The organism is Acinetobacter sp. YH12097 (assembly GCF_013419225.1).
Classification (GTDB): domain Bacteria; phylum Pseudomonadota; class Gammaproteobacteria; order Pseudomonadales; family Moraxellaceae; genus Acinetobacter; species Acinetobacter amyesii.
Window position 1 is genome coordinate 54817 of record NZ_VPAN01000007.1, and the last position, 57671, is coordinate 112487.

The following is a 57671-nucleotide window of genomic DNA, read 5'->3' on the forward strand; positions in this document are numbered from 1 at the left end:
TTTAGTCTTACCTTTAGTGATCGTTGTGTTAACTTTAACAACTTGAACACCAAATAGTTGCTCAACAGCTTTTTTGATTTCAAGTTTGTTTGCATCTAGTGCAACTTTGAACACTTGAACACCAGCAGTTTCGCCTAAAACTTGTGCTTTTTCTGAGAATACAGGTCCTTGTAGGACTTGATAGATACGTTCGTTGTTCATCCGAGTTCTACCTCAATTTTCTTAGCAGCAGCAACAGACATAACAACTTTATCGAACGCGATCAAGCTAACTGGATCGATTGCAGCAGCATCAACCACATCAACGTGTGGAATGTTGCGAGCAGCAAGATACAAGTTCTCATCAACAGCATCTGTAACGATTAATGCACGAGGTGCATTCAAGTCGTTAAGTTTTGCAAGCAATTCTTTAGTTTTTGGAGCTGCAACAGCAATCTCTTCAACTAAAACAAGGCGATCTTGACGAACAAGCTCAGCCAGGATGCATTGCATAGCACCGCGATACATTTTACGGTTTACTTTTTGAGACCAGTCTTGTGGACGAGCAGCAAAAGTTTTACCACCGCCAACCCAGATTGGGCTACGAATAGAACCAGCACGAGCGCGGCCAGTACCTTTTTGACGGAAAGGTTTTTTACCACCGCCAGAAACGTCAGCACGTGATTTTTGCGCTTTAGAACCTTGACGACCACCAGCTAAGTAAGCTGTAACAACTTGGTGTACAAGAGCTTCGTTAAAATCACGACCAAACGCAACTTCAGATAACTCAACAGCAGAGCCGGAAACAGTATTTAAATTCACGTTATTTCCCCTCAGGCCTTGATAGTAGGACGAACAGTAACGTCGCCACCAGTAGCACCAGGAACCGCGCCTTTAACAACTAGAACTGAACGTTCTGCGTCGATAGCAACGATTTCAAGACCCTGTGTAGTTACACGTTCAGCACCTAAATGACCAGGCATTTTTTTGCCTTTGAACACGCGACCAGGAGTCTGGTTTTGACCTGTAGAACCGATAACACGGTGAGATACAGAGTTACCATGTGTAGCGTCTTGAGTACGGAAGTTCCAACGCTTAACACCACCCTGGAAACCTTTACCTTTAGATGTACCAGTAACGTCAACAATTTGACCCACTGTGAACACATCCACACCGATAGTTCCGCCAACTTCACGACCTTCAAGATCAGCTTCTGTAGCGCGGAATTCTTGAACTAGACGGCCAGCAGCAACACCAGCTTTCGCAAAGTGACCTTTCTGAGCGTTAGTTACGCGAGATTCGCGACGTTCACCAGTAGTGATTTGAATCGCTTGATAACCATCAGTTTCAAGCGTTTTGATTTGTGTGATGCGGTTAGGATCAACCTCAATCACTGTTACAGGTACAGAAACACCAGCATCTGTAAAGATACGTGTCATACCGCACTTGCGACCGACTAAACCAATAGCCATGTGCATAAACCTCTAAAAAAGCGGCCTAATTAACTTAGAGCGTTAATTAACCGAAAGCCTTAACCCAAAGCGATCTGAACATCAACACCAGCTGCAAGATCTAATTTCATCAATGCATCAACAGTTTTATCTGTAGGTTGAACGATATCGATCAAACGTTTGTAAGTGCGGATCTCGTATTGGTCACGCGCATCTTTGTTAACGTGTGGTGATGTTAAAACGTTAAAACGTTCGATACGTGTAGGCATCGGGATTGGACCACAAACTTGTGCGCCAGTACGTTTTGCTGTTTCTACGATTTCTTGAGCTGATTGATCAATTAGACGGTGATCAAAAGACTTAAGACGGATACGAATTCTCTGGTTAGACATACCAGTTAACTCCAAGCCAAATATATAAAGAATCACCCTTGACGCATCTCACCCCACTTTAAAAGAGGCAAGTGTCAAGAGCAGTGAAATATCACTAAGGTCACGATCGATGCCGCGACTGTCACGATGTTAACTACTTTATTCGTAGCTAACCCCCTTCATCAAAGGGTCGCCCATTATAGCTATTGTTTAATGCATAAGCAAATCTCTTTTGCTGTTTTTCTTATATTTTTCATTTTTTATGCAAGATCAATTGCTTAACTTTTAATCAATAGGCATTTTTTCTTAATACATACTCTATTGCTTGGTTTAGTATTTGATTTCCCTCAATAAATTTGTTCTTTGCGCTTTTCCGTAGATCATGTACTGGCTGTACATGTGTTCCTGAAAAAAATGCCACTTCTTCATCATTTTCCAAAAATAAATCGAGTACTTCTGGGGTAATTTCAGGATGAAATTGGAAGCCCAAAACATTTTGCCCGATTTGATACATTTGATTACGACATGCATCATTTTCCGCCAGCAATACCGCTCCTTTCGGAATTTCAAATGTTTCACTGTGCCACTGCATGACTTTAAACTCTTCCGGTAGTTTGAAACAGTCATGCGGTACGTTAGCGACCTTACGGATGGTCGTCCAACCCAATTCTTGTTGTGCATTTCGGCTCACCGCCCCACCCAAAGCATTAGCAATCAATTGCCCGCCTAAACAAAGCCCGATTGCGGGTTTGCCGAGTGCTAAATAGCGTCGCAGCCATCGTTTTTCTATTTTTAACCATGGGAAATTTGCCTCATCATTTACGCTCATGGTCCCACCCATGATGATAAGTAAATCGACATCTTCAACATGCGGCAAAGCCTCGAGATCCAAGGCTTGATCGACAGGTAATGCAAAGAATTCTGTGGCCGTAATTTTGGCCTGATGCTGTTTTAAAAAATCATAACAACTGCCGAACCCTTCGCCAGCAATATGCTGAAAATAATGTACTTTTAAATGCGACTTCATGCGCTAAACCTATTGTTGTTGCTCTGATATCGGTTTTGCAAGAATGAAGCCAACTTTGCTTTTCACTTAATTTTCTATACAAAAGCATCGTAAATCCATGCGTTTTAGTCGTATTCTTTTGAACATTCATTATTATTTTGATCATTTCAGAGCGCCACGTGAAAAAGAATCCTCAAACTGAACTCATTCATGCACCAAGAAAGGCACCGCAATACATCAATAGTGTTCAACCTCCCCTGTTTCGTGCATCCACTATAATTTTCGAAAATACACATGCGCTATTTAATCGCCATTGGACTGATGATTATGACTATAGCTATGGCACACATGGTACGCCCACTACATTTACCCTAGGGGATCAGATTGCTCAGATTGAAGGTGGCTTGTATCACTTACTCGCACCAAGCGGTTTATCTGCAATTAATTTGGTCAATTCATGTTTTTTAAGTCAAGGGGATGAGGTTTGGGTCGCAGATAATATCTATGGCCCAAATATGGAACATCTGCGTAACCTAGAAACCCGCTACGGCATCATGGTCAAGGTTTATAACCCGATTGATGTCGATTCATTTAACCCTTCAGCGCAAGCCAAGCTTATCTGGTTAGAAGCGGCGGGTTCTGTCACCTTAGAGTTTCCTGATTTAGTCGGCTTGGTCAAAAAAGCCCAAGCCCATAACATTCTCACTGCACTGGACAATACGTGGGGTGCTGGTATCGCCTTTAATGCTTTTGATTTTGGCAATGAACACCTAAGCGTGGATATCAGTGTGCATGCCTTGACCAAATACCCAAGTGGTGGTGGCGATATTTTAATGGGCTCGGTAATTACACGAGATAAAAAACTTCATCACAAACTGTTTCGTGCCCACGCCATTCAAGGCATTAGTATCTCTGGTGATGACGCCGCGCAAGTACAACGCAGCCTGGCTTCTATGCGCTTGCGCTATGAACACCAGTCACAAAGTGCTTTAACTGTATTGAATTGGCTAAAACAACAGCCAGCCTTTGTACAGGTTTTACACCCAGCCGATGAAGCTTCCGCAGGACATCAGTATTGGAAAGAAATTTGTACAGAACAACACAGTGCAGGCTTGGTCAGCGTGGTATTTAATAAAAAATATAGCCTGCTAGATGTACGCTGCTTTTGCGATGCGCTGAAACTATTTAAGCTTGGTTTTAGCTGGGGTGGCCCAGTCAGTTTAGTCATGCTATATAACTTAAAAGATATGCGTGTACTCGAACATTCACACATTCAAGCCGGCTTACTGGTTCGCTTTTGCATAGGACTAGAACATCCTGCAGATTTAATACAAGATATAGAAAATGCACTACAACATTTAAATAAACAGCAACTCGAATAAATACAGGAACATCTATGGGTACACCAATTATTATTGGCAAAAAAACACAAGACACTACACAAGATGTGGTGCTTCATTCACAATTTGCAAACCGCCATGGTTTGATTGCTGGGGCCACAGGTACTGGTAAGACGGTGACGTTGAAGGTGTTGGCAGAAAGTTTTTCTCGGCTGGGTGTACCTGTATTTTTAGCCGATGCCAAAGGGGATGTTTCTAGCCTTGCCAAAGCAGGTGAAAGCAATCCTAAGTTTGACGAACGAATTAAAAGTTTAAATATCGAGAGCATTCCTTTTGCTGCCTCCCCTGTGGTGTTTTGGGATTTGTTTGGTGAACAAGGTCATCCCATTCGCACTACCATTTCTGAAATTGGCCCACTGCTCCTTGCCCGAATCCTCAACTTAAATGACACGCAAGAAGGTGTGTTATCTGCGGTCTTTCGTATTGCCGATGATCAGGGCTTATTGCTCATCGACTTTAAAGACTTAAAAGCCATGATCAGCTACGTCAGTGAACATGCAGCTGAATTTAAAAATGAATATGGCAATTTATCACCTGCAAGCTTAGGTGCAATTCAACGTAATTTGCTCGCATTGGCCGATCAAGGTGGTGACAAGTTTTTTGGTGAGCCTGCGCTCAATATCATGGATTTCATTCAAACGGATGCACAAGGTCGTGGCAACATCAATCTGCTCGCCGCCGACAAGTTAATGAATACCCCTAAGCTCTATGCGACTTTCTTACTTTGGATGCTGTCAGAACTGTTTGAACAATTGCCCGAAGTTGGAGATATGGATAAACCCAAACTGGTGTTCTTCTTTGATGAAGCACATTTATTGTTTGATAACGCCAGCCCTGCTTTACAAGAAAAGATTGAACAAGTGGTTCGTCTGATTCGCTCTAAAGGGGTCGGCATTTACTTTGTAACGCAAAACCCACTTGACCTACCTGAGAGTGTTTTAGGACAACTGGGTAACCGCGTTCAGCATGCGCTACGTGCATTTACCCCGAAAGATCAGAAAGCTGTTAAGACGGCAGCAGATACTTTTCGAGCCAATCCTGCGTTTAAAGTCGATCAAGTAATTACGGAACTGGCTGTAGGTGAAGCATTAATTAGCTGTTTAGACGAACAAGGCACACCACAAATCGTTGAACGTACTTGGGTGATGCCACCCTACTCTTCATTTAGCCCAATTGCTGTAGAAGAACGCAAAGCACTCATGGCAAATAGCGTTGTTGCAGGTGTGTATGACACCGAAGCAGACCGTGAAAGTGCCTATGAACTTTTGCAAAATAAAGTGGCAGAGCGCCAACAACAAGCTGTCCAAGCGGAACAAGATAAAATAGAAGCCAAAGAACAAGAAGCGTTAGCCAAACAACAAGCCAAAGAAGCAGATGCACTCGCTAAACAGCAAGCGCGTGAACAAGAACGCCTTGCGCGCGAACAACAAAAAGAAGCAGAGCGTTCAGCCAAACAACGTGAAAAACTGATTCAAGACACGGTAGGAACTTTTGCAAAAAGTGCTGCACGCAGCTTGGGCGGGTCGACAGGTCAGAAAATTATCCGTGGCCTCTTAGGTTCTATCTTCGGCAAGAAATAATCTAAAAGCCCAATTAAAAAGTACAAATTTATGGAATCTTTTTATATTCCATAATTTTTTTATGGTTTTTACTAAAACATGTATTGCGCGGATGTATTTAAAAATGTATTTTAAATACATCTTATAAATAACAGCCATGAGAGATCAGCTATGACTCCGCAGCAAATTGACCTAGTAAAAGCTACTGTTCCTGTTCTACGTGAAAATGGTGTCGCGCTGACTGGTTACTTCTATAATCGTATGTTGGGCAATAACCCTGACCTCAAAGAAACCTTTAACATGGGACATCAGCGCAGCGGTGCTCAGGCACAAGCCTTGGCGGGTGCTGTATTGGCTTATGCTGAAAATATTGAGGACCCATCTGTACTTTTACCAGTTATAGAATTAATTGCGCATAAACATGTGAGTCTTAACATTCAAGCGCCAGACTATAATATTGTCGGCGAAAATTTGCTGCACTCGATCAGTGAAGTATTAAGCATTTCAATGGAAGATCCACTGATTGCAGCTTGGGCAGCAGCATATGGACAATTGGCAGACTTGTTTATCAGCACTGAAAAAGCGATTTATGAGCAACATCAGCAAACTAAAGGCAGTTGGTTAGGTTGGCGTAATTTCAAAATCGCGAAAAAAGTGGCTGAAAGTAATGAAATCACCTCATTCTACCTTGAGCCTTCTGATGGTGGTGATTTACCAAAATATGAAGCAGGTCAGTACATCTCTGTACGTGTATTGGTCGATGAGCTGGGTCTAAAACAACCACGTCAATATACACTGTCGACCAACCCACAAGACAACTACTTACGTATCTCTGTAAAACGTGAAGATCAGAAAGGTGACTTGGTTCCAGGTTGGGTATCAAATACACTGCATGGCTTGGAGATCGGTTCAGAAATCGAAGTGTCTGCACCAACAGGTAATTTCTTCCTGATTGATTCACAAAAACGCAATGTCTTTATCAGTGGTGGTGTAGGTCTAACACCAATGATTGCGATGCTAAATCAGTTGGTGACTTTAGACATGCCACAACCTGTAACATTTATCCATGCCTGCCGTAGCAAACAAGTGCATGCAATGCATAAGCACATTCAGGATTTGGAAGCAAAATACCCACGTCTTAGCACCTTTACAGCGTATGAGTTCCCTCATGCTAATGATAAATTAGGTGAAGATTATGATGCTGCTGGTCGTCTAGACTTAGGCAGCATGGATACTGCACTGTTACCGATCAATGCGGATTATTACCTTTGCGGTCCAATGCCATTTATGGCTGAACAACAGAAAGCTTTAATTGCTCGTGGTATTCCTGCTAGCAATATTCACAGCGAAGCTTTCGGCACTGGTGGTGTAAAACACTAACTAAGCTATTCACCTGAAATACAAAGGGTTAGTTTAGTTATGCTAGACTAGCCCTTATTTATTTCTCTCAGACTCACAGTATTATCATGCAACTCAATAAATTCACCGATTATGCATTACGCATTTTGCTCTATATCGCACGTCCTCGTGATGTGCCTTATAACATTGCTGAAATTGCAGAAGACCTGCACGTTTCGCGTAATCACTTGGTGAAAATTGTGCATTTTATGGCAAAGCAAAACTGGTTAATCACCAGCCGCGGCAAAGGTGGCGGCATCCGCCTTAACCCTGAAGCACTTGAGGCTCAGCTCGGTCAAATCGTACGGATTTTGCAAGGTAATCACCAGATTGTTGAATGCAATGACCCACCCTGCGTACTGCGCAGTCAGTGTGGTTTAAAAAGCATTTTAGACCAAGCTTTAGAACAGTTTTATCAAAGTCTCGATCAGTACAAACTTGCCGATGTCTTGCAACCAAGCAGCGCATCTAAATTTACAACACAATCTCCAATTCGAATGATCAATCTCTAATTTCACTTTGCCTGCGACAAAATTCGCTTGCCTGCCCGACTTCCTTTATAATGCGTGTTGTTAAATCAGTTATTGAAGTTGGGTTATGCATCAGCACAGAGGAAAATCACGAAACAGTAAAGCGGCCAATGCGCCGAAGCAAAAGATTACTTATGAGAAAAAAGTAGACTCTGCGATTACTGAATATGCTGTGCGCTCGCTCAACTGGCTACGCAAAGCTGAGTTCTTAATGAGTGCGCCTAAACTCAACCTCTGCGTTGAAGATACCGGCTATGAAATTGCCTTTGCTGGCCGCTCAAATGCAGGGAAGTCGAGTGCCATTAATGCGCTCACCAACCAAAAGCAATTGGCTCGTGCGTCGAAAAAACCGGGTCGTACCCAAATGATCAACTTTTTCAGTTTAGGAAATCCTGATCAGCGTTTGGTCGACTTACCGGGTTATGGCTATGCCGCTGTACCTGAAGCGATGAAAATCGTGTGGCAAAAAGAGTTAGAAAACTATCTGATACACCGTGAAAGTTTACAAGGTCTTGTGCTGTTGATGGATATCCGTCATCCACTACAACACTTTGACGTCATGATGTTGGAATGGGCACATTCACGTAAATTGTTCGTGCATGTACTGCTCACCAAATCAGATAAACTAAACCGTGGCCCGGCTTCTAAAGCACTACAAGAAGTGAAAGCAGCATTGAAAAAAATGAAGCTGAACTTCTCTATCCAATTGTTCTCATCATTGAATAAACAAGGTTTAGAAGAGTTAGCGAGTGTCATGGCGGGTCGTCTTAACTTCACTTTAGAACAATCAACAGAGTTTGATCTTGATAGCATCCCTGAAGCATCGGATGATGATATTGAAATCGATGCAGATGCGGAAGCATTCGATGGCGTCGATACAACATCTGAAGATTTACCCCAAGCTGAAGGCAAAAATTCAGACCACTAATCCAGTAATTTTAAAGTCAGCGCAAGGATGATTGTCTGACAAAAAGTATCATCTGAAGATAATGAAATGTCCTGTATTGCTAATCACGATGCAGGATTTTTTTTGGATACTGAATACATCAGATGTGTACTCGATCACATAAAAACAAGGATAGGTCATGAAATTACTCTCCCGCTTGAGAAACACAAAACTTGGATCATCAATCGAATATAAAATTAAGCCACGTAAAGTGAAATTTGAGTGGCAAGATACTCAAGTTGACTGGGTACCCAACCAAGCTTTTGTCAGCTATTTTATTAATGAAATTAATATGATCTTACCGGCAGGTGAGTTTTGGTTTTGCCGTCTGTATAACAAAGTATTACCGCAAATTAGAGATGAAAAATTAGCAGAGGACGTTAAAACATTTATCCGCCAAGAAGCCATGCATGCTCAGGCGCATAACTCTGCCAATAAAGAATATCTATCTCAGCGCAATATCAGTATTCAACGCAACCTTGAAATCATGGACTTTCTCTTTGGCAAACTGCTTGCGGACCAACCTTTAGGGCTCAACGTACCTAAAGCTTTGGATCATCAGTGGGATCTCTTTCGTTTAGGGGTAATTGCAACAGTTGAGCACATGACCTGTGTACTAGGCAAATATGCTTTATACAACAAAGAGTGGGAACGCCTCGGTGCCGATCCGAATATGCTCGATCTAGTAAAATGGCATGGCGCAGAAGAAATAGAACATCGTACCGTGGCTTTTGATTTGTATCGTCATCTCGGTGGGGGCTATATTTCTCGCTATTATCAAAGTGTGATCGTGATTGCTGCCGTACTTGGTCTATGGGTCGATGGTGCAGCACATATCATGCAGCAAGACTCGCGCTATGCATCGATTAAACCTGCCGTATATAAACCGTGGATTTGGCGTGAATGGGCGCGTATCGCGCAAAAAGACAATCGCTTATTGCCACATCCACTTTGGTTAGTGTCGCAGCAATTGGGGTATTTAATGCCTTGGTACGATCCTGTACATGAAGCAAAAACTGAAGATGCGATTGCCTATCTCGACAACTCTCCTGCTGCAAAACGCGCCGCACTGAAAGTTGCTTAAACACTATTTAAAATTTGTATTAAGCAGGGTTCGCCCTGCTTTTTTTGTGCTCACATCCATTACGCTCCATTTTTTACTGAGCAATCAACACACTCAAGATGGATAGGCTCATAAGTTCGATGTTTAAAGTACAGTTATTCCAAGTTCCCTATTCTCTTTAAAATGCATTTATACTCAGCCTTATCCTAAAATAAAAATACACCGTTCAGGAGCATCTCCATGCACGCTCACATCTCCGTTATTACACTGGCTGTGAAAGATTTACACGCTGCATTCGCGTTTTATCAGGAGGGTTTAGGTCTAAATAGCACAGGGATTATTGGGACTGAATTTGAACATGGCGCTGTGGCATTTTTTGATTTACAACACGGTTTAAAGCTCGCACTCTGGCCGCAAGATAGCCTGAGTCATGACACCGGAATCAGTACATCTGCGTTTTGTCCAACTCAAATGTCTCTCGGACATAACGTCAACAGTACCGCAGCCGTCGATCAAATCATGCAACAAGCCCAACGCGCTGGTGCAAAACCAATTAAGCCAGCACAGCCCACGTTTTACGGTGGTTATGCAGGCTATTTTCAAGACTTAGATGGACATCTGTGGGAGATCGTCTACAACCCACATTTTAGCTCTTTATCTGCTTAATTCGACAACGCTGGTTCATCTACATCTCGCGTATGACGATCCACCACCACACTAATCATCATATCACCCTGTACGTTCACCACAGTCCGTACCGTATCCAATAGACGATCGATCGGCAGCAATATCGCAATGGCTTCTGCAGGAAGCCCAACCGATTGTAAAACCATAATCATTGTCACCATTCCAGCACTTGGAATGCCCGGTGCGCCGAGTGACGCAATCATGGCGGTTGCACAGACAATTAACTGCTGACCCAAGGTTAAATCTAAGCCCATCAAGTTAGCAATAAATAACGCAGCAGCAGCTTCATACAACGCTGTACCATCCATATTTAACTGTGTGCCCAATGGAATCACAAAACCTGCTGTTTGAGGACGTACGCCTAAATTTTCCTGCGCACATTTCATCGACAGTGGCATCGTTGCTGAACTTGAACTGGTTGCAAAAGCAGTGATTAAGGCAGCTCGTGTTCCTCTAAAAAATGTCAGTGGACTCATTTTCCCAAAAATCCAAAGCAGCAGAGGTAACACCACTGCCCCATGGAAAATCGTGGTCCCTGTGACTACGGCAGCAAACTCCGCGAGGCGACTCAACACCGAAATATCTTCGGTAGCAATCAATTTAGCCAATAATGCAAAAATACCAATCGGTGCAAGCTTCATCACCCAACCGATGATCATCATCATGATGTCAAAAAATTGCTGACTGAGCTTTCTCACACTTCGAAATTTTTCACCGCCTTTGACCAAGGCCACACCTAAAAATAGTGAAAACACCACGACAGCGAGTACATTGCCATCACTAAAGGCTTTAAACGGATTGATCAGTGTATTTTGAATAAAATTGGTAAAGAATGAACCTGCTGTGAGGGTGTCAGGACTCTGATGTTGTTGCATTGCATCTTGGAACATGACGATGTCCACGCCCTGCCCAACTTTAAAAATATGCGCACATGCTAGACCCAAGATCAGTGCCAAAGTCGTGGTGGTGACACAGCAAGCTAAGGTAATTTTCCACGTTCGACTCAGCTGACCACCCGCTTGTAAATTCGATACCCCCACCACAATCGAACTAAAGATCAGCGGAACCAAGATCATTTTCAGCAAGCCAATAAAAATACTACTGGCAATCCCCAAACCATACAGACTGGCGGATAAAAACTGCGTCTCTGGAAACTGAATTAATAAAAACCCAAATGCCACACCCAATATTGCGGCAATTAAAATCTGCGTATTTAAGCTCATTGTGCCTTGCATTTATCATCCTTTATTCAGGCACTATGCCATGTGACCCACTGGGAATCGAGGAATTTTTTGTCACATGCACTGCTGCAATTCTGCAAAGCATGAATTCAGCTCCATTCAACGTGTACCGTACCCCTAACTAGATAGCTCGAATCCGCGAGTAGCTTCATACCAAATATTGACGGACATAAAAAACCGAATCAGAAGATTCGGTTTTTTGAGTATTCACCATGTACGACTTAACACATAGTGCTCAAAGCTTACTGGGTTTCAATTTCGCGTAAACGGATCAAGCCTTCTTGTGTCGTACTACAGACCAACTCACCGTTTTGCCACATGCGACCGAAATTTAGACCACGTGAACTGGCACTGACGGTAGCATCCATGTCATAAAGCATCCATTCATCCACACGGAATGGCTTATGGAAATACATGGCATGGTCAATACTTGCACACTGTAAACTTGGTGATAAATAACTTAAACCATGTGGACGTAATGCAGTCGTCATCAGCGTAAAGTCTGAATAGAATGCCGCAATAGCCTGATGTAAAGAGATGTCATCAACATCGGCAGCAATAGTGTCATGGGTACGAATATAGTGTGCATACGATGGCGCAGCAGGCTGCGGTTGGTACGGGTTTTGTGGATCAATCGGGCGAATTTCCACATGGCGGTCGCGCATAAACGATGCACGGATGTTTTCAGGGACAAACTCCACCATCATTCGTTTTAGCTCAGCTTCAGATTTTAAATCTTCCACGGCTGGATATTCTGGCTCTGCAACTTGATAGTTCAACCCTTCTTCTTGCTCTGCAAATGACACCATACACATGAAAATGGTTTTACCATGTTGAATCGCACGAACCTGACGACTCACAAAACTGCGTCCATCGCGAATACGATCCACTTCATAAATGATTGGTGCATTGATATCACCGCCAAATAAGAAATAGGCATGTAAAGAATGAGCAGGTCGATCTGTCGTATAAGATGCCGCACGTAGCGCCTGACCTAAAACCTGTCCGCCAAAGACACGTTTCCCGACCAAATTTCGGCTTTGCCCACGAAAAATATTTTCTTCTAATTTTTCAAGGCTGAGTAAATCAACCAACTCTTGTGTTAAGGCATTCATAACAAACCTATCTATCATTCGGGATTAAGCTAACGCAGGCAACATCAACAGATGTTTAAATATATTTTCCATTTTGCCATAAATCCAGACTAAAACCCTAAAGATTCGCTGACTGATCTGTCACCTTGCTGATGCAATATAACTGCTAAAAATACGTTTTTTAACGATAAAATCTTACAATATCTATGCAATTTGTCAGAAAATGACATACAGTTTTTAAGTACAATTACGCAGAATAGATTCCCCTCAGAATCTCTGTGGTTTGGTCATGAAAAGTAGGAGTTTGTATGTCCAAGAGCGGCTTTGGTCAGATGTATCGAAAGCTTTCGAGTAAACTGCTTGACCTTGTGGTAACACCGCATGTTTTAGGTGAAGTCCCTGTAGAACCTGTAGTGACTGAAACCGATACAGATACCGGCGTACAGACAACGAAAATTACCTGCTACGTTCTGCAAAATCATTCACGGAGTAATGCTTTAATTGTCGATGGTGAAACCCGTCGTTTAAAGCTACACCCTGCACTCGACCCAATGACTCTGGGTACACAAACAGAAAAAGCCTCTGTGGTGTTTTTACAACATCATGATGAAGACAACTTACTCAATCCACCGCCACATGCCTTTCCACCTCGTTTATTGCGTTTAATTGAGGTTTTGGAAAAAAATCCTGATGCGGATGTTGAGCTCGTTCCTGTAACCGTGCTGTGGGGTCGTGAACCCGATAAAGAAGATTCTTGGTTTAAATTATTATTTACCGATACATGGTCTACACCAAGCAAAGTGAAGCAGTTGGTCAATATTGGTTTGCACGGTCGTCAATCGTACCTCGAATTCCATGAGCCACAGTCTTTGCGTCGTTTGGTTGAATATGCCAAAACTACACATCCAAACTTGTCACCTGCGACTTATATTGTCAGCACACTGAATGATTATTTAGATGCGCAGCGTGAAGTGGTTTTGGGTCCGGATTTATCCGACCGTCGTAATGTGATGCACGGACTGATCAAATCTACGGATGTGCAAGATGCGATTCGTCGTGAAAGCATTCGCAGTAAAATCAGTATGGTTGAAGCTGAACGTCGTGCGATTGGTTATTTAAATGAAATCGTTTCTGACTATTCAGCCTCAACGGTTCGTTTTGCTGACTTAGCCCTGACTCGTCTGTGGACACAGCTTTATGATGGCGTCGAAGTGCATAACTTCAGTACCGTTCGTGAACTAGCCAAAGACTACGAGATCATTTACACCCCATGTCATCGTAGCCATATCGACTATTTATTATTGTCATATGTGATCTATAAACGTGGCTTAATGGTGCCGTACATTGCTGCGGGCGATAACTTAAACATGCCATTTGTCGGGCAAATTTTACGTGGCGGCGGTGCGTTCTTTATTCGTCGTTCATTCCGTGGCAATGGTCTCTACACCACCGTATTTAAAGAATACCTCTACAGTATTTTGGCGCGTAATACACCGCTTGAATACTTCATCGAAGGTGGGCGTTCACGTACTGGTCGTTTATTACCACCGAAGACCGGCATGCTCGCCATGACTGTCCATGGTCATTTACGTAATCCAGCCAAACCGATCGTGTTCTTACCGACCTATATCGGCTATGAGCGTTTAATGGAAGGTGCGACCTACGTTGGCGAAATGAATGGTAAGCCGAAAGAAGGCGAATCGATCATTGGGATTATGAAAACTCTGCGTAAGATCGAACGTATTTTCGGTAAAGTGCATTTGAACTTTGGTGAGCCGGTTTTCCTTGATGATATGTTGAAACAGCATAATGCAAGCAACATCAAAATCGAGAAAAATGACGACCCAATTCCGCCAGAAGTTTCGGATGCCATTAACAGTTCTGCACACGTGATTTTAGAAAATATTAACCGTGCAGCAGTGGTGAACCCGGTTTCATTGCTTTCACTGATTTTATTGGCGACATCTAAACATACTTTAGATGAAGAGATTTGCATTAAGCAGTTAGATACCTATCGCGATCTTTTAACTGCCTTACCTTACGATGAACGCATGCAAGTGACACCGCTATCGGGTAAAGAAATCATTGCTTATGGCTTGAAACTCAAGCTGATTAAACGTGTTAATCATGTCCTTGGCGATATTATTGCCATTGCTGATAATCAAGCGGTGCTGTTAACCTACTTCCGTAACAACATCCTGCACGCATTTATTTTGCCATCACTCATTGCCGCTTTGGTTGAACATAATGGTTCTATTCGCCGTGGTGATTTGATTAATGTCATTCGTACACTCTATCCATTCTTAAAAGCTGAGTTATTCCTCAAGTGGAATGATGAAGAGCTTAAAGATCAGATCTGTGCGTATGCAGAAGTACTGATCAAAGCCAAGCTAATTTCTGAAGATGCAGAAGGCAACCTGATCTCCCCTGCGCCTAACTCAGAGCAGCACAATCAGTTAGTGGTCTTGGCTGCACCTGTGATGCAAAGTCTTGAGCGTTACTACATGACTTTGGCTTTAATCACACAACGTGGTTCAGGCAACATCTCAACCCGTCAAGTTGAAGAACTCAGCCACTTGGTTGGTCAACGTCTATCTGTGTTGTATGAATTTAACTCGCCAGAGTTCTTTGATAAGGCCTTGTTCCAAAGCTTTATTAAAGTCTTAACGCAACAAGGTTATATCAGTACCAATGAAAACAACGCCATTGTGTTTGATGAAAATTTCCAAAATGTTGCGCAATATGCCAACCTCGTTTTGGATGATGTGACACTCCAAATGTTGCAACACATTACGACCTTTAGTGATGAAGAGTTAAAAGAAGCACTAGATAAAGTAGCTGCGGAACAAGCCAAAAAACGCTTGAAACGTAAGAAGAAATAAACTGTTCTGATTTTTCCGCTATAAAAGTGGAAGAATATGAGCAAAATCAGGGACAAGTTGTAAAAGGCTTGTCTCTGTTTTTTGGACTATACAAAAGTATTTAATATTTTCTTTTTTAAAATTAAGGTATGTACATGCCAAAATTTTGTAGTTCCATTGGCTAGCGGTTTATTGCCTTTAAATTCATCGATATAAATAATATCAAAGTCCGCATCAAACAATTGTTTAAGTTCTTCCTGTTCAAAACCTATAAACTTTTCAGAAAAATTATTTACCCAATGATCATCTTTTCCTAACAGTTGTATGAGTAAAATGCCTTGCTCACTTAAGGATTCCTGCATTTTCTTTAAAACACTTTCAAGCGAATCCGTAGAACAAAAAAATAAACTGAATAAAGCAATAATTAAACTAGCTTTAGGATAGCTATAGTCTTCAAAGGCCTGATTAGAAAATAAAAAATTCTTATTGTCTTTAAATTTACTTAGACAGATATTTTTAGCTTCAACAGTTGGATCAAATGCATATACTTTAAAATTATGACGGAGTAGAAATGATGATTCATTTCCTGCACCACAACCACAATCAATCGAGATCTTTGGTAAATTTTCAAAATAACTCAAAGCTTTTTCCAGAATCGGTCTATGGGGTAGATTCTGAGTAAGTTCAGCAAATGATTTTGTCATTATTTAAATTTTATCCTTTGAGATCCATTCTAAAATTTGAACAATACATGTTGTAAAAGACCTATCTTATTCATTTATAGAATTTCTTTTAATACTCACAAAGCTGCTCTGAATTTTATACGTCACGCCAATTTTACATACACATCACAATCAATCGTGCGCTAACTTAAAACCACTCTCCATCATCCGCGTTGCATAAATCTTTTTACCTGTTTCTACTTCACTCTCTAAAACCAATTCGGGTAAATGCATAGCTCTTTGCAATTCCAAGATTCGCTCATGCAAAGGTTGAGGTTTATTATCAGTACAAATATATGATTTTTCAGGATGTTCCACGTGAAGTAGATGACACAGAAATTTTGCCAAATCATCGATATGTATTCGATTTGACCAATGAATATTGGGATAGCGATGAGTCGTTTCTGCCAGTTTCTGCATTCGTGTTGTCGATGTGCCATAAATTCCAGATGGACGTACGATCACGCATTCGTTAGGAAATGCTTGTGTGTAGCGATGCTCCATTTCCAGTAACAACATGCCCTGCTCATCGATCGGATGTGGCACAGTGTCATCATCAATCCGCTCCCCCGCATGTTCACCATAGACACGAGTGGAAGACACCACGATTAAACGTTGTATTGGATAATGTGCTAATGCTTGAACAATCGGCTGTACAGAATCGACATAAGTGTGTCGGTAAGCATCCACAGCATTGAGTTGAGCATGACGTGCAGGAGCCAAAAGAACATAGACTACATCAATCGGTTGAACCTGCGACAAATCCAGTTGGTGAACATCTTGGATTAAATGTTCTGCAAAATCATCCTCTTTCGCACTACGACTCACTGTGGTAATTTGGTGACCTTGCTGAAATAATTGTTTAGCAACACGTTGCGATGTTTTACCATAACCGATAAATAGAATATGCATCAAACGACCTATTCTCAGAACTGATCCATTTAGATCATATAAACCGAAGTTGAGGGGACATGGCTGCCGTCCATCAATTGCAAGGGGTTGGCAATGCCGCCGCTGCTTTACTTGAAAAACTAAATATTTTCACGACAGATGATCTTTTGTTTCATCTGCCACGCGACTATGAAGATCGTAGCACGATCATCCCCATGAACCAATTAACCGTGGGCCGCAGTTATTTACTAGAAGGCACGGTCAAAAATATCGACTTCCCACCCGGTAAGCGTAAATCGATGGCCGCCCTTTTGGATGACGATTGTGGCAAAGTCACTTTACGTTTTTACCATATCTACAAAGGCATTACTGATCGGGTAAAACCGGGAAATCGTTTACGGATTTTTGGTGAAGTCCGTGTTGGTGCTCGTGGCTTAGAAATGTATCATCCTGAACTACAGGTGATTACTGAACACACGCCTTTACCTCAAACCCAACTCACTGCGATTTACCCTGCAACTGAAGGCTTAACACAGCCCAAACTGCGTGAATACGTCAAACAAGCACTACAGTTATATAGTGATGACTTACCTGAATTATTGCCAGAAAAATTCACCAATGGCTATGCCCTAAAACAAGCACTGGACTATATTCATCACCCCCCTGTCGATGCCAATATGTTGCAACTCAGCCAAGGTTCTCATCCTGCACAGCAACGTTTAATTTTCGAAGAATTGGTTGCCCATCAGGTCAGTTTGCTCAGCCGCCGTGCTTATATTCAACAAATCGAAGCACCGTCATTCTCTGCAAGTAAGAACTTCACCAAACAGCTTTTAAGTACGCTGCCATTTGAAATGACTGGCGCACAAAAACGCGTATCCAAAGAAATTGCGGTCGATCTGAAAAAGAACAAACCTATGCTGCGACTCGTACAAGGCGATGTGGGTGCAGGTAAAACTTTGGTTGCAGGCGTGGCTGCCTGTCATGCGCTCGAGGAAGGTTGGCAAGTGGCCATGATGGCGCCGACAGAAATTTTGGCCGAACAACATTATCTAAATTTCAAAAAATGGTTTGAGCCTATGGGACTGACCGTGTCCTGGCTTTCAGGCAAGCAAAAAGGTAAAGCTCGAGCTGCAGCAGAACAAAGTATTCAAGATGGTTCCGCCAATTTAGTGGTTGGCACGCATGCTTTATTTCAAGACAATGTTCAATTTGCCAAATTGGGTTTAGTGATTATCGATGAGCAACACCGTTTTGGTGTCGATCAGCGTTTGGCACTTCGGAACAAAGGTCTCAATGGCATGACACCGCATCAACTGGTGATGACGGCAACCCCTATTCCTCGTACTTTGGCGATGTCGGCTTATGGCGACTTAGATACCTCGGTGATTGATGAACTGCCACCCGGTCGTACACCGATTCAAACGGTCACCATTCCACTTGACCGTCGTGAAGAAGTGCTACAGCGGATTGCCAGCAATTGTGCTGAAGGCAAACAAGCCTATTGGGTCTGTACCCTAGTGGAACAATCCGAAACCTTAGATGCTCAGGCCGCTGAAGCGACTTTTAATGAAATTAAAGAACGCTTTCCAGACCTCAATATTGGTCTGGTTCATGGCAAAATGAAGGCCGATGAAAAGCAAGCAGTGATGCAGCAATTTAAAAATAATGAATTGCAATTACTGATTGCAACCACCGTCATTGAAGTCGGTGTTGACGTCCCGAATGCCTCGATCATGGTGATTGAAAATGCAGAACGCTTAGGGCTTTCACAGCTACATCAGCTACGTGGTCGTGTAGGACGTGGTGCCAAAGCCAGTTTCTGTGCCTTGCTGTATAAAAATCCTTTATCGCAAAATGGGCAAGAGCGTTTACGCATTATGCGCGAGACCAATGACGGCTTTATTATTGCTGAAAAAGATTTGGAAATTCGCGGCCCCGGTGAACTCCTCGGCACTAAACAAACGGGCGATATGGGCTTTCGTGTAGCAAAATTAGAGCGAGATGACCATTTACTCAATCAGGCACACTATGTGGCTCAACAAGTCCTGAATGACTATCCTGCACAGGCTCAAGCGCTTTTAAAACGATGGCTGCCTGAAGCTCCTCGGTACGCCTATGTATAAAATTAGGATGATGGATCGATTATCCTAAAAATGCAGATTGGCTTTAACCAGTAAGCTTGTCGAACAGGTTGCTGTGGTGTCGTGATTGCACTTCACAGCAATCTGTGCAAAATACTCAAAAAAGAATGATTAGAATAAAAACATGCTCCAATCCATCCAACATTTCATCCGAAAAGGAATGCAGAGCGTTTCCCGTTGCCTGCTCTGTGGTATCGATCGACAACAACATCATTCGCTTTGTACCGACTGCTGGGCACAATTGCCTTGGTTTAAACAAATGGTTAATCGCCATGAACACAGCATCTCTTGTGCCTTTCTCTATGATTTCCCAATAGATCGCATCATCCAAAGCTATAAGTATGAGCAACAATTGCACTATCAAAATTTACTGGCACAGAGCCTTTTAAGCTTGCGCTTAGCTAGGGTTCAAGCCATCGTGCCCATGCCTATTTCAGTTGAACGCCTTAAAGACCGTGGATACAACCAAATGCTGCTCGTTGCACACATGATAGCAAAGCAATTGCGGATCCCTGTTTGGCAACCAGTGATTCGTCAAGCACAGCACGCTCAAAAAGGTTTAAGTCGGCTAGAACGCCTAGAAAATATCGAACAACAATTTATTATCGACCCAACCGAAAAACGCCGTTTCCGTAAAGTCCTCATCATCGATGATGTGGTGACCACGGGGAGTTCAATCCATGCATTAAGTACGCTGTTACATCGGCTACATTGCACGCAGGTATATGCCGCATGCATTGCTGCAGCACAGCCTTAGTTTCTAACATCAACCACTAATAAAGAAACTGAGCAAGCGAAGCGGTTTAGCTTTCAACAAGAGATCGCGCCTGCTGCTTCACCCAAGGAATCACCACCTCACGTGTTAAAGGTGCGAGTTTTGTCTGTGTATCATCCAAGCTGACCCATTGCATTGCTGCAATTTCTGCATCAATTTTCGGTTCACCTTGCAACTGGACCAGATAGACATAACTCACCAGTAGATGATCGGCTTCGTTCGCAGCGGCCGTTTCAAAACGACCAATGAATTGTTCAATCTGCGCAGCGCAGCCAATTTCTTCCTGAATTTCACGTAGCATGGTGATTTCAGGGGCTTCATTGGGTTCTAACTTGCCACCCACTTGCATAAAGAATGCCGTGTGTTTTTTACGAACCACTAAAAGTTCATGCTGTTCATTTAGAATAATGGCTGCGGCAACAGTGATAGTTTTCATCAATCTTGTTCCAAATCGGTGATAAAGGCTGTACGTTCAACCATGCCCCATTTCGGCTCTGGCGCAGTGAAATGTTGAAACTTTTCAACAATCGTTTCAATATTATCTTCTGTAATTAAGCCTTCGATAAAACGCGGATGGGTAAAGCCTTTTTCTGCAGTTGTTTTTAGAAAATTCAATAAATCGTCATAAAAACCATCTACATTGAGAAAGGCACATGGCTTTAAATGAATGCCCAATTGAGCCCACGTCCACTGCTCAAAAATTTCCTCTAAAGTCCCTGCTCCACCTGGAATCGCCACAAAACCATCCGAGAGTTCAGACATTTTGGTTTTCCGTTGTTGCATATTTTCTACCACATGCAATTCGGTTAAATCTGGATGTGCCAATTCTTTATCGACCAAGACTTTTGGAATCACCCCAATGACTTGCCCACCTGCACGCAAAGCACTATCTGCCACAACACCCATCAAACCTGAACGACCACCACCATAGACCAGTGTGATGCCTCGTGCCGCTAAATGACGACCGACTTTTTCAGCCACCTGTAAATAGGCAGGATTGTTACCAAGGGCGGAACCACAGAAAATTGCGATAGATTTCATTTATAATCACCATCAGATCAGGAACGCTATGCTGGAAAAATCAACTTTAAACAGATTTTTTCATAAAATAAGCATTAGAACAGTGTTTTTCAGCAAATCCTTGTCTAAAATACACCCATTCATTTTTAACTTACTGCGCAAGGGGAAAAGACAACATGCTTGAAGCCTTTTACGCCACAGAGCGCGGTAGCCTGGAAGATGTCACCATCAATGGTGACTTCGATTTACATCAGGATTTAGTCTGGCTCGATCTCATTGCCCCGTCTCAGGAAGAGCAGCAATGGATTATGGATGCCTATGATCAAAATTTACCTACATTAAAATCATTAGAAGATATTTCGTCGAGTGCACGATTCTACCGTGATGACGACGGTATTTTGCACATCAGCACCTATTTTTTAACGAAAAATAAAAATTTTCAGGTCGATGGCGAACCCGAAGAAAATGCCAGCACCTTAGCTACCGTACAAACGGTTGCCTTTATTTTGCATAAAGAACGCTTATTCACTTTACGGGGTGAAAAGCTGGTGGCTTTCCGTGCCTTTCGTGCCCGCGCGCGTCGTAATGATTATGAAATTGACTATAAAGATCCAACTTGGATTTTATTGGGTCTTTTAGAAGCCAAACTCGATGAACTTGCGGATATCTTGGAAGATATCCACAAGGACTTAGAAAAGTATTCCACAGAAGTACTGAATAACCGTCATCGTGAGATGATTTTAGACTTAGATGACATGATTACCCGACTTGCGCATTTAGAAGATATGCTCGGGAAAGCTCAGCTGTGTCTGATCGACTTACGTCGTGTTCTCACCTTCCTGTCACGTCCTCGCGCATTGGGCAGTCATATTTATGATGCCGACATCCGAGAACTCAGCGAAGACGTACGCTCTCTTGTTGAGCATGATGCCTTCTTGTTCCAAAAGGTTCGATTCTTACTGGATACCACCTCTGGATTCATTAACACCGAACAGAATGATACGATTCGTCGATTCTCGATTTTACCAAGTATGCTTGCGCCACCGATGTTAGTGGCCAGTGTCTATGGGATGAACACCGACGTACTGCCATTCGCGCATGGTACGACCAGTTTTATCGTGGTCAGCTTAATCATCGTGGCATTCTTTATTGGCCCATTGATGTACTTCCGCTGGAAGAAATGGATTTAATCCGTTCCTATTGCGTAGACTTGCGAGAGTTTCTTATCCCGCTGAAATAAAAAAAGCACCTTACGGTGCTTTTTTTATTTAGATCAATTGCAAGTCATGCTCAAGATGACAAGCTTGAATAATCTTCATCATTTTTTCAGGGACTGCTTTAAACTGCAAACCTTGCGCTTTTGGCGTTTGACGTAACCAACGGACCAAAACAGCTAAAGCCAAAGTACTGCCATGCTCAAGCTCAGCAAGATTGACCACCAAGGGAAAAGCTTGCTGTTGTTGAATCAATTTCAAGCCGTCTTGATAGTACAATTCGGCATTGTTGTAATCGATTTTGCCTGAAACCATCAATTCTTGTTGATGAAGTTTAATCACACATCACCTATCTTATTTTTTCTTGTCCAATGCTGCATCAGCATCAGGTTTGAAATTCGCAATTGCTTTATCAATGTTACCGCCATTACGTTTTACAGTTGCCGCAAACTGATTACGGAATTGTAAGCCTAGGTCGATACCCGAAACGTTGATATTACGGATTTTCCATTGTGAACCTTTATCCGCCAACTGGAAAGAAACTGGAATTTTTTCACCGTTGTTATGGAAATCAATCGTTACAACAGGGTTCTTACTGTTCGATGCTTTATATGGACGCATGCTATATGTTTGGTTACTAAACTTGGCAAAAGCTGAACCATAGTTTTCGATCAGTGTTGCACGGAAGTTACGTTCAAACTGCGCACGTTGAGCCGCTGAGCTGTATTGATTCGTTGCATACGTACCCATCACGATACGTGTGAACGCTTGTGAATCGATATACGGGTCTAAGTTTTGACGAACAATCGTTTTCACAGCCGCAGGGTTATTTTGTAGTTTTGCGTGGTCTGCTTTTAAACGTGTAATGAGGCCATCAGCCACTTTTTTTACAAATGCAGGTGGTGCTTCGCTTGGAGCAGCAAAAGCTGTACCTGCCATCATAGTTGATAAGATACTTGCTGTAAGCGTATGTTTTAACAATGTGTTCACTTAATTTCTCCTAAAAATTATTCAACAAATGCAGGTTCTTCTGCCGTTGTTGTGTCAGCAGCTTCTGTTTTTTGTTCAGCATCTGCTGTGTTGTCAGATTTGTTCCCTGCACCACCGGTCACAAATTTAGACACCAAATCTTCGATTTCCATCGTACCTTGGGTATTACCAATTTGGTCACCACGTTTTAAGAAGTTGACACCACCACCCGGTACAATTTTCAAATATTTCTCGCCCAATAAACCATTGGTTGCGACCATAATGTAAGCATCTTCATCGATATTGGTGATGGATTTCATGTTAGCAATCAGTTGCTGTTCCATTTCTTTTTGTTTCGCAGGTGTTGCTGCTTCATAGTCTGATGTGTAACGCAGCTCTTCGAGTGCATTCTTTTGCACTTCTTTTAATTGTTCTGCGTTATAAGAGGTTAATGAGCCATCCATAATCAGATGTGCTGTCACTAAACGCGTCACAGGATCGAGTTTCAACGATTCCACTTGACCGACTTTGACACCGCTTAAGGTGACTTTGGCACGGGGTTTAATCCCGTTTACATTTTCAAATGTCGCGGTCAATTCATAACTGTCTTCGATGTTATTGCCGACCAAACCACTCACACGCATCGCCAAGAAGAAAATAGCGATAGCAAAAAGAATGACAAAAAAACCGACGGCCAGTTCACTCGTACGTGATTTCATTAAATACCTCCGAACATGACCGCAGTCAACACGAAATCTGATCCTAAAACACACAACGAAGAATACACGACTGTACGTGTGGTCGACGTTGCAATACCTTCTGAAGTTGGGACACAGGCATAACCCTGATAGACCGCAATCCATGTACAAATTAATGCAAAAACAAAACTTTTGATGATGGTGCCATTAAAGACGTCTTTAAAGAATTGCACACTGTTCTCGATGCCACTCCAATAAGAGCCTTCATCTGCACCTAAAAAATCAACACCCACCAATTTACCGCCCATGATGCCGACCGCAGCGAAAATCACCGACAACATTGGCAAGCTAAAAATACCAGCCCAAAGTCGAGGCGAGATCACTCGTTTTAATGGATCGACCCCGATCATTTCCATACTCGACAACTGCTCAGTGGCTTTCATCAAACCAATTTCAGCCGTCAAAGCAGAACCTGCACGACCTGCAAAGAGTAAAGCCGCAACCACAGGTGCAAGTTCACGCAGTAAAGTCAGTGCAACGGCTGTGCCGAGCATCGCTTCACTACCAAAGGTCGACAGAATGCTATACATCTGCAAACCCAGTACCGAGCCAATAAATAAGCCAGATACCACAATAATCAGTAATGAAAGCACACCAACACGGTACATCTGATAAATAAACAATTTCACGCCAAGTAAAGTCGGCATGGAAAAAAGAATCTGCAGCAACATAATGGTTGCTACGCCGATTCCTCGAACACGTTCAATGACGCGTCTACCTAATGCGGCAATAGCATTCATGAACGAACCTCATGATTTAAATAGGGCTGATGACTGAATTGATAATCGACCGGACCTTCTACCGAACCCGTCAAGAACTGCTTCACAAAAGGCGAAGCATGTGCTTTTAACTGCTCAGGTGTTCCCTCGCCCTGCACTTTCCCTTCAGCCACCACATAGATGTAATCTGCAATTGATAAGGTTTCAGCTACATCATGCGAGACAATAATGGTGGTTAAATCTAAAGCTTCACGTAGCGAACGAATCAAGCGGGTTAAAACCCCCATCACAATCGGGTCCTGCCCTGCAAAGGGTTCGTCATACATGATCAGCTCAGGATCGAGTGCAATTGCACGGGCCAAAGCCACACGACGATTCATACCACCTGAAAGTTCAGAAGGCATCATTTGTTCTGCACCGCGTAAACCAACAGACTCTAATTTCAACGCAACAATTTCAGCGATCAAATGCTCTGGCAACTTGGTATGCGCACGAATGGGAAAGGCTACGTTTTCGTATACCGACATATCGGTAAATAATGCGCCGCTCTGAAACAACATCCCCATACGCGCACGCGCAGCGAAGAGCTCCTGACGTGACATCTGTGCAATGTCCTGCCCATCAAGCAACACTTCTCCATTATCGGGAGTCAATTGACCACCAATTAAACGGAGTAAAGTCGTTTTACCTGTACCAGATGGACCCATAATTGCAGTGATCTGACCACGACGAATTTTTAAACTGACATTGTCATAAATGACGCGCTCTCCTCGCTTAAAACTCAGGTTTTTCACTTCGATCAGTGCCTGAGTCTGAGAAGACGTTTGATTATTCATAGCTGAGGATTTTCCTGCATTTTTTTCAGCATGCATACTATAAAGGATTGAAGTTTAAAATGTTACCATTGCATGAGCGCATATCCCTGCATTCCATCAGGTAAATTGTTTTTTATTATTAATGCGATTTTATAAAGGGTGTTTTCAACCCAATAGAAGAATTTAGTTAAAATAATTGTATATATAGTAAACGATATTACACAATAAGAGTGTCAAACCGATATAAGGCATAAGTACCTCGATCATCACTGTACGCATATTTGCCAACGCGTTTCCGTTCAAATTAATTATCATTAAACACATAAAGTTTGATCAAGTATACATTTTTCTGATTAAAAAGCTAATTTAAATCCATAAAAAAAACCGGTGTTTCCACCGGTTTTTTCGATATTTCTTTCGAAATTCAATTAGTCATTGAATTTACGACGTGGACGATCTTCACCGAAAGTGCGTTCGCCACGTGGTTTATCATCACCGAAACGTTTTGGACGGTCATCGCCGAAACGTTTTGGACGATCTTCACCAAATGAACGTTGAGGACGGTCACCGTTGAATTCACGACGTGGACGATCTTCACCAAATGAACGTTTTGGACGATCGCCATAACCTTCACGAGCTGGTTTGTAGTCTACACGGTTACCACGGTTGTCATCGTTCGAACGACGGTCAAAACCACCTTCACGACGTGGACGATCGCTGTTAAATTCGCGACGTGGACGATCTTCAAAACCGCCTTCACGACGTGGACGATCGTTGTTAAATTCGCGACGTGGACGATCTTCGAAACCGCCTTCACGACGTGGACGATCGTTGTTAAATTCGCGACGTGGACGATCTTCGAAACCGCCTTCACGACGTGGACGATCGTTGTTGTATTCGCGACGTGGACGATCTTCGCCACCGAATGAACGACGTTCGCCATCACGGTTGCCTTCACGACGTTTGAAGTTTGATTCACCTTCAAAACGACGACCGCCACCGAAACCACCACGACCACCGCGACCGCCATCACGACGACCACGACCGCCATCACGGCTACCACGTGCAGGAGGTGGAGATGGCTCAAGACCTTCAATTTCAGATACATTTAAACGTGCATCTAAGAAGTCTTCTAAAGCACGGATTTTACCGCGTTCACGGTAAGTCGCTAAAGTAATCGCGTTACCAGTACGGCCCGCACGACCTGTACGACCGATACGGTGTACATAGTCTTCGTTCTTCATTGGAAGACCGAAGTTAATTACGTGAGAAATAGTTGGTACGTCTAGACCACGTGCAGCAACGTCAGTCGCAACTAAGATTTTTGCACGACCTTCACGAATGCTACGTAAACGACGGTTACGTACAGTTTGTGGCATTGCACCGTGAAGAGCGACAACTGAGTGACCTGCTTCTGCAAGTTCTTCAGCCAACATATCTGTATCTTCTTGAGTAGATGCGAATACAACTGCTTGGTCTACAGACTCATCAGATAACCAGTGAGTCAAAAGTTTTTTCTTGTGTTCGAAACCGTCAGTCCAGTGAAGTGTCTGAGTAATGTCAGTATTTGTAGAATGACCAGTTTCAATCGCAATACGCTGTGGATCATTCATCATGCGTTCTGCAAGTGTAATGATACGCGGCGCAAATGTTGCAGAGAACATTAATGTTTGTTTACGGTTAGCAGCCAAGTCGCTGATCGCTTCTAGGTCTTCAGAGAAACCTAAGTCAAGCATACGATCAGCTTCGTCAACAATTAACGCATCAACGTTGTCTAATTTAATTTGACGACGGTTAACCAAGTCAAGTAAACGACCTGGAGTCGCTACGACAACTTGTGCACCTTTAAGCTGTTGGATTTGTTTACCGAAAGGCATACCACCCATAATTGCAGCAATACGAACACCTTTCATGTGACGTACTAAAGCAATTGCGTCTTGGCTAACCTGTTGAGCCAATTCACGTGTAGGGCAAAGTACAAGAATAGACGGTGCAGTTACCGCTTTCATGCGCTCTTTGAAAGACATCAATGTGTCTTGACCAGCCAAAGCATTCACAGTTGGGAGTAAGAATGCAGCAGTTTTACCAGAACCAGTTTGGCTTGATACAAGAAGGTCTTTACCTTCTAATGCAGCTGGAATTGATTGTTCTTGCACTGGAGTCGGAGTAGTAAAACCTAGACCTTGTAATGCTAGTTGTAACGACTCATGTAAAGGAAAATCAGCAAAAGTTTTGCTCATAGAGTATTTCACCCCAAAAATGGGTGCTCCATTAAAAATATAAATTCAGATGGACATCGGCAAAAAGCGGCACAGCAAAAGACGCTGAAAATATAGAATCAGCGGCGATCCGAGAACGACGATGCGTATAACGCACACATGATTACAGCCGCAACCTGAAGGAATCGCTTAGCGATTGGGTGGGGCGCGAAATATCGTCCTCTCTTTGGACCGGAACGCGCATACACAATGATAGAAGAGAATGTTCAGGTAATGAACGAAATTTAGTGCGTGCGGGGATTATAGCAGAAAGTTTTTAAATGTCACCTGTTTTAGTCAACTTCAGAATATTTTTTGTAAGAAGCTTTAAGTTATAGGTGTTTAAGCCATTATTTTTGACCGATTAGACAAAAATAAAGCCCTCATAAAGAGGGCTTTATTTCATTATTCTGTCAATAAACTCGAACTAAGCGTTCTATTATTTAGCAGCTTCGCCCCAAGCTGGAACTACAGCTTGCATAAGCGGTTTAAGCATTTTCATAGAACATGCAAGTACTTGACCATTGTCCATTGAGTCGTTACCACCACGAGCATCAACCACAGTACCACCCGCTTCTTTCACAATAAGTTCACCCGCAGCAATGTCCCAAGGTTTCAAACCAAGTTCGAAATAACCATCGAAACGACCTGCAGCAACATATGCTAGATCAAGAGCAGCAGAACCTGAACGACGGTATTGAGCACCGGCTTCAGTCACATTTAACAATGAGTTGAAATGGTTTTTCGCATAAGAAACCACTTCGCCATTACGAATTTTACGATACGCATGACCCACTGAAAGGAAAGTGTTTTCTAAGCTGTCTTTTACATTTACACGAATACGGCGTTGGTTCATCATCGCACCGCGACCACGGCTTGCAGAGAACAACTCATCTTTCACAGGGTCATAAATAACACCGTGTTGAGTTACACCTTTATGTTGAACTGCAATAGAGATACAGAAATGTGGAACACCATTGACAAAGTTTAATGTGCCATCAAGTGGGTCGATGATCCAACACCAATCAGCGTCGTGACCTTTGCCTTCTTGAAGACCAAACTCTTCGCCTAGGAAACTGTGATTTTTATAGCTTTTACGTAGGGTATCGATAGTCAATTGTTCCAAATAACGGTCTACACGCGTTACTGGACCATCAATTCCTTTTTCTTCGACTTGTAGATCGAGTTTATGACGATTTTGATGCGCTTTTAAAAGCTCTTGACCAACTAATTGAGCCGCACGCGCAGCCATAACCACCATAGGTTCCATTGAACACCCACTACAAATTTGAAGATACTGATAAAGAATAATGCATAAAAGCCCTTATATCTTATCAAATATAAGGGCTTTTAGGGAAAAAAATGTTTCTAAAAATTAGAAATTCAACAAACCACGGTTTGCTTATGTTTTAGCCAGCTCTGTGTCACTGAAGCGCTAATGCCTTCAGCATCCAGTCCAGCCTGATGCAACATTTGAGCATGTGTTGCTTGATGCATGAACTCGTCAGCCAAACCTAAATTCAGCACAGGCTTAACCACGCCTGCTTGGGCTAAATATTCATTTACTGCACTGCCCGCACCCGCCATGACTGCATGCTCTTCAACTGTCACAAACAGTTGCGTACTTGCTGCGATTTGATCGATCAACTGTGTATCTAATGGCTTCACGAAGCGCATATTAATCACACGTACAGCCACATCTAGCTTTGTCGCTAAAGCCTGTCCTGCCTCTAGTGCCGCTTGAACACGACTACCGAAAGCCAGAATAGAAATGGTGTCATCTTGCTGATCATTGAAGTTTGCAAGAATTTCACCACGGCCAATTTCAAGCTCGGTCATCTCTTGCTGAATCTCAACACCCAGTCCATTACCACGTGGGTAACGTACCGCCGCTGGGCCTTTATACAAATAAGCCGTATGCAACATTTGACGACATTCATTTTCGTCTTTCGGCGCCATGATCACCATGTTTGGCACGGTACGCATAAAGGCATAATCATATGCACCGGCATGCGTTGGGCCATCTTCACCAACCAAACCTGCACGGTCGATACCAAATGTCACATCAAGATTTTGCAAAGCGACGTCATGAATCAGTTGATCATAACCACGTTGTAAGAAGGTTGAATAGATTGCAACAACCGGTTTTACCCCTTCACAGGCCATCCCCGCAGCCAAAGTCACCGCATGTTGTTCTGCAATGGCAACATCAAAGAAACGCTCAGGAAACTGCTTGGCAAATTGCACCATGCCTGAACCTTCACACATCGCTGGGGTAATCGCCAATAAACGATCATCCTGTGCAGCTTCATCACATAACCACTGACCAAAAACATCTGAATATTTCGGTGCAGTTGCCACTGCAACGGGTGCATTCACTTTACTGATGGCATGGTATTTGATTTGATCTGCTTCGGCAGGTGCAAAGCCTTTACCTTTTTTGGTATAGACATGCACTAAACGTGGGCCTGTGCGTTTTTTTAAGGCTTCAAACACATTTGTTAATTGTTCAACATCGTGCCCATCAAAAGGACCAAAGTAGTCAAAGCCAATGGCTTTAAATAAGTTATCTGCAGCATCGGTCGCAGCACAATGTAGGCGTGAGTTATACGCCCATTCAGGATGCGGTTGAATATAGGCTTCGCCACTTTCAGAAATATTAACCGATTGACCACTTTCCCAAATCGCAGCCAAATGCTTGGCAAAACCACCGGTACTGCATGAAATCGACATATCGTTGTCGTTCAATACCACCATAAGGTCAGCATTGTGTGCCACCGCATCGTTCATGGCTTCAAAAGCCATGCCCGCTGTCATCGCGCCATCACCCACGATTGCAACCACATGACAGGGATCTTGCTTGAAGCGACGTGCCAATGACATCCCAAGACCAGCAGAAATCGCTGTTGATGAATGGCCTACGCCAAAGGTGTCAAATTCAGATTCTTCACGGGCAGGAAACGCAGCCAAACCATCTTTGGCACGAATCGTCACTAATTGTTCACGACGACCGGTCAAGGCTTTATGCGGATAGGCTTGATGACCCACATCCCAAATCAGACGATCACGTGGCGTTTCAAAACAGTAATGTAATGCCACGGTTAATTCGATCACCCCAAGATTGGCACCAAAATGCCCACCACTTTGTCCGGCCGCATACAAAATAAATTGACGTAACTCATCCGCCACTTGCTCTAATTGGCTGCGCTCGAGTAAACGAAGTTGTTGAGGATGGTTAATCGTATCCAGCAACGGTGTTACAGGGCGTTGAGATGGTATTTCTTTATACAGCATAATGTGGCAAAGCCTTCTAAAGCCTGGCAAATTCCTAAGCTCGGTCTAAATGGGTAACTCGATCATATCGTCGAATTGTATCACCTTACAATCAGCCAAACTTGTAGCGATGTAATTTTTAGCAATGATCTCGTTGGGGAGATTTTGAATGAGTCAGATTATCCTGAATAATCTTCCTATTTATCAACTATTATCGTTCGCTTTATACAAAAAAGAAAATGTTCTGCATAAATTCGTCGTTGCAATTCTACCAATGTCCAAGCATTACGCTATACTTTAGCCAATTTATAATCGAATAAACGGGTTAAGCAGTGCCTATAGAATTTGTCGCAACGTCAAGATTACCGACCGCTTTTGGTGAATTCAATATTACGGTTTTTCAGGATCCTGAAACCGGTGAAGAACATGTCGCACTCTCTAAAGGACTAGAACAAGCTCCCACTGAACCTGTTTTAGTACGTATCCACTCCGAATGCCTGACCGGTGATGCCTTCGCTTCACTCAAATGTGACTGCGGCCCACAACTTCAAGCCACCCAAAAATTAATTAATGAAGCGGGTCAAGGGGTGATTTTATATTTACGTCAAGAAGGTCGCGGTATTGGTTTAACCAATAAAATCCGTGCTTATGCCCTACAAGACCAAGGCCATGACACAGTGGATGCCAATTTATTATTGGATCTTCCTGCCGATGCACGTCGTTATGATATGTGCCCTATCATGTTGAATCATCTCAACATTACTGCGGTGCGTCTCATTACCAATAACCCATTAAAAATTGAAGCGCTCCAAGAGCAAGGCGTGAATGTCGTTGATCGTGTTCCGCTGACTGTGGGTTTAAATCCCTTTAACGAACAATATTTAAAAACCAAACATGATCGTATGTCGCATATGTATCAAAAGGACGATTTTTAAAAGTCCTTTAAATTCTCCATCTATAAATCCCTCCAAACCTCCCTTTACAAAAGGGAGGCTTTCCCCTCTTTAAATAAAGAGGGGTTAGGGGAAATTCAAATCGTCATCGAAAAAATACGATTTTCCGGCACACGGCGTTTTAACCTTAAGTCAAAAGCCATGCAGATATTACGTACAAAAGGTTTGCCTTTTTCGGTAATTTGGATGCTCTGATCACCCAACTCTAATAATCCATCCGCCTGCATTTCTGTTAATTGTGCAACCACTTCATCAATTTCTGGAAATTGCATGTCTGTATTTGCCCACGAAGTATGGAATGTACACATCAAATTCAGAATATGTTTACGGATAATCAAGTCTTCTTCAGTCAGCACATGACCTCGATAAACAGGAATTTGGTTTTGCTCTAAACGTGAATAATAGTCTTCAATTTTCTTTTCATTTTGTGCAAAGCTGTACCAACTATCACTGATCGAAGATAAGCCGAGACCAATCATCAGTTGGGTTTTCGATGCGGTATAGCCCATAAAATTACGGTGCAAACTGCCCTGCTGAAAAGCTTGATACATCGGATCTTGGGTTAATGCAAAATGATCCATCCCAATTTCATGATAGCCCTGCGCTAGTAGCTGTTTTTTACCTTCTTCATAGCATTGACGCTTTAAATCATCTTTCGGGACATCGGCATCTTTAAAACCACGCTGACCATTGCCCTTAATCCACGGCACATGTGCATAGCTATAAAAGGCTAAACGATCTGGCATCAAACGAGTGGTCTGTTCAATGGTATGCAGCACATCGTTTAAATCCTGAAATGGCAGACCAAAAACCAAGTCATGGGAAATAGAGGTATAGCCAATATCACGTGCCCACTGTGTCACCTGCTCTACATGTGCAAAGGGCTGAATACGGTGGATGGCTTTTTGCACCTTTTCATTATAATCCTGTACCCCATAGCTCACGCGTCGAAACCCAACATCGTACAAGGCTTGTAAATGCTCACGTGTAGTATTGTTCGGATGCCCTTCAAAGCTAAATTCATGCGCATCGGCAATATCCGCCTGCGCAAGAACGCCTTGAATCAACTGGGTGAGATGCTCAGGAGAAAAAAAGGTAGGTGTTCCCCCGCCCAAATGAATTTCTTTAATTATTGGCCGATCAACCAAGAGTTGACAATATAAGTCCCATTCTTTCAGCACCGCCTGAATATAAGGCAGCTCCATCTCATGTTTTTTTGTGACTTTTTTATGGCAGCCACAGAACGTACATAAGCTTTCACAAAATGGTAAATGGATGTACAGACTAATGCCTTCGCTGTGATTGGTCTCATCAAATGAACGCTTCAATCCCTGTTTCCACTGTTGCAATGAAAACTCAGCTTCCTCCCAATAAGGTACGGTTGGATAACTGGTATAGCGTGGACCTGGTACATTGTATTTTTGAATTAAAGAACTCGCCTGCTGAGACATCGATGCACCATTTCAATCAATGAGATTCAATTTAAATCTACCTGATGATTATTGTGCTGAGCTTCAGAAGTGAATTCAACCTAGCAAATTTGTCGGAATAGCCCTAATTTCAGCCTGAGTACTTCTGCTCACTACGCAGGAACTTTTGGTTTAATCGCTAAATTTCTAGATTTAAAGCAAAGATCCGATGCTGAGTATCGGGAAAAATGCCTTAAGTTTTCACGTAATTTATGTTTTGATGACACTTATCTTTAAATTATTTTAATAAAGGTCACCATGCAGAATCCAACTTCAGCCGATATTCAACGTGTAGATGAATTCCTTCGCGATTTACAGGCACGGATTTGTGCCGCATTGGAACAGCAAGAACGTGCTGGTGGCGGAAGTGCCGAATTTGCGATCGATGACTGGGAGCGCCCTGAAGGTGGTGGTGGTCGCTCACGTGTTCTACAAAATGGGACGGTGATTGAAAAAGGTGGTGTGATGTTCTCGCACATCAACATTTCAAAATTACCTGCCTCAGCGACTGAACGCCATCCCGCTATTGCAGGTGCAAAAGCGCAAGCCATGGGCGTGTCATTGGTAATTCACCCGAAAAACCCCAACGTCCCAACCTCACATGCCAATGTGCGTTTATTTGTCGCCGAAAAAGAAGGCCAAGATCCGATTTGGTGGTTTGGTGGTGGTTTTGACCTCACCCCATTTTATCCAAATGATGAAGATGTCTTGTCTTGGCATCAAACTGCCCATGATCTCTGTGCCCCATTTAGCGATACGCTCTATGATGAACATAAAAAATGGTGTGATGACTATTTCTATCTCAAACACCGTGATGAACAACGTGGTGTGGGTGGTTTATTCTTTGACGACCTCAACCAATGGGACTTTGAAACCTGTTTCAAATATATGCAGGCCGTGGGTAATGGTTATTTAGAGGCGATTTTACCGATCTTCCAAAGAAATCAAGACAAAGCCTATAACGAAGCACAACGAGACTTCCAACTTTACCGTCGTGGTCGTTACGTTGAATATAACCTAGTGTATGACCGTGGCACCTTATTTGGTTTACAAACTGGTGGACGTATTGAATCCATTTTAGTGAGTATGCCACCCTTGGCAGGCTGGTCGTATCGTCCTGAATGGGAAGAAAATTCTCCAGAGAAAAAGCTCACCGACTTTTATTTAAAACCGCATGATTGGCTTAATATATTGAAATAAAATAGATAGACATGTATTTGCCTCTGTCCATCAGGGGCTTTTCATTGCCTTTTAATTAAAGTATTTATATTTCTAGGTAATATCTTGATGCATAAATAAATTTTTTAAGCATTTACTTTGTAATCATATTGCTCAACAATGACACATCTTTTAAACAGCTTTACGCTATGTCATTGCACAATGTGTCAATAAACTCATGGCTGTAACTTTCTTGTACGGAGTACAACGCACATGACACATCAAACACTCAATAAAAAAGCAGTTAGTCTTACTGCCTTGGTGTTTTGGAGCTTTGCTGTTGTGCTGATCAGCGCTATCAGTACTAATATTTTTTCCGAAACGTCTTTGAATGACAATTTGGCTATTGGCTTCATGGTGGTTGCCTTGATTGGTTTAGTCATCAGTGCTGCCAGCATCTTGATTCAAAGCGTCTTAGATATTTGTAATCCTTAATTTTCCTCCTTTATTTCACGATTTTAAGACTGCCCGAACTTTAGCCATCTTCGGTTTTGGCGTATATTGTCTGCTCTTTCACATCTACATGGACGCTGTGCAATGAGCAAACAATTTGCCGTGATTGGCAACCCGATTGAACAATCACGCTCACCTGAACTTCATCATGCCTTCGCTGAAAAAACAGGCCTCGACATTCAGTACAGCAAACGACTTGCGCCACTTGATGGTTTTCAGCACAGTGTCGAATCCTTCTTTGCCGAAGGTGGTATAGGTATGAATGTCACTGTTCCGTTTAAAGAACAAGCGTATGCACAATGTACCGTGCTTACTGAACGTGCCAAAATTGCAGGTGCGGTCAATACACTTTGGATGCAAGATGGTCAATTACACGGTGATAATACTGATGGTCAAGGCTTGGTGAATGCCATTCATGCCTTAGATTGGAATTTAGAACAGAGCGATATATTGATCATTGGTGCAGGTGGTGCAACACGTGGCGTGATTTATCCGCTGGTACAAGCTGGGGCCAAAAAAATCGTCATTGCCAACCGTACTTTAGCGCGTGCTGAACAATTGGTCGCTGACTTAAAAACTGCTGTCCCCAATGCCGAACTTGTAGCCATTGCCCTCGCCGACTTAGCAGGTCAATTTGATCTGGTGATTAACGCAACATCGGCCAGTTTAACGGGTGATCCGCTAATTTTGCCTGAAGCTTTACAATTCACCCACGCCTATGAAATGGCCTATGGCAAACCGTCGACATTTTTGGATCAAGCCAAAGCACGCCATGTTCCAACCTCAGAAGGTTTTGGCATGTTGGTTGGTCAAGCGATCGAATCTTTTTCCATTTGGAATGGTGTCAAACCTGATCTAAAAGACTTTCTATAATTCAAAATGATTTGCTCAATTCACTTTCTGAGCAGTCGAAACACCTAAAAAAAGAACCTCAATCGAGGTTCTTTTTTGATCCGACTTAGTTCTTGTGTTTTTGAATGGCCTTATAGGTTTCATAATAAGCCGATTGGCTGAACAACTCTTCGTGTTCTGCTGTTAGGCCTTGTAATGACGCTTCTGATAATTTTCCTTTGATATCATCAGCAAAGGCTTGCGCATAGATTTTTGATGCTTTCACCAAATGCGCTTTTTTAGTTCCTTCCAGTTCATAACTGGCTAAAAAGTTTTGTTGATATAAATGTGCAAATATCGCCTGATCAGTCTTATAGGTTTTTTGCAACTGCTTCCATTCAACCTGAGCTTTGTACTCGCCAATTCCTGACTGTACATAATGGTTGACCGAAGAACCTAAGTCATCAAAGTCTTGATAGCGATGCAAAGCATGCTTATCACGTAATTGATTTAAACGCTTCAGCGCATTGCCTGTTGGTTCTTTTAAGCCATCAACAAATCGATATGCATAAACTTCTGCAATTTCATTCAAATCATTGGCTGAGTAATAACGCACATACTGAGCGCGATAGTTAGCAAATGCCACGACAAATGCCGCTTGATAGGCTTTCACTTCAGATTGATGACGTTTATAACTTTGCAATGCCACAGTACTGAGATATTCAGGAAGTTCGATTTCTTCATTTGCAGCACGGACATCATCAACCGATGCAGTTTCTGCTTCAGCAAGCAGAGGATCATTTCCCGTGATTGGCGCAAGCAGGCCTTTCAACATATTTTCAAAGAGTGAATCTTTACTGACTTCCTCAATGGATTTTGCCTGTTTCATGGCTTGACGATCAATTTTAGTCGCATTGCCATAATTCAAGATTTGGTTGCTACTTTTCAGCTTTAATTGACCTAAACGTGGCTCATTAAAGGCCAATTGATAGTCCATTACTTGGACGCGGCCTTTGTGATCTAAGCCTACATCCATCACAACATTCGAAGATGATTTATCCTGTGCATTCAGCACCTGCGCAATTTCAGCTTGATGCTTTTGCCATAATTGCTGAAATTGTTTTACATCGATAAGTTGTTCACTTTGATATTGCTGGAATACCGGCTTTAACTGCTCAACAGCGTCCGCAATCTCAGAATCTGTATTGGATGCGTCCGCAGCAGAGGCCGATGGTACAGAATCTGCTTGCAGCGGTATCACTCGAACATCTTGATAATCCTGACACAGTGTGACTTTACCAATCGGCACCTGTTTGGTGTTCATCAAGGCCTGACAGACTTCCTCAGATAAATTCGCTGTTTCATCATCTTCTTCTGAAGCCGCATAAGCTTCGGTTACTTCAGTATCCGAACTATAGGTTTCTTCGTCATCACCCGCGGTCGCCTCCGCATATGCACTTGCAGTATCGATCGCGTATTCAGCAGATTCAGCGGCAGAAGACGTTTGTTCGTCTTCCGTTTCATGTTGGTGATACATCAGGCCATGCATTTTCGCATTGAGCAGCTCATTCACACGTTCTACAGATGCATAAGCCGCATCATAGTCTTCATCCTCAGCTGCTGCCGCTACTGCAGTCCCTCCCGCCGCTTCAGCCGCAGCCATCGCCTCTTCGGAAGCACTGAGATGCACAGCAGCGTCCACAGATTCATCTTGCTCAGCGTCACTATTGCGCTGACCTTTGATTTGCGTGGTGTAATAGTTGGCGTTCACAAAATCAAAAAGTTCAAGCTGGGTGTATAGCGCATCGAGATCACCCACATAGCGGATTTTTTTAGTCAGCCCTGCATTTTTTTCATCACGTGTTAAAGCAATATTTTGCACTTGATTCGGCTCTGCCAAGACATAGGGCAAAGCATTCATTTGTTTTAAATAGTCAGCAAATTTTTTCAAATCGTACTGGGCAATCGTCTCTTTATGTTTTGAAAAATCCACATAAGCCAAGCTGCTTTGGCTTTCACGATTTACCATAAACGGCATGAACGCAAAGTAGTTGGTATAAAATTTATGTTGATTAAAATCAATGATCATCGGCAACTGTGCATTCACCTGCAAAGTCGGTTTTTGATAACTCAGTTGTAAGGTTAAGGCAGCAAGTTTTTCTCTAAAATGTACTGAACCGCTATAGCTAAACTGTAAATCATTCAACACATTCAGTAGTGATTGTGCAATTTTGGATTGCGGAGAAACGCCATCATCTTCATCGCTATAGCGCGCTGATGGTGGGATCGATTCATTGGCAATCGCTTGATAGAGCTGTTTCTTTTCTTTTTGGCTAAATGGAATATTTTGGGTTTTAATCAACTGATCCAGTTGTTTTTTAAGTTTAGGATCCAGCTCTGGCTGTGTAATAGTTGCAGGCTTTGACTTGGTTTCAGGCTTTTTTTCATCAAACTGAATATCGGTCTGAATTGAAAATTGCCCTTTCATGTCATAACTGGCATTTTCAAACATTGCGTTTAAGCCTTGAGTGGCTTGTTGCCCGAGAGACTGCTCTGTTGAATTGGTTTTTATGACATGTTGAGCACACCCAGTAATACTCAAACCCAGTAAACAAAGTGTTATATATTTTAATCGCATAATTGTACGAAAGACCTAAGTTCTTTATGATTTATTAAAAGAAAAAAATGATCAAAAGATCAACACCCAGTCTATCAGAAGTTTACTTTTCACATGTTGGTTAAATATTACAATTCGCCTTTCTGACATTTTTTAAGGGCGTATTCATCAATGTTTTTTGGATGAAATTATGAATAATCAAATCATCAATACAGATAATCCAAAAAAATTTAGATATTAGGATTAAGACTATGCCTGCATATAAAGCGCCTTTACACGATATTCGTTTCTTAATGAATGAAGTGCTCGATTACCCAGCACACTACAAAACTTTGTCTAATGGTGAAGCTGCTGATGCAGATACTGTCGACATGATTTTAGAAGGTGCAGCGGATTTTTGTGAAAACATCCTTTCACCTTTAAACCAAACGGGTGATGAAGAAGGCTGTCATTTTGAAAATGGTGATGTGAAAACACCAAAAGGGTTTAAAGAAGCCTATGACCAATTTGTACAGGGTGGCTGGCAAGGTCTGTCTTTCCCTGAAGAATTTGGCGGTCAAAACTTGCCACAGTCGTTGAATCTCATCAAATCTGAAATGATGGGTACAGCAAACTGGTCATTCCAAATGTATCCGGGTCTAAGCGTAGGTTGTATCAATACCATTCTACAATTTGGTTCAGAAGAACAGAAAAACCAATATTTACCGAACCTTGTTGCTGGAACTTGGTCAGGCACCATGTGCTTAACTGAACCTCAATGCGGTACTGACTTAGGTCAGGTAAAAACCAAAGCGGAACCTCAAGCTGATGGTAGCTATGCAATTTCTGGTACAAAAATCTTCATCTCTGCGGGTGAGCATGATTTAACAGAGAACATCGTACATATCGTTCTTGCACGTCTTCCAGATGCTCCTGCAGGTACTAAAGGGATTTCATTGTTCATCGTTCCAAAATTCCTTGTGAATGCAGACGGTTCAGTGGGCGAACGCAACCCAGTGACTTGTGGTTCGATTGAACACAAAATGGGGATCCGTGCTTCAGCAACAGCTGTGTTGAACTTTGACAATGCGATTGGTTACTTGATCGGTGAAAAACACAAAGGCCTACACGCAATGTTCACCTTTATGAACACTGCACGTATTGGTACAGCAATTCAAGGCATTGCACATGCTGAATTGGCATTCCAAGGCGCTCTTCCATATGCCAAAGAACGTATGTCTATGCGCGCACTTTCAGGTAAAAAAGATCCTGAAAAAGTAGCCGATGCGATTATTCACCATGCAGACGTACGTCGTATGCTTTTAACTCAAAAAGCGATCGCTGAAGGCGGCCGTTCAATGATTTACTATGCAGCTCAAATTGCGGACAAAATGACTGATGCTTTAACCCGCGGTGATACAGCAGCGTTTGAAGCACATGATGACCACTTAGGCTTCTACACCCCGATTCTCAAAGGTTTCTTAACCGAAATGGGTTATGAAGCTGCAAACCATGGTATGCAAGTATACGGTGGTCATGGTTATATTAAAGAATGGGGCATGGAACAAATTGTTCGTGACTCACGTATCTCTACTCTCTACGAAGGCACAACAGGCGTTCAAGCACTAGACTTGATTGGTCGTAAAGTTCTGTTGACCTCTAAAGGTAAAGTGATTCGTGACTACACAGCTGAAATCTTGAAGTTCTGTGGTCAACATGCACGTAACAAATACATGCGTCGTTTTGCGTGGGACTTAACGAAGCTTTGCGCACAGTGGAATGCATTAACGGTTCGTATCATGCTTGCAGCACGTAAAGACCGTGACATCGTATCTTCTGCTTCTGTCGATTTCTTAATGTTCTCTGGCTACGTGATGATGGCTTATTTCTGGGCACAACAAGCTGCCGTAGCTTCTGAAAAATTAGCAGAAGGCAATGGTGCAGAAGTTCCTGAGTTCTATAAAGCAAAAATCAAAGTTGCTGACTTCTACTTTGAACGTCTATTACCACGTTCACAAGGTCATGCTGAAGCAATGGTTAACCCATCGAAGACTATGACTTCTTTGGCTCCTGAACACTTTAGCTTTGACTACTAAGCTTTAAACCGAGTTAAATGACTCTATAAAAAGACCGCTTCGGCGGTCTTTTTTGTCTTCTCTTTTAATTTTCATCTATAGCGATAATGAGCAGCATTCTTAATTTCTTCATGAGGTAATAACAATGTATAAAGATGAACTTTATATGGAGAAATATTGTTGTATTTTTCAAAAAAAAATAGAACACTTTACCACCAAAAAAATAATTTTATTTAATAAATATTAAATACTTAAAGTAAATTTCACTCGATGATTTTAGCTTTACATTTGTATCTCATACAACTTCATATCTTCTCCACTGCCTCCCCCTATGATGACTTCATTGATTCATAGAGAGCGTAACCATGAAAAAATTGATGTCTTCATTGATGATTGGTCTGATTGCAACAACTGCGACAATGTCTGCAATGGCAGCGCCTGCATTCGATCATAAAAATCCACCACCTGCTGCAAACTTTGATAAAAAACCTGTGCCACCTAAAGCAACACATCACAAATCTGCTGGGCCCCACATGGTGAACAAAGAACATCAACAAGCTCATGCGAAATTTGCCAAACAAAACCATAAGGCCACAGCATTTAAAGCCAATCAACACAAACCTGTACCGCAGCATAAATTACCCCCTATGCCACCGAAACATCGTTAAGTTAAACTCAAAAAAAGACCGCGAATGCGGTCTTTTTTAATCTTTACTTTGCTTTATCAGCAATAAATTCTTTGATCTCTATGGGTTTATCTTTCACCAACTCAACTGTCCCTTCATTCACACCATTAAAGTTTTTAAAATGAATAGAAACGCCTTGGTCGTTGGCAAGTCGTACACCACTTCCAGAAACCGCTCGTTTCAACTCATAAACCCGATCAGAATTATCCGTCAATTGTGCAGTTTCAAAATTATCTTTGGTTTTTAGCTCAATCGTCAGATCTTGCGGCCCAGTAAAATGAATAACTTGCTCGTCCTGAGCAATAGCAATGTCATTCGACGGAGTAGTTGCTGACGCTGGTTCAGTTGATACCGTGTTTTCTACTGTAGCCTTTTTATCTGCACAACCAATCAAAGCTAAACTGAATACTGCAGCACTTAAAATATATTTCATTTTTAGGATAGTCCTTCTTGTAATATGTATTGGATTATTACAGGTCTAATTTTACAAATTGGACGCAAACTACATTAGAAATATAAAAATTTACGTGCTTTTTAAATTAAAAAAACAATTTTTCAATAGCATTCATTACAAAAACTCTTCCAACACTGAGTTTAAAAAGATATGCCCCTGTTCAGTACAAGACAAACGCGCAGGATCATTCACCATCAATTGACGCTGACGTAATGAGTTCAATAACTCGGCAATCGGCTCTAAACTTTCCCCTGTACGCTCGCTATATAGCTTGGCTTCCACCCCATGATTTAAACGAAGTGCATTCATCATAAATTCAAAAGGCATGTCGGCTGCTTCGATGCGCTTAAACTGAAGATGTTCAGCAGGTACTTTGGCTAAATAGTCTTTCGGCAATCGGGTTTTTTGGAAACGATACACCCCGTCTGGCATGGTCACTTTACCATGCGCGCCTGCGCCAATCGCTAAATAGTCACCAAACTGCCAGTAATTTAAATTATGTGCAGACGGCTTTTCTTTACGCCATGCCGATACTTCATAATTGATAAAGCCTTGCGCTGTTAAATAGGCTTCGCCCTGTTCTTGAATATCTTCAAGCACATCATCGACAGGTAAAATCGGTTTTGTGCGGAAGAAAACCGTATTAGGTTCAATGGTCAACTGATACCACGACACATGCGTTGCGCCATTTTCAACAGCAAGTTTTAAATCCAACAGTGCTTGCTCAATGGTTTGTTCAGGCAGGCCATGCATCAAGTCGACATTTACGCGTTCAAAACCCGCCTCTTTTGCATGCTGAATGGCAGAAATCGCATCATCATTCGAATGAATCCGGCCCAGTTTTTTCAGCTGGTCGGTATTAAAACTTTGCACACCGATAGATAGACGATTAATTCCTGCATCTAAATAACCGGAAAAAGGATCGTGCTCAACCGTACCGGGATTGGCTTCCAAGGTGATTTCACAACCTGCTTCAAACGGTAGCAACGCTTTGAGCTGAGCAAATAACCATTGATAGCCTTGGGCAGAAATCAAAGATGGTGTCCCACCACCAATAAATACACTATGAATCAGGCGACCCTGAGCAAAATCGACTTGGGTTTTAAAGTCTTCAACCAACGCCTGTAAATATTCTTGTTCTAAGTCCAAAGACAATTCACCATTCGGCACCGCATGCGAATTAAAGTCACAGTATGGACATTTGCGCACACACCACGGCATGTGAATGTATAAAGATAACGGAACAACTGCAGGATTTAATTCAGCCAAGGAAAATGCTCAAAAGGAACAAAAGAAGTAAGCGCATTTTAACATGACTGCATCAGAGCGCTTATGAAAACTCATCCACAATACAGTAGACTAATAAAATTAAAGAAGAATTAGATGATTAGAAGATGAAAATAAGCAGCCATTTATTGTACTTACTGCCGCTCGCGATGGGTGTTGGTATCGCTATGACCATTCAAACAGCGATCAACAGCCAATTGCGTGAATATTTATATTCACCGCTGCAAGCTGCCCTTTTTTCTTTTTTGGTTGGTACAATAGTCCTCGTCTTTATGGTGTTTTTTCAATCGGCCGAAAAACCGGACTTTGCAAGCTTTGCTCAAATTCCTTGGTATTTATGGCTGGGAGGATGTCTGGGCGTTTATGCCATCAGTATCAGTATTTATACCGCGCCGAAACTGGGTTTTTTATCCCTCTCCGGTCTGATTATTTTTGGACAGATATTAATGTCGATGGTATTTGACCATTTTGGCTTGCTCGGCACTGAAAAAACCCCGATTAACTGGCAACGCTTATTGGGTGGCGTGGTGATTTTTATTGGTGTGCTTCTCACTTTCCAACGCTAAGACCTCATTCCTAAGCACCTCACAAGAAATGAGTACATTCTGTGTCTACTGTCACGGCTGTAACAAGCAGCAAGTATGAATTAAAACAACTGTTTCATTTAATGATCCCGATATTGATCACGCAGTTTGCGCAAGCGGGATTTGGTCTCATTGATACCATCATGGCTGGACACATGTCCGCCAATGACCTTGCAGCGATTGCGGTCGGGGTCGGTTTGTGGATACCGGTCATGCTGCTGTTCAGCGGCATTATGATTGCCACCACCCCATTGGTGGCCGAAGCCAATGGTGCTCGGACGCCTGAAAAAATTGCCACCATCGCCCGTCAGTCTTTGTGGGTTGCGTTGTTTCTTGGCATTATCGCTGCATTAGTCTTACAAGCTATGCCGCTGCTTTTACCGTTATTGGGTGTCCCTGAAGTATTACTTCCGAAGGCGAGCTTATTCTTACACGCCATTAGTTTAGGTATGCCTGCTGTCACCATGTACGCAGCTTTACGTGGTTACTCAGAAGCATTGGGGCATCCACGTCCAGTCACTGTGCTGAGTCTGCTGGCCTTATTGGTGTTAATTCCACTGAACTTTATTTTTATGTATGGTTTAGGCCCAGTCCCTGAACTGGGTTCAGCAGGATGTGGTTTTGCCACCGCGATTTTGCAATGGTTAATGTTCTTTGCTTTGGCGATGTACGTTTTCAAAGGATCGGCCTATCAAAAAACCCAACCTTTCGCTGCTTTTGAAAAAATGAACAGTGAATGGATCAAACGTATTTTAAAACTCGGCTTTCCTATTGGCTTAGCCATTTTCTTTGAAGTCAGTATTTTTAGTACAGCCGCTATTGTGTTGAGTCCCTTAGGCGAAGTTACCATTGCAGCGCATCAAGTCGCCATTTCGATTACCTCGCAATTGTTTATGATTCCCATGTCACTGGCGATTGCGCTGACCATTCGGGTCGGTACCTATTATGGGGAAAAGAACTGGCTGGCTATGCGAAAAGTCCAGAAAGTCGGTATGTTTACAGGGACGGTATTTGCCCTGATTACCATGTTGCTGCTTTGGCTTTTACGTAATGAAATTGTGTCACTGTATACCAATGACTATGATGTGACTCAGCTTGCGGTGTACTTGGTGTTGTTCGCGATTGCCTATCAATTGATGGACGCATGGCAAGTCAGTGCCGCAGGGTGTTTACGCGGTATGCAAGACACCAAAGGGCCGATGTGGATCACCATGATCGCGTATTGGATCATTGCCTTCCCTGTCGGGATCTATCTTGCACGCTTTACCACGACTGGTGCTGCAGGCGTTTGGATTGGCCTGATTGTGGGCCTGACTGTCGCATGTATACTGCTACTTACACGTTTATTTATGATGAATAAACGTTTAGCACATGCGGGATAAGCCCTAAAAAATCATCTAAAAAGTTACTTAAAAAAGACGGCTACGCTATGCAGAAGACTAATGCAAATTAACACCCTGCATAGCAACGCCATAAATAAAAAAGCACGAAGAAGAGGAAAATAAACATGTCCCATGTATTTCGCTCGATCAGTCTCTGTCTGAGCTTGAGCTTTTCCATGTCACTACAAGCTGAACAAACGATCAACCGACATGAATTTCCTTTATATCACGCACCCATCAAAGTCCAATCACAACCCGAATTTGATTACATCAATCAAGCACTTTGGACAGCCTTTCGCTTTTATCATGAACAACAAGCGGACTCATATACCACACGTTTAAAATTAAGTTGTCAGCAATCTGGTATGGCATATACCTTTCAGGACTTCATCAAGGCCAATCAAAAGTTTGCCTCTGCGGATGATCAGGATTTTATCGTGACGCAAAACCTTATCACCTTGAATGAAAATTTACACCATAATCAATGCAGCAAATATCTCAGTCCACATTTAGAACTGGAAAAAACTGAAGCAACTGATGTTACGGAGTGACATCAGTTGCTCAATTTGATTCAAAAAAAGAACGATACACGAAAAAGTCATCTGCAATTGTTTGAGACAGGACTAGTTCTAATCAAAAATGTTTTTGCGATACTTTAAATAATTAGACGCTAGCGAACGAGTTTTGTCGGTGAGGTGCATTGCACCGCAAGATGGTTTCCTTGCGAAGCACGCTTCTCATTTTGCCGAATGAGAAACAACGTTTCGTAAGAGTACCTCCAGCTGAAGGCTAATCCCTTTATTCAATCCCTGGATGAAAGACTCTACAGAATAGAATTAAAAATCTTTTTTTAAATGCGTAAATACTTTTACAGGCATAACATCAGTAAAGCAACTAAAGCAGCAAAGCCAACTAATTAAGCGCCTCGATGGCATTTTTTAAACCTTGTGGCACTTGGCTGTCGTCCTCTACGTCTTTCACGATCGCCTGCCCGACAATCACATCTGTCCCATTAAAACTCATGGTCGGTGATCCATACAATTCATAGCCTTCATTTAAAGCTTTGGTCACACGGGCACAGAAATTGACATCATCTTTACCGGTTAAATAGCGATACACTTTCATCGTTCAGTTCTTTTCTAGCGAAGCGATATTTTAAACCATTCAGCACGTGGCTTAAATTTGCCTGAATTATTTTCAGTATTTACATTTTTGCCCATCATTTTATCAATGCAAATAAAGTCTTAACAATTTAAAGTAGGCAGTTTGTGTTTTGTCGCCTATGATCGGTATTAGATAATAAATGATGATCTTGAGGAACATCACATGGCAAAAACGGCTAGCACACCGGGTCGTCGCTTTATGAAACTTGCCAGTATGACGGCAAGCATTGCTACTAAAACCGTTTCCAATTCCATCCGCAATATCACTGCCGATGAAGAACAGAAAAATGCATCTCGCAGTAAACTTTTTCAGGACATCGGTCTGCAAATTGCAGACACTTTGGGTGAAATGAAGGGTGCGGTGATGAAAGTCGGACAAATTGCCTCGCAGTACAAAGACATTTTTCCACCTGAAGTCGCAAAAGCGATCAGTAAATTACAACGCCAAGCGCCAGCCATGCCTTTTGCTGAAATTAAGGCTCAAGTAGAACAAGAACTCGGCAAACCCCTCGCGCAAATTTTTAAAAGTTTTGAAGAACAACCTTTTGCCGCTGCATCCATTGGGCAGGTGCATAAAGCCGTGTTACCTAATGGTCAGCAGGTGGTGGTGAAAGTGCAATATCCTGGTGTCGAAGAAGCCTGTGAAAGTGATTTAAAACAAGTTCGGCTTGCCCTTCGTCTGATGGGCGTATTGAAAATTGATCGGAAGTTACAAAACAAGCTATTTCGTGAAATTCAGGACAGTTTGGACAACGAACTGAACTATGAAATTGAAGCGCAAAACTTAGATGTGGCCCGTGCGTTTCATAGTGCGCTGGATGACAAAATCATCATTCCACAGGTCTATAAAGATTATTCTTCACGTCATATTTTGACTCTAAGTCTAGAGCTTGGCGACAGTATAGAAACTGCCAGCACATGGTCACAAGAAACACGAAATGCCTTGGGAAGACGGTTATTCCGTGCCATTGGCCGTGAAATTTTCTTCCTTAAACGTTTCCACTGTGACCCACATCCGGGCAACTTCGCCTTTCGTGAAGATGGTTCAGTCATCGTATATGACTACGGCGGTGTGAAAACCCTGTCTCCTGAAATCGTGTCGCACTTTAAGCAATTGATCAATGCTGCACGCAAGCACGATATTCCGCTGATGGAACAGCAACTCGATGCCTTACATTCACTCAATGAACTCGGTAAATTCCCTGCGGAGTTGTATGAACAATGGCTGGAAGTGTTGATGCGTCCGCTAACCACACAATATGACTTTGCTGAAAACTCAGCGCACCATGACGGGGTAGAATTAATTAAGCCATCTCTTAAATATTGGGATGTGTTTAAACCGTCGCCAGACACACTGATGGTGAACCGGACTGTTTCAGGACATTATTGGAATTTGATTCATTTGAAAGTGAATGACAATCTCAATGATCTCTTTGAAGAGTTGGTCCCACCTAGCGCTTAAGGGAGCGTAAAGCACTGATTGCCTGATGAATTTCGGGCAATATTTGCATTTTATATTGTTATGTTATAACATTTCTTTAATCAATAAATTTAAGGAACAGAAGAATGCGTGCCAACATCCATCCCGAATACCGTGAAGTACTCTTTCATGACACCAATGCCAATGCCTTTTTTGTGATTGGCAGTACTTTAAGTACCAATCAAACCAAAGAGTTTGAAGGCAAAACTTATCCGTATGTGACACTCGATATTTCAAGTGCATCACATCCTTTTTATACAGGTGAACAACGTCAAGTGAATAACGAAGGACGTATTGCGAACTTTAATAAACGCTTTGCGCGTTTCAAACGCTCACAATAAGTTCAGTTTAGATTAAGTTTTTTCTTTTAAAATTAAAACATTAAAGAAGTTCAGGGTTCCCCTCCTCCAGCCTGAGCTTCTTTTTTTTATGTCTGAAATTTTGTGGTTTTCAAGCGTTGTTTTAAACATCTATTTTTAAAATCGACTGAAATAAGTAATATCCCAGCCCCAATACGATGACACCAATTACCACACTGGAAATAGCATAACTGAATGCTAGCCCACTTTGCCCTTGTCTAAGCAGTTGAAAGGTTTCTAAGCCGAAACTGGAAAAGGTGGTAAAGCCACCTAAGATCCCAACCATAAGCAATAAGCGTGCTTCATTTTGTAGAACGGGATATTTTTGGCTAAATGCAAAGAACACACCTGCACAAAAGCAACCTAAAATATTCACCCACCATGTTGCCCAAGGAAAGAGTACTGTTGGCTTGGCCAATAACAGTCCTGCTGCATAGCGAAGTGTTGCCCCAATTGCGCCGCCACATGCGACCAAAAGCCAGTTCATAGTTGTCCTACTTCAACATCATTGGTATCTACAATTTAGGCAACAGACTGCCTAAGGTCGCCCTTCAATATACACGCATTTAATTTACGCAAATAGTGTTAAATGTTTGGGCCAAAGCTTGCTATAGTCTGCAACACTTTGCGGTATTTTTTATTGAAAGAGGACATTATGGCTCAGGAATTATTAGATCAACTTCAAGCAGGGACTGCGAAATTTTCAGATGTGATTGCATTTATTGAAGCGCGTTATAACCACACACCAACTGCTTTTACCAATGGCAAACAAGCCAATGCAGCGACTGAAAACCAAGGCAGTGCCAAAGTATTTTCTTTTGCCCAATTGAATGGTCTAAACCAAGCTGAAACATTAAGTCTTTTTGCTGAACATTATGCTGCTGTTTTGGCGACACCAGACGCAACTGACCACCAAAACATTCGCCAATTTATGCAAAATGGTTGGGAAGGTATTCAATTTGACGGTCAAGCGCTCAGCGCGAAATAATGCTTAGGTGGACGTTCTAAATCTGTTCGTCTGCAATAAAAAAAGCCAGTACAAATACTGGCTTTTTTTATCGTTGGTCATCAGTTCAAATCAAGACACTCGAACTCTGCAAGTCCATTCAGCCATCGCGGTTTTTTCCCAAGCTCGTGCATGCTTCAAATGTAGTAATTCTTCACCCGCAGTCGTTGCGGTAAAACGATAAGTTTTTTGACCACCGGCACCAAGCACTGGTGTCGTATCCGCAGCATCTTGTTGTTGAGCTGACTGAAACACTTCTTCAACTTTAAAAAGTTTCGGTTGCTCAGCCAAAGACCATACATACCCAGTACTTGGATTTTCGTTTAACAGCACTTCCAAAGTCTGTCCACGATCCATCTCAAGCAAGGTCGGACAACTTTGCTGTTCAGTAAATACATGGGTTTTCCCATCTACAGTTGAACTCATACTGGTACATCCACCAAGCGCCAAACTACTCGCCATCATTAGACTCAAAATAAACTTTTTCTTTATCGTCATTTTCATCATCAAATTATTTTACCTTGAATCTAATGCACACCGATTTCAAATACAATCTCGATGCAATCGAAGTTTAGCCTTTAACTTTTTCAATCCACTGAATCGAACTGACACGAAAAACCTCACAAGCCCCATCACCCGTATCTGTTGGGGTCAAAGATGAAGTCCAAACCAAATCTTTGTCTTTCACCTCAACCAAATCCCCTTTTAAACGCACAAGATCACCACGTTTTACTTGAGTAATTTGTTTCGCAATTTGCGGGTTTGCAGGAATGATGTGCATATTCGACACCATCATCATGGCTTGCTTTTGCGGTACAGGAACGCGATCCATTTTCCAATTTAAGAAACGGTCATATTGATTGACTGAAATCGTACGAGCAATTTCTGGCTCTGCAAATAAACCCCAACTGACTGCATAATCGATCGGAGAAAATTTTGCTTGTTCATCTGTTTGATAGGTTTTTGAACCTAAAATTCGGAAATCACCTTTAAATTCTTTCAAGGTAGAAATCGACTGGCCTTTGGCAGCAGGTGCTAAGCCTTTGGCAATATTATAATCTGAAGACGCTTGGACACCGACATTCAATAAAAAGCCTGCAAGCACAGTACTTAATGCAATTCGCTTGATCATCGCGTTATCCTCTTACCCTGTAATACTTCACATTACTCAATTTTAATTCTGCAATTGAGCCGACTTCATCTATACATAATGCCCCAACCTGAACATGAGCTTAAAATCCCGTAGGTTGAGCATGATGAATGTCGTTTTCACTAGTTGTAACTCTATATTACGCACACAGTCTGCATAAACCTTATGAACTTGGTAACAAAATGCTGTTATTCAGTCAATTGGCCCATATCCATGCCCTACCACATGATTTAAAATTAAAAAGACATAAATTACACTTTAAAAAAAGCCAACAACAATACCCGCTATGATTTATAAATTTTATCAACAACACATTTTTCCGCATCTTTTAAATCAAGTCATGCAAGTGCCGAGCCTGATGGATAAACGACGCGAACTCCTGTTAGCCGTATCTGGTGAGGTGCTCGAAATTGGCTTTGGTACAGGTTTGAATTTAGCGTTTTATCAAAATGTCGATACGGTTTTTGCCCTAGAACCCAATCCTGATATTTTTCATTTAGCTGCTGAACGTGTACATGCAGCGCCGTTTGAGGTACAGCATATTTTAGCCGGTGCTGAAAAATTACCCTTTGCAGATGAAAGTCTAGATCATGTCGTGAGTACATGGACCTTATGCAGCATTGCCGATATTGAAACTGCGCTTGAAGAAATCTACCGCGTCCTTAAACCAACAGGGACATTTCATTTAGTAGAGCATGTACAACACAATGAAAATCGGAAAATTAAGCAGTTACAACACCTACTGACGCCCATTCAAAAGAAAGTCGCGGATGGCTGTCATCTGGATCGTCATATGCAAAAGTTGCTTGAAGATGCCCAGTTTGAATGTTTTGAAACGCAGTATTTTGATGCAGAAGGCATTCCAAAAATTGGTCAGCGCATGTTGCTCGCCCGCGCACGGAAGTTGAGTTAAAGCGTCCAAGGCCATGTTTAAGCACAATCAAATATAGATAAAAGTACCTAGTCTTTGATTAGTCGAATGGCATTAATTTTTAGGATATGACAGGGCTTTTTATTCAACACATTATAGGTGTTATACGACTTCCCTGTTTTGATGGAATGCACATCCACCCATTCACCCAAAATCTCCACGCGATCACCTGATTTTAAACGCCGAATACGATTTGCGACATCTTCGGATTGAGCAATCACACTAACATTTTGCAATTCGGACTTGAGCTGTTCAATTTGTGTCGAGGGCGCGTCTTTCGCTTGCACACTAAAACAGCGGTTCTGCTGAGACCATTCAAGATGGTATTTTAAAGATTGGATATCATTTGCGCCTGAACTCAGTAGCAGATCAATATTGCTGACATAGGCCAAGTCTTGAAAGCCACCCACCACAGTCGGTGCTGCCGGATGTAGTGTACGACTACTGGCACTGTAGTAGCGTTTATCCAACAGCAAATATTCACCGGAAAATGCCTGAGTCGCTGTGACCTGAAAATTTTTCAGCACACCTGTCTGCTCTAAATGTGGAATGGCACGAAAATATTCAGACCATATCCACAGCATGAGCGCAAAAACGGCTGCAGTCGCTAAGAGTTTTTCCATGTGAATATTCTGTCCTTATTACTTTTCGACGCTTCTGAGCCTGAATCACGCGAGCTTAAATATGCTCAAAATCAATTCGGATGGTTTCAAAACGCACTCGCCCTTCGGCAATGGCTTGAGCAATCGCTTGTTGCCCTTTGGTCAAACGTGCCCCACCACTTTTAATATCAATCAGCACCACTTCGATGTCTTCAGCGAGGCCATCGCCATCACGAAAGTCGGTATAGCCATCAAAAACCACATAATCGATCGGGTCACCAAGAAACTTTGCATCGCTAGGTAGATACTGAAATTCGGGCATGATCGGCGCCATTTGTTCGGCCATTTTGCCTTTTAAAACAGCACGACTGGTATTTACACTGCGCTTTTGTGCATGGGCCAAGGCCTGCTGATGTTCCAATTCTAGTTCTGCAATATATTGCTCGTATTCTGCCTTAATCCTTCCATTGCGACTACCACTTAAAATTAAGGTGGTCAGTACAATCCCAATACACGCGCCAATGAGCATGGCCATCCAGACAGACATTTAAAATTCCTAATCTTTTTAAGACATTACTGCGAAACGTATAGAAAAAACTTAGACTTTGGTTCTTTGTCATATTCCCCGCATTAAACAATGATATGCTAGGGATGAGCAGAATAAAATCTATTTAGGTCGATGAAAACGATATTAATTGCCAATCAAAAAGGTGGTTGTGGCAAAACCATCACAGCAATCAGTTTAGCCTCTGCACTTGCGCAAAAAGGTTATAAAGTGGCCTTGGCAGATGCTGACAATCAAAAGTCTGCACGTCAATGGCTCAAACAGCGCCCAGAGACTGCAGCCCCAATTCAGAGCCTAGATTGGCGTCATGAAAAGTCGATTGGTGATGTGCCGAAAGGGATTGAATATCTAATTATCGATGCACCGGGTGCGTTATCGGGTGAACATGCAGATCAGTTGGTCAGTGAAGCTCATGCCATCATTACCCCGCTACAACCATCTTTCTTCGACATCGACTCGACCCGTCGTTTTTTAAAGCATTTGCAAGAAATTAAACGGATTCGTAAAGGTAAAGTCCAAATCTTATTACTGGCCAATCGTGTCAAACCCAATTCTGCTCATTCCAAAGAAATTCAAGATTTTTTCAATAAAGTTGAACAACAGCCCGTTGCTTGGATTTCTGAACGTACCGCTTATGGTCAACTTGCCATGCAAGGTCTTTCGGTTTTTGATAAAACACAAAAATTGTACCTCGGTATGCAACAACAATGGCAACCTGTGCTCAATGCCATAATTGAAGACGAAGCCGAGTGGTTTTAACCCATCATTCCACATTTTGCTGATATAAAGGCCAATCTTGCAAGGATCTAGCCTGAAAGATATTCACCATAAGTTAACAAGCTCTCGTTTTCGGGAGCTTTTTTTTCAGTTAAGATTGAACACAACATGATGAAAAAATCAGAGCACGCATTGCCAACGTTCGCACCTACATTACAAAAAGTCTTATTGTTCGGATTATTTTTTATCCTGATTTTTTTGAGCTTTAGCGTACTCAAATACTTTATTGTGCCCGTCGTTTGGGCAGCGATTATTGCTTATATGACTTGGCCGCTGTATCAATCGGTGCATCGTTTTTGTGGCAATCGTGCAAATCTAAGTGCGGCGCTGATGATCTTACTGGTGGTGCTCGTGGTGGGTCTGCCGGTGATTTTTGCGATCTTCTTGCTACAACATGAAGGCCGTAACTTGTATTTTGAATTACAAAAGCAGGTCTTCTCGGGTCATGTCAATGTGCCTGATTTTATTCGCCAACTGCCGTTTATTGGTAAAGAAGTCAGTCGTACCCTGCATGAGCTGAACAATGACCCGAACAGTATTATTCAATCGGTACAAATTTGGATTCAGGGGCATTTGAACTACGGTAAAGTTTTGGTTGGCGAAGTCAGTAAAAATATCTTTAAGCTGTGTTTTGCCGTGATGTCTTTATTTTTCTTCTATCGTGACGGTCAAACCATTTTAAGTCAGGTCAGTAAAGCCCTCGAAATGGTCATTGGGCCACGTATTCATCATTATCTTGCCACTATTTCGGATACCACACGTGCCGTAGTGTATGGCATCGGCCTCACCGCGATTGCCCAAGCTTTACTTGCCGGTGTGAGCTATTTTGTCGCCGATGTGCCTAACCCAATGTTATTAACCATCATTACCTTCATGTTGGCACTGATTCCGTTTGGTCCACCGATTTCATATACCGCTGTGTCGTTGTGGTTATTTTCACAAGGTCAAACCATCGAAGCCATTGGCGTCATGGCTTGGGGTGTTTGTGTGGTGAGTACGGCCGATAACGTGATTCGCCCTTTAGTGATTTCAGGGGCAACGCAGATTCCATTCTTATTAATCATGTTTGGTGTTTTGGGTGGGATCGCCAGTTTCGGTCTTGTCGGTTTATTTATCGGGCCAGTGATCTTGGCGGTACTCTTGGCGATTTGGCGTGAATGGTTACATGAAACCCAAATTGAACCCGTCATGATGCCCAAAGCAACATTGGCACATAACTTAGACAATATGGATGATAAGCCTGAACAACCTTAATTCAGGCTTGAATTCATTAAACAAATATTACAATCAAATACTTAAATTATCTGTCATCCTGTATCCGCATCTGTTTCAATGGTTGAAATTCCATAAAAACAGACAGGATGCCAAACATGTCTTCACTATTTAAATTCGGCGCGCTTGCTGCGGTCAGTGCCCTGATGTTTACAGGCTGTGCGAGTACCTCGACTTCAACAGGTCTGAATGCAAAAACCGTGACGGTCAATGCCGTGACTGCTCAAGGTATTGGTCAAAGCATCGGTCAAATTAACTTGGTTGATAGCCCTGCTGGCTTGGTTATTCATACCAATTTAACCCAGCTTCCTCCGGGTCCACACGGTTTCCATATTCATGAAAAAGGTTCTTGTGCCCCAGCTGAAAAAGATGGAAAAGTGGGTGCTGCACTCGCTGCGGGTGGTCACTTTAACCCTAAAGCGGCACCTCACCACGGTACACCGTTAACCGGTCACATGGGTGACTTACCGATCCTTCAAGTTCAAACGGATGGCACAGCAAAAGTGAATTTAATTGCACCGCGTTTGAAATTAGCGGATGTACAAGGCTTAGCCATCATGGTCCATGCCGGTGGTGATAATTACTCTGACGACCCTAAACCTCTAGGCGGTGGCGGTGACCGTATTGCCTGTGGTGTGATTCAATAATCGACCTTGCATATAGATTTGAACAAGCGGACTTTAAGTCCGCTTTTCTATTGAATAAAAATTGACAGTTCACAGAAAAAAGCTCAGTCTAATTTACAAAATCATTCGAATACTTCATAACTCTGTGAACACGCGACTCTCTTGGTTTCAACAGTTTCAATCCAGTGCAATCATTATGTATTGCCTGCAAATTTGTATTGTTTTGAGTGGCACCACGCTCGGATTATATTTTCTCGGTTTTCATAGTTTTATTGTGCCCGTCACCTTAGGTGCGATTGCTACCGCGCTCACGGACTTTGATGACCGACTCAGCATCCGACTGCGTAATTTGCTCTATGTCTGCGTACTCTTCTTTAGTGTCAGTAGTATTTTAGATTTTCTCTATCCCTATAAGCTGCTGTTTATCTTATATCTTTCACTGTCCAGTGCAGGATTTATTTTATTAGGAGCTTTGGGGCAACGCTATGCCACGATTTCTTTTGGCACGATTTTACTATCGATCTACACCATGTTCGGCTTGGGCGAATATGACACCTGGTATTTTCAACCCAGTTGCTTTGTTCTAGGGGCAATATGGTATGGCTTGACCTCAATTCTCTTTTACCTGATTAAACCTACCCTACCTGTACAGGACAATCTCTCGCGTTGTTTTTTACAAATCGCCGAAGTACTGAATGCAAAAGCACGCTTATTTGACCCAGATAATGTCAACAATGTGGAACACTTACTGTATGAATTATCGCTCAAAAACAGTGATGTCATCCCGAGTTTAAACACGACCAAAGCTTCTTTACTCACCCGTTTAAAAGCCTCAAGAGCCAATAAAAATACCATCTACTGGCTGAATTTATATTTCTTGGCACAAGATATTCACGAACAGGCCAGTGCGAATTATTTACACTACGAACAAATTCATCAAAATTTTAGCCGTACCGATTTAATTTTTCGTTTTCAAAAAAATATTCGATTACAAGCGCAGGCTTGCCAACAGTTGGCCTACTGTATTTTGCATCGGCAGCCCTATCAGCCTGATCCCATTACTGCGCAAGCACTGGCACATTTGCATGCCTCTTTGCAGGAGTGGATGGCCAATAATCCGCAAAATATAGAAGTGAAAAACCTACAGCTGATCTTGAGCAATTTGGACAGTGTGCAAGAACGTTTTTCGCATGTGCAGGATTTAGATCATTCACAGCAACAGGCTTATCAGCAGCATATCGACAACCTCAATTTACTCGATGACGATATTCACGGCTGGCATGATTTATGGCTCAAACTGAAACAGCATTTGAGTCCCGAGTCTGCCTTATTTCGCCATGCCGTTCGCATCGCCTTTGTCTTTGCTATGGGCTATGCCATTTCCCTCTTGCCCTTTGCCAAAAATGGCTACTGGATATTATTGACCAGTTTATTTGTCTGTCAGATGCGTTATTTTGCGACCAAAAGTCGTTTAAAAATGCGGACTTTGGGAACCATATTAGGGGTCTTACTTGGCATTCCTATTTTGTATTTTGTGCCTAGTGTCGAAGGTCAATTACTACTGACGATTATTTTTGGCGTGTGCTTTTTCTATCTGAGTGCCAAAAAATATGCCATGGCGACCCTCATGGCAACCTTAATGGTCTTGCTGATTTTTAATTTAAAAGGCGCTGGTTATGCGGTCATTTTACCGCGTATCGTTGATACCCTACTCGGCTGTTTTATTGCATGGTTCGCAGTGAATGTGATCTGGCCAGATTGGGACTTTCGCAATATTTCCAAGACCATTCAAAAAAGCTCTGCTGCGACCCTGCATTATTTTGATGCCGTAGTTGAGCAATATCTCCATGGGAAAACCAATAGCATTGATTATCGGCGTGCCCGTCGTTCAGCCCATAATGCTCAAACTAAACTATCGAGCATGATTTCAAGTTTAAGTACCGAGCCTGAACCCGACCAAACTTTGATTCAACATGCTTTTCGCTATTTGGTCTATAGCCATAGCCAGCTCAGTTATATTTCTGCACTGGGGAGCCACCGTGAACAAGTACAAGACCAACAAGTCCTTGAACTACTGCAATGGTGTCAAAGCACCTTAGACGAGGTCTTAATTCAGCAAAAACCGCTCAATCCTGAGAAAATTCAGCAAAAACTTTTCGAAATTCAAACACTCAGCACTGAAGAAATGCTGTCTAATCACCTACAACTGGTGCTCAAGCAGATCAGTTTATTATTAGAAACATTAGCCGAACTGATTCAGCTCAGAACACAGCTAATTCAGGCGGAAATTAAATAAAATCATATGGGACTCTTGATGAAAATGCTTAGTTTCGGTCTTAAACGCCTCATATTAACCACGATTGTGGCGACCTCATGTTTAGCTGCCTCTTCTGTATTTGCAGCACCGACAGCACAAGATTTGAAGCGTATTTTGGAATGTCAGGCCGATTACGACACCTACCATGACACTTTACTCGATTATGAAAAGGCTCTGGGGCAATTGGGTTGGAAACGCCATGATGATCCACATCAACCGTTTATTTATATCTATAAAAATAAGCAGGCTGTAGAGTTTTTTGGCATGCCGACCCAAGAAATTGGCCTGTCTT

Annotated in this window: 58 protein-coding genes (2 of these 58 only partly in view); 29 read left to right on the forward strand and 29 right to left on the reverse strand. The window is 42.4% G+C overall.

Features of this window, described 5'->3' with window-relative positions:
• The 5 genes from rplW to FTU37_RS05065 all read right to left on the reverse strand — a co-directional run.
• Positions 1-201: the 5' portion of a 50S ribosomal protein L23 gene (gene rplW, locus FTU37_RS05045; protein WP_005012992.1), read on the reverse strand. It extends 120 nt beyond the left edge of the window; 201 of the gene's 321 nt are visible here — the first part of the coding sequence; the start codon lies at positions 199-201; its stop codon lies beyond the left edge, outside the window.
• Positions 198-800 carry a 50S ribosomal protein L4 gene (gene rplD / locus FTU37_RS05050; protein ID WP_078189279.1) on the reverse strand — a complete coding sequence of 201 codons (603 nt, stop codon included), beginning with the start codon at positions 798-800 and terminating at the stop codon, positions 198-200. Before rplD ends, rplW begins: the two co-directional genes overlap by 4 nt.
• A gap of 11 nt (positions 801-811) precedes the next feature.
• Complete coding sequence (gene rplC / locus FTU37_RS05055) at positions 812-1450, reverse strand: 50S ribosomal protein L3 (protein ID WP_078189280.1); 639 nt, start codon at positions 1448-1450, stop codon at positions 812-814.
• A gap of 59 nt (positions 1451-1509) precedes the next feature.
• The gene (gene rpsJ / locus FTU37_RS05060) at positions 1510-1821 is read right to left on the reverse strand and encodes a 30S ribosomal protein S10 (protein ID WP_000070912.1); all 312 of its coding nucleotides are present in this window, start codon (positions 1819-1821) and stop codon (positions 1510-1512) included.
• Positions 1822-2089: 268 nt separating this feature from the next.
• Positions 2090-2827: a type 1 glutamine amidotransferase gene (locus tag FTU37_RS05065; RefSeq protein WP_180008436.1), complete on the reverse strand. Its 738-nt coding sequence runs from the start codon at positions 2825-2827 to the stop codon at positions 2090-2092.
• A gap of 158 nt (positions 2828-2985) precedes the next feature.
• On the opposite strand from FTU37_RS05065, the gene FTU37_RS05070 reads away from it, so the two are divergent.
• The 7 genes from FTU37_RS05070 to FTU37_RS05100 all read left to right on the forward strand — a co-directional run bounded on the left by FTU37_RS05070 (position 2986) and on the right by FTU37_RS05100 (position 10368).
• A complete protein-coding gene (locus FTU37_RS05070) occupies positions 2986-4188 on the forward strand; it encodes a PLP-dependent transferase (protein ID WP_180123912.1) in 1203 nt (400 codons plus the stop codon).
• Between the two features lie 14 nt (positions 4189-4202).
• Complete coding sequence (locus FTU37_RS05075) at positions 4203-5786, forward strand: helicase HerA-like domain-containing protein (protein ID WP_180123913.1); 1584 nt, start codon at positions 4203-4205, stop codon at positions 5784-5786.
• A 150-nt stretch (positions 5787-5936) separates the two neighbouring features.
• Positions 5937-7145, forward strand: a complete 1209-nt coding sequence (gene hmpA, locus FTU37_RS05080) for an NO-inducible flavohemoprotein (RefSeq protein ID WP_180123914.1) — start codon at positions 5937-5939, stop codon at positions 7143-7145.
• An 86-nt stretch (positions 7146-7231) separates the two neighbouring features.
• Complete coding sequence (locus FTU37_RS05085; protein ID WP_180123915.1) at positions 7232-7675, forward strand: Rrf2 family transcriptional regulator; 444 nt, start codon at positions 7232-7234, stop codon at positions 7673-7675.
• An 85-nt stretch (positions 7676-7760) separates the two neighbouring features.
• Entirely contained in the window at positions 7761-8621 is an 861-nt protein-coding gene (gene yihA / locus FTU37_RS05090) for a ribosome biogenesis GTP-binding protein YihA/YsxC (RefSeq protein ID WP_180123916.1), read from the forward strand.
• Between the two features lie 157 nt (positions 8622-8778).
• Positions 8779-9723, forward strand: a complete 945-nt coding sequence (locus tag FTU37_RS05095; RefSeq protein WP_180123917.1) for a metal-dependent hydrolase — start codon at positions 8779-8781, stop codon at positions 9721-9723.
• A gap of 219 nt (positions 9724-9942) precedes the next feature.
• The gene (locus FTU37_RS05100; protein ID WP_168379113.1) at positions 9943-10368 is read left to right on the forward strand and encodes a VOC family protein; all 426 of its coding nucleotides are present in this window, start codon (positions 9943-9945) and stop codon (positions 10366-10368) included.
• Here the strand turns inward: FTU37_RS05100 and FTU37_RS05105 are convergent.
• Both FTU37_RS05105 and FTU37_RS05110 read right to left on the reverse strand, forming a co-directional pair.
• Complete coding sequence (locus FTU37_RS05105; protein ID WP_171525930.1) at positions 10365-11624, reverse strand: dicarboxylate/amino acid:cation symporter; 1260 nt, start codon at positions 11622-11624, stop codon at positions 10365-10367. The two genes, FTU37_RS05100 and FTU37_RS05105, sit on opposite strands and share 4 nt — an antisense overlap.
• Before the next feature lie 248 nt (positions 11625-11872).
• Positions 11873-12745, reverse strand: coding sequence for an acyl-CoA thioesterase II (locus FTU37_RS05110; RefSeq protein ID WP_180123918.1), 873 nt, complete (start codon positions 12743-12745; stop codon positions 11873-11875).
• Between the two features lie 287 nt (positions 12746-13032).
• Here FTU37_RS05110 and plsB point away from each other — a divergent pair, with 287 nt between their 5' ends.
• Positions 13033-15606, forward strand: a complete 2574-nt coding sequence (plsB, locus tag FTU37_RS05115; protein ID WP_180123919.1) for a glycerol-3-phosphate 1-O-acyltransferase PlsB — start codon at positions 13033-13035, stop codon at positions 15604-15606.
• An 86-nt stretch (positions 15607-15692) separates the two neighbouring features.
• On the opposite strand, the gene FTU37_RS05120 is transcribed toward plsB, so the two are convergent.
• Positions 15693-16289 carry a methyltransferase domain-containing protein gene (locus tag FTU37_RS05120; protein ID WP_180123920.1) on the reverse strand — a complete coding sequence of 199 codons (597 nt, stop codon included), beginning with the start codon at positions 16287-16289 and terminating at the stop codon, positions 15693-15695.
• Positions 16290-16439: 150 nt separating this feature from the next.
• Complete coding sequence (locus FTU37_RS05125) at positions 16440-17219, reverse strand: NAD-dependent epimerase/dehydratase family protein (RefSeq protein WP_180123921.1); 780 nt, start codon at positions 17217-17219, stop codon at positions 16440-16442.
• 59 nt (positions 17220-17278) lie between these two features.
• On the opposite strand from FTU37_RS05125, the gene recG reads away from it, so the two are divergent.
• Both recG and FTU37_RS05135 read left to right on the forward strand, forming a co-directional pair.
• Positions 17279-19324, forward strand: a complete 2046-nt coding sequence (recG, locus tag FTU37_RS05130) for an ATP-dependent DNA helicase RecG (protein ID WP_180003443.1) — start codon at positions 17279-17281, stop codon at positions 19322-19324.
• A 142-nt stretch (positions 19325-19466) separates the two neighbouring features.
• On the forward strand, positions 19467-20099 hold the full coding sequence (locus tag FTU37_RS05135) for a ComF family protein (RefSeq protein WP_180123922.1): 633 nt from the start codon (positions 19467-19469) through the stop codon (positions 20097-20099).
• A gap of 46 nt (positions 20100-20145) precedes the next feature.
• Here the strand turns inward: FTU37_RS05135 and FTU37_RS05140 are convergent, their stop codons facing one another.
• Positions 20146-20553 (reverse strand): NUDIX domain-containing protein, encoded by a 408-nt coding sequence (locus FTU37_RS05140; protein WP_180059170.1) that lies wholly within the window; start codon positions 20551-20553, stop codon positions 20146-20148.
• Positions 20553-21158 (reverse strand): TIGR00730 family Rossman fold protein, encoded by a 606-nt coding sequence (locus tag FTU37_RS05145; RefSeq protein WP_180073425.1) that lies wholly within the window; start codon positions 21156-21158, stop codon positions 20553-20555. The genes FTU37_RS05140 and FTU37_RS05145 overlap by 1 nt, the downstream gene beginning before the upstream one ends.
• A gap of 155 nt (positions 21159-21313) precedes the next feature.
• On the opposite strand from FTU37_RS05145, the gene FTU37_RS05150 reads away from it, so the two are divergent.
• A complete protein-coding gene (locus FTU37_RS05150; protein WP_078189297.1) occupies positions 21314-22327 on the forward strand; it encodes a CorA family divalent cation transporter in 1014 nt (337 codons plus the stop codon).
• Between the two features lie 78 nt (positions 22328-22405).
• Here FTU37_RS05150 and FTU37_RS05155 read toward each other — a convergent pair whose 3' ends face one another.
• The 8 genes from FTU37_RS05155 to dxs form a co-directional block, all read right to left on the reverse strand.
• The gene (locus FTU37_RS05155; protein ID WP_218945760.1) at positions 22406-22666 is read right to left on the reverse strand and encodes a lipid asymmetry maintenance protein MlaB; all 261 of its coding nucleotides are present in this window, start codon (positions 22664-22666) and stop codon (positions 22406-22408) included.
• Positions 22667-22705: 39 nt separating this feature from the next.
• Positions 22706-23341 carry a phospholipid-binding protein MlaC gene (locus tag FTU37_RS05160; protein WP_078189299.1) on the reverse strand — a complete coding sequence of 212 codons (636 nt, stop codon included), beginning with the start codon at positions 23339-23341 and terminating at the stop codon, positions 22706-22708.
• 17 nt (positions 23342-23358) lie between these two features.
• Positions 23359-24039 (reverse strand): outer membrane lipid asymmetry maintenance protein MlaD, encoded by a 681-nt coding sequence (locus FTU37_RS05165; RefSeq protein ID WP_180024337.1) that lies wholly within the window; start codon positions 24037-24039, stop codon positions 23359-23361.
• Positions 24039-24818, reverse strand: a complete 780-nt coding sequence (mlaE, locus tag FTU37_RS05170; RefSeq protein ID WP_078189301.1) for a lipid asymmetry maintenance ABC transporter permease subunit MlaE — start codon at positions 24816-24818, stop codon at positions 24039-24041. The genes FTU37_RS05165 and mlaE overlap by 1 nt, the downstream gene beginning before the upstream one ends.
• Positions 24815-25633 (reverse strand): ABC transporter ATP-binding protein, encoded by an 819-nt coding sequence (locus FTU37_RS05175; RefSeq protein ID WP_111885426.1) that lies wholly within the window; start codon positions 25631-25633, stop codon positions 24815-24817. The genes mlaE and FTU37_RS05175 overlap by 4 nt, the downstream gene beginning before the upstream one ends.
• A gap of 407 nt (positions 25634-26040) precedes the next feature.
• A complete protein-coding gene (locus FTU37_RS05180; protein WP_078189302.1) occupies positions 26041-27852 on the reverse strand; it encodes a DEAD/DEAH box helicase in 1812 nt (603 codons plus the stop codon).
• 457 nt (positions 27853-28309) lie between these two features.
• Positions 28310-29140: an inositol monophosphatase family protein gene (locus FTU37_RS05185; protein WP_078189303.1), complete on the reverse strand. Its 831-nt coding sequence runs from the start codon at positions 29138-29140 to the stop codon at positions 28310-28312.
• Positions 29141-29253: 113 nt separating this feature from the next.
• Positions 29254-31164 (reverse strand): 1-deoxy-D-xylulose-5-phosphate synthase, encoded by a 1911-nt coding sequence (gene dxs / locus FTU37_RS05190; protein ID WP_180123923.1) that lies wholly within the window; start codon positions 31162-31164, stop codon positions 29254-29256.
• A gap of 311 nt (positions 31165-31475) precedes the next feature.
• On the opposite strand from dxs, the gene ribA reads away from it, so the two are divergent.
• The gene (gene ribA / locus FTU37_RS05195) at positions 31476-32078 is read left to right on the forward strand and encodes a GTP cyclohydrolase II (RefSeq protein WP_168379100.1); all 603 of its coding nucleotides are present in this window, start codon (positions 31476-31478) and stop codon (positions 32076-32078) included.
• A 95-nt stretch (positions 32079-32173) separates the two neighbouring features.
• Here the strand turns inward: ribA and hemN are convergent, their stop codons facing one another.
• Positions 32174-33547 (reverse strand): oxygen-independent coproporphyrinogen III oxidase, encoded by a 1374-nt coding sequence (gene hemN / locus FTU37_RS05200; RefSeq protein ID WP_180123924.1) that lies wholly within the window; start codon positions 33545-33547, stop codon positions 32174-32176.
• Positions 33548-33823: 276 nt separating this feature from the next.
• Between hemN and hemF the strand changes: the two genes are divergently transcribed.
• The 3 genes from hemF to aroE all read left to right on the forward strand — a co-directional run bounded on the left by hemF (position 33824) and on the right by aroE (position 36109).
• Complete coding sequence (gene hemF / locus FTU37_RS05205) at positions 33824-34765, forward strand: oxygen-dependent coproporphyrinogen oxidase (protein WP_180123925.1); 942 nt, start codon at positions 33824-33826, stop codon at positions 34763-34765.
• Between the two features lie 231 nt (positions 34766-34996).
• Positions 34997-35218 (forward strand): hypothetical protein, encoded by a 222-nt coding sequence (locus tag FTU37_RS05210; protein ID WP_078189308.1) that lies wholly within the window; start codon positions 34997-34999, stop codon positions 35216-35218.
• Between the two features lie 102 nt (positions 35219-35320).
• Positions 35321-36109, forward strand: a complete 789-nt coding sequence (gene aroE, locus FTU37_RS05215) for a shikimate dehydrogenase (RefSeq protein WP_180123926.1) — start codon at positions 35321-35323, stop codon at positions 36107-36109.
• 85 nt (positions 36110-36194) lie between these two features.
• Here the strand turns inward: aroE and FTU37_RS05220 are convergent, their stop codons facing one another.
• Positions 36195-38705: a hypothetical protein gene (locus FTU37_RS05220; protein WP_180123927.1), complete on the reverse strand. Its 2511-nt coding sequence runs from the start codon at positions 38703-38705 to the stop codon at positions 36195-36197.
• Positions 38706-38935: 230 nt separating this feature from the next.
• On the opposite strand from FTU37_RS05220, the gene FTU37_RS05225 reads away from it, so the two are divergent.
• Both FTU37_RS05225 and FTU37_RS05230 read left to right on the forward strand, forming a co-directional pair.
• Positions 38936-40759 carry an acyl-CoA dehydrogenase C-terminal domain-containing protein gene (locus FTU37_RS05225; protein WP_180123928.1) on the forward strand — a complete coding sequence of 608 codons (1824 nt, stop codon included), beginning with the start codon at positions 38936-38938 and terminating at the stop codon, positions 40757-40759.
• 344 nt (positions 40760-41103) lie between these two features.
• A complete protein-coding gene (locus tag FTU37_RS05230) occupies positions 41104-41406 on the forward strand; it encodes a hypothetical protein (RefSeq protein WP_180123929.1) in 303 nt (100 codons plus the stop codon).
• 43 nt (positions 41407-41449) lie between these two features.
• On the opposite strand, the gene FTU37_RS05235 is transcribed toward FTU37_RS05230, so the two are convergent.
• Together FTU37_RS05235 and hemW are read right to left on the reverse strand one after the other, a co-directional pair.
• Complete coding sequence (locus tag FTU37_RS05235; RefSeq protein WP_180039447.1) at positions 41450-41857, reverse strand: hypothetical protein; 408 nt, start codon at positions 41855-41857, stop codon at positions 41450-41452.
• 135 nt (positions 41858-41992) lie between these two features.
• Complete coding sequence (gene hemW / locus FTU37_RS05240; RefSeq protein WP_180123930.1) at positions 41993-43147, reverse strand: radical SAM family heme chaperone HemW; 1155 nt, start codon at positions 43145-43147, stop codon at positions 41993-41995.
• Positions 43148-43272: 125 nt separating this feature from the next.
• On the opposite strand from hemW, the gene FTU37_RS05245 reads away from it, so the two are divergent.
• From FTU37_RS05245 to FTU37_RS05255, 3 genes are all read left to right on the forward strand, one after another.
• A complete protein-coding gene (locus FTU37_RS05245) occupies positions 43273-43731 on the forward strand; it encodes a DMT family transporter (protein WP_180123931.1) in 459 nt (152 codons plus the stop codon).
• 41 nt (positions 43732-43772) lie between these two features.
• Positions 43773-45131 (forward strand): MATE family efflux transporter, encoded by a 1359-nt coding sequence (locus FTU37_RS05250; RefSeq protein ID WP_373686278.1) that lies wholly within the window; start codon positions 43773-43775, stop codon positions 45129-45131.
• Between the two features lie 125 nt (positions 45132-45256).
• Entirely contained in the window at positions 45257-45682 is a 426-nt protein-coding gene (locus tag FTU37_RS05255; protein ID WP_180123932.1) for a hypothetical protein, read from the forward strand.
• A gap of 361 nt (positions 45683-46043) precedes the next feature.
• Here FTU37_RS05255 and FTU37_RS05260 read toward each other — a convergent pair whose 3' ends face one another.
• A complete protein-coding gene (locus tag FTU37_RS05260; protein WP_078189319.1) occupies positions 46044-46256 on the reverse strand; it encodes a DUF1737 domain-containing protein in 213 nt (70 codons plus the stop codon).
• 201 nt (positions 46257-46457) lie between these two features.
• Between FTU37_RS05260 and FTU37_RS05265 the strand changes: the two genes are divergently transcribed.
• Both FTU37_RS05265 and FTU37_RS05270 read left to right on the forward strand, forming a co-directional pair.
• Positions 46458-47756: an AarF/ABC1/UbiB kinase family protein gene (locus FTU37_RS05265; protein ID WP_180123933.1), complete on the forward strand. Its 1299-nt coding sequence runs from the start codon at positions 46458-46460 to the stop codon at positions 47754-47756.
• A gap of 104 nt (positions 47757-47860) precedes the next feature.
• Positions 47861-48115 carry a type B 50S ribosomal protein L31 gene (locus FTU37_RS05270; RefSeq protein ID WP_078189321.1) on the forward strand — a complete coding sequence of 85 codons (255 nt, stop codon included), beginning with the start codon at positions 47861-47863 and terminating at the stop codon, positions 48113-48115.
• Positions 48116-48236: 121 nt separating this feature from the next.
• On the opposite strand, the gene crcB is transcribed toward FTU37_RS05270, so the two are convergent.
• On the reverse strand, positions 48237-48620 hold the full coding sequence (gene crcB / locus FTU37_RS05275) for a fluoride efflux transporter CrcB (RefSeq protein WP_078189322.1): 384 nt from the start codon (positions 48618-48620) through the stop codon (positions 48237-48239).
• 168 nt (positions 48621-48788) lie between these two features.
• Between crcB and FTU37_RS05280 the strand changes: the two genes are divergently transcribed.
• Positions 48789-49121: a HopJ type III effector protein gene (locus tag FTU37_RS05280; protein WP_078192490.1), complete on the forward strand. Its 333-nt coding sequence runs from the start codon at positions 48789-48791 to the stop codon at positions 49119-49121.
• A gap of 90 nt (positions 49122-49211) precedes the next feature.
• Here FTU37_RS05280 and FTU37_RS05285 read toward each other — a convergent pair whose 3' ends face one another.
• Both FTU37_RS05285 and FTU37_RS05290 read right to left on the reverse strand, forming a co-directional pair.
• A complete protein-coding gene (locus tag FTU37_RS05285; RefSeq protein ID WP_257225227.1) occupies positions 49212-49637 on the reverse strand; it encodes a protease inhibitor I42 family protein in 426 nt (141 codons plus the stop codon).
• A 73-nt stretch (positions 49638-49710) separates the two neighbouring features.
• Positions 49711-50271, reverse strand: a complete 561-nt coding sequence (locus FTU37_RS05290) for a hypothetical protein (RefSeq protein WP_078189325.1) — start codon at positions 50269-50271, stop codon at positions 49711-49713.
• Positions 50272-50575: 304 nt separating this feature from the next.
• Between FTU37_RS05290 and FTU37_RS05295 the strand changes: the two genes are divergently transcribed.
• Positions 50576-51202 (forward strand): class I SAM-dependent methyltransferase, encoded by a 627-nt coding sequence (locus FTU37_RS05295; protein WP_168378146.1) that lies wholly within the window; start codon positions 50576-50578, stop codon positions 51200-51202.
• 47 nt (positions 51203-51249) lie between these two features.
• Here the strand turns inward: FTU37_RS05295 and FTU37_RS05300 are convergent, their stop codons facing one another.
• Together FTU37_RS05300 and FTU37_RS05305 are read right to left on the reverse strand one after the other, a co-directional pair.
• Positions 51250-51843: a hypothetical protein gene (locus FTU37_RS05300; protein WP_168378147.1), complete on the reverse strand. Its 594-nt coding sequence runs from the start codon at positions 51841-51843 to the stop codon at positions 51250-51252.
• Positions 51844-51898: 55 nt separating this feature from the next.
• Positions 51899-52369: a Holliday junction resolvase-like protein gene (locus tag FTU37_RS05305; protein ID WP_078192492.1), complete on the reverse strand. Its 471-nt coding sequence runs from the start codon at positions 52367-52369 to the stop codon at positions 51899-51901.
• A 132-nt stretch (positions 52370-52501) separates the two neighbouring features.
• Here FTU37_RS05305 and FTU37_RS05310 point away from each other — a divergent pair, with 132 nt between their 5' ends.
• The 5 genes from FTU37_RS05310 to FTU37_RS05330 all read left to right on the forward strand — a co-directional run.
• A complete protein-coding gene (locus FTU37_RS05310; RefSeq protein WP_078192493.1) occupies positions 52502-53146 on the forward strand; it encodes a ParA family protein in 645 nt (214 codons plus the stop codon).
• A 150-nt stretch (positions 53147-53296) separates the two neighbouring features.
• On the forward strand, positions 53297-54418 hold the full coding sequence (locus FTU37_RS05315) for an AI-2E family transporter (RefSeq protein ID WP_171263748.1): 1122 nt from the start codon (positions 53297-53299) through the stop codon (positions 54416-54418).
• A gap of 116 nt (positions 54419-54534) precedes the next feature.
• The gene (gene sodC, locus FTU37_RS05320; RefSeq protein WP_180003399.1) at positions 54535-55083 is read left to right on the forward strand and encodes a superoxide dismutase family protein; all 549 of its coding nucleotides are present in this window, start codon (positions 54535-54537) and stop codon (positions 55081-55083) included.
• 124 nt (positions 55084-55207) lie between these two features.
• Positions 55208-57358 carry a YccS family putative transporter gene (yccS, locus tag FTU37_RS05325; protein ID WP_373686279.1) on the forward strand — a complete coding sequence of 717 codons (2151 nt, stop codon included), beginning with the start codon at positions 55208-55210 and terminating at the stop codon, positions 57356-57358.
• An 18-nt stretch (positions 57359-57376) separates the two neighbouring features.
• On the forward strand, positions 57377-57671 hold the 5' portion of the coding sequence (locus FTU37_RS05330) for a hypothetical protein (protein ID WP_180055413.1). The gene runs 272 nt beyond the window's last position; only the first 295 of its 567 coding nucleotides appear in the window; it begins with the start codon at positions 57377-57379; the stop codon falls past the right edge of the window.

Bases quoted from the DNA above. Each gene is read 5' to 3' on its own strand.
- rplC (WP_078189280.1), bottom strand. From the start codon at position 1,450: ATGGCTATTGGTTTAGTCGGTCGCAAGTGCGGTATGACACGTATCTTT.
- rpsJ (WP_000070912.1), bottom strand. From the start codon at position 1,821: ATGTCTAACCAGAGAATTCGTATCCGTCTTAAGTCTTTTGATCACCGT.
- FTU37_RS05065 (WP_180008436.1), bottom strand. From the start codon at position 2,827: ATGAAGTCGCATTTAAAAGTACATTATTTTCAGCATATTGCTGGCGAA.
- FTU37_RS05075 (WP_180123913.1), top strand. From the start codon at position 4,203: ATGGGTACACCAATTATTATTGGCAAAAAAACACAAGACACTACACAA.
- hmpA (WP_180123914.1), top strand. From the start codon at position 5,937: ATGACTCCGCAGCAAATTGACCTAGTAAAAGCTACTGTTCCTGTTCTA.
- FTU37_RS05085 (WP_180123915.1), top strand. From the start codon at position 7,232: ATGCAACTCAATAAATTCACCGATTATGCATTACGCATTTTGCTCTAT.
- yihA (WP_180123916.1), top strand. From the start codon at position 7,761: ATGCATCAGCACAGAGGAAAATCACGAAACAGTAAAGCGGCCAATGCG.
- FTU37_RS05095 (WP_180123917.1), top strand. From the start codon at position 8,779: ATGAAATTACTCTCCCGCTTGAGAAACACAAAACTTGGATCATCAATC.
- FTU37_RS05100 (WP_168379113.1), top strand. From the start codon at position 9,943: ATGCACGCTCACATCTCCGTTATTACACTGGCTGTGAAAGATTTACAC.
- FTU37_RS05105 (WP_171525930.1), bottom strand. From the start codon at position 11,624: ATGCAAGGCACAATGAGCTTAAATACGCAGATTTTAATTGCCGCAATA.
- FTU37_RS05110 (WP_180123918.1), bottom strand. From the start codon at position 12,745: ATGAATGCCTTAACACAAGAGTTGGTTGATTTACTCAGCCTTGAAAAA.
- plsB (WP_180123919.1), top strand. From the start codon at position 13,033: ATGTCCAAGAGCGGCTTTGGTCAGATGTATCGAAAGCTTTCGAGTAAA.
- FTU37_RS05120 (WP_180123920.1), bottom strand. From the start codon at position 16,289: ATGACAAAATCATTTGCTGAACTTACTCAGAATCTACCCCATAGACCG.
- FTU37_RS05125 (WP_180123921.1), bottom strand. From the start codon at position 17,219: ATGCATATTCTATTTATCGGTTATGGTAAAACATCGCAACGTGTTGCT.
- recG (WP_180003443.1), top strand. From the start codon at position 17,279: ATGGCTGCCGTCCATCAATTGCAAGGGGTTGGCAATGCCGCCGCTGCT.
- FTU37_RS05135 (WP_180123922.1), top strand. From the start codon at position 19,467: ATGCTCCAATCCATCCAACATTTCATCCGAAAAGGAATGCAGAGCGTT.
- FTU37_RS05140 (WP_180059170.1), bottom strand. From the start codon at position 20,553: ATGAAAACTATCACTGTTGCCGCAGCCATTATTCTAAATGAACAGCAT.
- FTU37_RS05145 (WP_180073425.1), bottom strand. From the start codon at position 21,158: ATGAAATCTATCGCAATTTTCTGTGGTTCCGCCCTTGGTAACAATCCT.
- FTU37_RS05150 (WP_078189297.1), top strand. From the start codon at position 21,314: ATGCTTGAAGCCTTTTACGCCACAGAGCGCGGTAGCCTGGAAGATGTC.
- FTU37_RS05155 (WP_218945760.1), bottom strand. From the start codon at position 22,666: ATGGTTTCAGGCAAAATCGATTACAACAATGCCGAATTGTACTATCAA.
- FTU37_RS05165 (WP_180024337.1), bottom strand. From the start codon at position 24,039: ATGAAATCACGTACGAGTGAACTGGCCGTCGGTTTTTTTGTCATTCTT.
- mlaE (WP_078189301.1), bottom strand. From the start codon at position 24,818: ATGAATGCTATTGCCGCATTAGGTAGACGCGTCATTGAACGTGTTCGA.
- FTU37_RS05175 (WP_111885426.1), bottom strand. From the start codon at position 25,633: ATGAATAATCAAACGTCTTCTCAGACTCAGGCACTGATCGAAGTGAAA.
- FTU37_RS05180 (WP_078189302.1), bottom strand. From the start codon at position 27,852: ATGAGCAAAACTTTTGCTGATTTTCCTTTACATGAGTCGTTACAACTA.
- FTU37_RS05185 (WP_078189303.1), bottom strand. From the start codon at position 29,140: ATGGAACCTATGGTGGTTATGGCTGCGCGTGCGGCTCAATTAGTTGGT.
- dxs (WP_180123923.1), bottom strand. From the start codon at position 31,164: ATGCTGTATAAAGAAATACCATCTCAACGCCCTGTAACACCGTTGCTG.
- hemN (WP_180123924.1), bottom strand. From the start codon at position 33,547: ATGTCTCAGCAGGCGAGTTCTTTAATTCAAAAATACAATGTACCAGGT.
- hemF (WP_180123925.1), top strand. From the start codon at position 33,824: ATGCAGAATCCAACTTCAGCCGATATTCAACGTGTAGATGAATTCCTT.
- FTU37_RS05210 (WP_078189308.1), top strand. From the start codon at position 34,997: ATGACACATCAAACACTCAATAAAAAAGCAGTTAGTCTTACTGCCTTG.
- aroE (WP_180123926.1), top strand. From the start codon at position 35,321: ATGAGCAAACAATTTGCCGTGATTGGCAACCCGATTGAACAATCACGC.
- FTU37_RS05220 (WP_180123927.1), bottom strand. From the start codon at position 38,705: ATGCGATTAAAATATATAACACTTTGTTTACTGGGTTTGAGTATTACT.
- FTU37_RS05225 (WP_180123928.1), top strand. From the start codon at position 38,936: ATGCCTGCATATAAAGCGCCTTTACACGATATTCGTTTCTTAATGAAT.
- FTU37_RS05230 (WP_180123929.1), top strand. From the start codon at position 41,104: ATGAAAAAATTGATGTCTTCATTGATGATTGGTCTGATTGCAACAACT.
- FTU37_RS05235 (WP_180039447.1), bottom strand. From the start codon at position 41,857: ATGAAATATATTTTAAGTGCTGCAGTATTCAGTTTAGCTTTGATTGGT.
- FTU37_RS05245 (WP_180123931.1), top strand. From the start codon at position 43,273: ATGAAAATAAGCAGCCATTTATTGTACTTACTGCCGCTCGCGATGGGT.
- FTU37_RS05255 (WP_180123932.1), top strand. From the start codon at position 45,257: ATGTCCCATGTATTTCGCTCGATCAGTCTCTGTCTGAGCTTGAGCTTT.
- FTU37_RS05260 (WP_078189319.1), bottom strand. From the start codon at position 46,256: ATGAAAGTGTATCGCTATTTAACCGGTAAAGATGATGTCAATTTCTGT.
- FTU37_RS05265 (WP_180123933.1), top strand. From the start codon at position 46,458: ATGGCAAAAACGGCTAGCACACCGGGTCGTCGCTTTATGAAACTTGCC.
- FTU37_RS05270 (WP_078189321.1), top strand. From the start codon at position 47,861: ATGCGTGCCAACATCCATCCCGAATACCGTGAAGTACTCTTTCATGAC.
- crcB (WP_078189322.1), bottom strand. From the start codon at position 48,620: ATGAACTGGCTTTTGGTCGCATGTGGCGGCGCAATTGGGGCAACACTT.
- FTU37_RS05280 (WP_078192490.1), top strand. From the start codon at position 48,789: ATGGCTCAGGAATTATTAGATCAACTTCAAGCAGGGACTGCGAAATTT.
- FTU37_RS05285 (WP_257225227.1), bottom strand. From the start codon at position 49,637: ATGACGATAAAGAAAAAGTTTATTTTGAGTCTAATGATGGCGAGTAGT.
- FTU37_RS05290 (WP_078189325.1), bottom strand. From the start codon at position 50,271: ATGATCAAGCGAATTGCATTAAGTACTGTGCTTGCAGGCTTTTTATTG.
- FTU37_RS05295 (WP_168378146.1), top strand. From the start codon at position 50,576: ATGATTTATAAATTTTATCAACAACACATTTTTCCGCATCTTTTAAAT.
- FTU37_RS05300 (WP_168378147.1), bottom strand. From the start codon at position 51,843: ATGGAAAAACTCTTAGCGACTGCAGCCGTTTTTGCGCTCATGCTGTGG.
- FTU37_RS05305 (WP_078192492.1), bottom strand. From the start codon at position 52,369: ATGTCTGTCTGGATGGCCATGCTCATTGGCGCGTGTATTGGGATTGTA.
- FTU37_RS05310 (WP_078192493.1), top strand. From the start codon at position 52,502: ATGAAAACGATATTAATTGCCAATCAAAAAGGTGGTTGTGGCAAAACC.
- sodC (WP_180003399.1), top strand. From the start codon at position 54,535: ATGTCTTCACTATTTAAATTCGGCGCGCTTGCTGCGGTCAGTGCCCTG.